Genomic DNA, 56,767 nt, shown 5'->3' with positions numbered 1-56,767 from the left:
GGGACAGGGCTGTTTTTTCATGTTCGATTTTGCAGCTGCTTTTTAAAGGGATAGAAAACTCCCTCTAAGCCGTCCCGCTCCACCTCCTTTTTCAGCAGCTGGATGAAATACCGATCCCTGGTTTCCTCGATGGCCCTGGCTTCCCGCACATTCATAAAATAGGCGAAAAAAAGTTCCACCAAGCCATTTTCATAAGCTTTGTTTAAAATGTGGATGGTGTCGGCATCGCTGAGTTCGCAAGTATCGATGGAACAGCTCACCGAAACCCAATCTTCATAGTGGGTGTCCATCCAGTCCAAAAAATCCAGCGCTTTTTGTTTGGTGCTGTCCTTTTGCATATCCTTGCCCTCCTATTTATGCTCAAGCCATCAGAGATGCACGGCTCTACACTTTTCTTTAGTGTTGTCACTTTATTGTCTATATTATAATTTAGTTGCCACCTTGTTGTCAATAGCTTTTCAAAATTTATTATTGATGCTAATATGATGTCACATAGACAACTAAGGAAGGGAATTGCTATGCCATCAAAGTTACCACACTATGCTCTGCGTATTCCATCCGAAACCATGGATAAGTTAAAATACATAGCCGACCGCTCTGGCCGTTCCGCCAACAAAGAAATTGAGCAGTTGATTCTCCGTCACATTGAATCTTGGGAAGCAGAACACGGCCCTATTCTGTTTGGTGACGGTTTTGTTCCTCGTTCCAGAAAATAAGAAAATATACGGCATACAATTTTGAAGAGGAATAATGCGCGATATGAAATAACAGGCCGCCGATGGCATCGGCGGCCTGCTATTTTTAACAAACCTTTATGTATTTCTGGGGTTCCTTGCACCCCAGGCCCTATATCCTTCAGGGGAACCTCCCCTTAAAACCTTGATTCCTGGGGCTTCCAGCCCCCGCACCCCCGGCCAGGAGAGCTTTATCAAGATTCCATCTTGAAATTGGTTTGTGGGGGCACGCGCCCCCACACCCGCGCAAGGCTTTTTGTGCGAAAAAGCCTTGACCAAAAGCGCATTTAAGGGGGGCCGAACTACTCGCGGCACAGTCGAAGTCCGGCCCCCCTCAAAACTCCCCCTGCTCCTGGGTGGGGATACCCAGAAAAATAAAAGCCTTGCAGCCCCGCGAGGGCATCCGCGCTAGCGGAAAGATTTCCCGCTCGAGGCGTGGAGAGCCTCTAAGGGAAATCTTCCGAGCGTACCCATTGTGGCGAAGTAGGGGGACCGGGGTCTCCCCGGCAGTCTTTCGCCTCCTTTCTTCTGCAAGAAAGGAGGGCCTGGGGTCTAAGGGGCAGGCATGGCCCCTTGCAACTGGGGCAGGGGGCCGCACCCAAAAAGAAAACCCACAGCCAGGTTTGGGTGGCCATGGGTCTTATTGGTCTTCTTCTTTTAAATTAGACGGAAGAACAGTTTCATTATGCCTTGCCAAATTTATAGAGTAAAACCAGTCTTTTAGCAACTTCTCAGCTGCTTCAACCAAGGGCGGCTCAAGAGTAGACAGAATAGTGGTAATTTTTGTCATATCAGAAAGGCTGCCTCTGCCTAGCAACAGAAAATCTGTCGTTGTACCAAGGGCTTTTGCCAACCTACAGGCAGATGTTGAAAAAACGCCTTTTCTACCTTTTTCAATTTCAGTAATTTGAGACTCAGAAATATAACACAAGTCCGCTAGCTGTTTCTTTGATAATCCCAAATTCTCCCTTAAAGCCCGAACTCGAAAGCCCAGCCCGGAATTTCTATTTTCATCTGCCATTCAATTCACCTACCCTTAGTACTAGGATAGTATGTACTGAAAGTTTAGCATAGATAACCACAGTACCTTATTTTTAGGTACTTTCAATATTGTGTTATTGACATTTTTCGATTATAATACAAGTAAACTGACACGATACCTATAAAAAAGGAGGTTTGGCAAGATGGAGCAAGACCTTTCTATTCTCACTCCATTGCAAAAAGAGGTTTACCAATGGAAGGTAGAGCAAAAAAAGAGCTATAAAGGGGTAGCTGAGGAGCTGGGCCTTTCCCCCGATGTCGCCCGGAGGGTCTATCTGCGGGCCTGCCGCCGCCTGCGGGAGTGGAAGAATTACCATTTGGATCACCCGGAAAACGATGAACCAGTGGCCATACCCTTTACCCGTGGGGAACTGGAAGTCCTTCTAGGAGCGCTGCACGCCTTTGAAAAACGGCTCCTGAGACCTATTCGCCGCAACGATACCGATCCTTATGGCATGCTGCCCTACGCCGGGCTGGTAGCCGGGGAGCTCTGCGAGCGGATTCAGCTGCACCTCTATGGAGAGATTCAGCGCCACACCAAACTCCGCCCCGATGAAACCAGTGAAATCACCCTGATGGATAACTTCCTATAAGGGCGCCGGGACTTCATTTCGCCGCAGCCATGTGCTATACTAGGGGAAACAACCAAAGCAGCCACCCCCAAAGGAGGTTTTCCCGATGAGTAAAGTTCCCTCTCCCCGCCTGCCCAAGAAGCTGCGCCGCACTGTGGTATTTTGTGCAGCTTTAGCCGCTGTGTTCAGCTTGATCTCCGCGGCGATCCACTCCATGACCCTTTTGCGGATCAATTCCGTATTGAGCCAAGCCCAGCGGGCCTTCCCCAAGCTGGAGGAGGCTGCCGAGCTGTACATCCAAGCCAACAAAGCCCCCTCTGCCCGGGAGAAGAAAATGGTTTTCCCCCAGGCAAAAAGCCCAGAGAAAAAGGGCTGATTCCTCAAACAGGCATGCCAAGGTTTGGCCGCGAAGAGCAAATAAGCAAAAAAGGGAGCCCATCCGGTGGATGGGCTCCCTTTTGGTTCTATTTAATAGGCTTTGCCCCAAACCACCATGGATTTGGCGGGCTTGCCGCAGCAGACGCACACGTCGGAGAGATGCTCCTGCTCAAAGGGCATGCAGCGGCTGGTGACGCCGGCCTGCTCTTTCAGCTTCATCTCGCACTCCAAGTCGCCGCACCACATGGCTTTGATAAAGCCGGATTTCTCGTTGGCCAGCTGGATCATCTCCTCCATGCTGGTGGCGGTGTAGGTGCGGTTCTCCCGGTTCTCCAGGGCCCGCTGGTAGAGGCCGTCGTGGACGGCTTTCAAAAGCTCGGGGATTTTCTCCTCCAGCTGATCCAGGGGGACGATGGTTTTTTCCCGGTTGTCCCGGCGGACCAGGACACACTGGTTGTTTTCGATGTCCTTGGGGCCGATCTCCAGCCGCAGGGGGACGCCTTTCATCTCATACTGGGCAAACTTCCAGCCGGGGCTGTTGTCGCTGGCGTCGCACTTGACCCGGCAGATGGCCGAGAGGCGCTTGCGGAGCTCTTCGGCTTTGTCCAAAACGCCCTCCTTGTGCTGGGCGATGGGGACGATGACCACCTGGATGGGGGCCACCGCGGGAGGCAGGGCCAAGCCGTTGTCGTCGCCATGGGTCATGATGATGGCGCCGATGATCCGGGTGGACATGCCCCAGGAGGTCTGGTGGGGGTAGGCGGGTTTGTTGTCCTGGCCCTGGAAGGTGATGTCAAAGGCCCGGGCAAAGCCGTCCCCGAAGTAGTGGCTGGTGCCGCTCTGGAGGGCTTTGCCGTCGTGCATCATGGCCTCGATGGTGTAGGTGGCCTGGGCGCCGGCGAACTGCTCTTTCTCAGTCTTGCGGCCTTTCAGCACCGGGATGGCCAGGTATTCCTCGCACATCCGGGCGTAGATGTTCAGCATCTGCTCGGTCTCGGCCATGGCCTCCTCAGCGGTTTCATGCATGGTGTGGCCCTCCTGCCACCAGAACTCGGTGGTCCGCAGGAAGGGGCGGGTGGTTTTCTCCCACCGCACCACCGAACACCACTGGTTGTACAGCATGGGCAGATCCCGGTAGGAGTTGATGATGTGGGAGTAGTGCTCGCAGAACAGCACCTCGGAGGTGGGGCGGACGCACAGCCGCTCAGTCAGCTTCTCTTGGCCGCCCTGGGTAACCCAGGCGACTTCAGGGGCAAAGCCCTCCACATGGTCCTTCTCCTTCTGCAGCAGGCTTTCAGGGATGAGAAGGGGCATCATGACGTTTTCATGGCCGGTCTCTTTGAACATGCCATCCAAAATATCCCGGATATTTTCCCAGATTGCACAGCCGTAAGGCCGGATGATGGTGCACCCCTTGACGCTGGAATAGTCGGCCAGGTCGGCCTTGCGCACCACGTCGGTGTACCATTTGGCGAAGTCCACATCCATTGAGGTGATGGCTTCCACCATCTTCTTTTGCTCTGCCATAGCGTTTCCTCCGATTCTTTTATCGTTCGCTCGCAAATTGCGATGGGTTTTTATAGAATATCTTTCATTATATCGGGTTCCCCAGCAAAATTCAAGGCCACAGGCCGGTTTGGATCCCTCTTTTGCCAACAAAAAAGGGCGCACCAGCGTGCGCCCCACGGCTTGACATCCCCTTATTGGGCGATGTTGTCCTCGATGTACTTGACGACGTCGCCGACGGTTTTGATGTTCTCAATCTCCTCGTCGGGGATCTCGATGTCAAACTCGTCCTCCAGGCTCATGACCAGGTCCACAACGTCCAGGGAATCAGCGCCCAGGTCGTCGGCGATGGAAGCCTCCATGGTGACAACGCCTTCTTCCACATCCAGCTGGTCAACCAAAATGTCCTTTACTTTCTCGAATACCATATACAGGTTCCTCCTCGATACATTTTCTGTGATTCCAGTTGCCGGCGCACGGCAAACCTTAGGAATTGTATGGCGGCAGAGCCGCCGGGGGTGCAGCGAAAAAATGGCTGCAGAAAAGCATTTTTTGGCCTTAGATCGGGCTATTCCAAGAACTGGCCGATCTTACGAAACTTATCATACCTGTTTTGCAGCAATTTATCAATAGGAATTTTAAGATAATTTGAAATTGTTTGAGAAAGGTAATCGTCGATGGCCCTGGCCATCCCGGCAGGGTCGGCATGGGTCTCCGGTTCTGGGATGATGGTTTCCGCGATCCCCAGTTCCAATAGGTCCTGGGCGGTGATCCGCAGCATTTCGGCGGCCTCCTTCTCCCGGGAGGGGTCTTTCCAGAGGATGCTGGCGCAGCCCCGGGGGGAAATCACCGAATAGACGGCGTTTTCCATCATGGCCAGCTGGTCGCAGACCCCCAGGGCCAAAGCCCCGCCGCTGCCCCCCTCCCCCAGCACGATGGAGAGGATGGGGGTTTTTAGAGTCATCATCTCATAGAGGCACCGGGCGATGGCTTCACCCTGACCTCGCTCCTCCGACTCCATGTCGCAGAAGGCGCCGGGGGTGTCGATGAACAAAATCACCGGCCGGCGGAATTTCTCTGCCTGGCGCATCAGCCGCAGGGCTTTGCGGTACCCTTCGGGATGGGGCATGGCGAAGTTGGCCCGCTTGTTCTCCTCCAAGTTGCGGCCCTTCACCTGGCCGATCACCGTCACCGGGGTGCCCCGGTACCGGGCGATCCCCCCCAGGATGGCCGGATCGTCCCCGTACAGCCGGTCCCCGTGGAGCTCCACGAAGCCGTCAAACAAAAGGGGGATGTAGTCCCGGATGGTGGGCCGGTTTTTGCTTCGGATCAGTTCAATCCGGTCCCATGTGGTCATCTTCTCTCACCTCCCCGGTGCAGGGCCAGCAGGTGGCCCAGCGCATGGCGCAGCTCCCCCCGGCTCACGATTTCATCCACAAACCCGTGGCTTCTCAAAAACTCCGCCGATTGGAAATCCTCCGGCAGCTTTTGCTTGATGGTCCCTTCGATGACCCTTCTCCCCGCAAACCCGATGAGGGCCCCGGGCTCTGCCAGGATGATGTCCCCCAGGGAGGCAAAGCTGGCGGTGACCCCGCCGGTGGTGGGGTCGGTGAGCACCGTCACATACAAAAGGCCGGCGTCGCTGTGGCGCTTGGCCGCACCGGCAGTTTTGGCCATCTGCATCAAGCTGAGCATTCCCTCCTGCATCCGTGCGCCGCCGCTGGCGGTGAAGAAGACGATGGGCAATCCCTTTTCCAAGGCGGTTTCAAAGGCGCGGGTGATCCGCTCCCCGGCGGCCGAACCCATGGAGGCCATCATAAACCGGCTGTCCATCACCCCGATGACGCAAGGGCTTCCCTGGATGGAACAGGTCCCGGTGACCACGGCGTCCAACAAGCCGGTGGCCCGGCGGGTATTCTCCAGTTTGCGGGGGTAATCCTCAAAGCCGATAGGGTCGCAGGCCATCAGGCTGCCATCCAGCTCCCGGAAGGAGCCGGGGTCGGCGGTGAGGCGGATCCGCTCCCAAGCGGTGAGGCGGGCGTGGTGGCCGCATTTGCGGCAGACTTTGCCGTTTTCCTCAAACTCATCCATCAGCATCACCGCCCGGCACTTGGGGCATTGGAACAAGAGGTTCTGGGGCACATCCATGTCGGAGGTCTTTTTCTTCCCCTCCACGGCGGCCCGCTTTTTTACCTTGCCGAACAAATCTTGCAGCACCTAGGATCCCTCCTTCCAGTTACGGCTGGTATTGGAACCGGCCGCTCATCAAATATCCGTTGTCGTACTCCCCCGATTGGAACTCCGGGGTGCCGATCAATTGAAGCTGAAACTCGATGTTGGTGTCCACCCCATCCACCAAAAACTCCGCCAGGGCCCATTTCATCTTGGCGATGGCCTCCTTGCGGGTGGGGGCGAAGGCGATCAGCTTGCCGATCATCGAATCGTAGTAGGGCGGGATGGTATATCCCGCGTAAACCGCGCTGTCGATGCGGATGCCAGGCCCGCCGGGCAGGTACAGCCCCTCGATCTTGCCGGGGCTGGGCCGGAAGTCCAAGGCCGGGTTCTCGGCGTTGATCCGGCACTCGATGGCGTGGCCCCGCATCTCAATGTCCTTCTGGGCAAAGGGGAGGGGGTGGCCGTCAGCGATGAGGATCTGCTGCTTCACCAGGTCCACCCCGGTCACTGCTTCCGTTATGGGGTGTTCCACCTGGATGCGGGTATTCATCTCCATAAAATAGAAATGGCCGCTCCGGTCCAGAAGGAATTCGATGGTCCCTGCCCCTTCATAGCCCACCGCAAGGGCGGCTTTGACGGCGGCTTCCCCCATCCTTTGGCGGAGGGGTTCGTCCACCGCTGGGCTGGGGCATTCCTCCAGTACCTTTTGGTTGCGGCGCTGCATGGAGCAGTCCCGCTCCCCCAGGTGGACGGCGTTCCCCTGCCGGTCGCAGAGGATCTGGATTTCCACGTGACGGGGGTTTTCGATGAACTTTTCCAGGTAGATGCCGTCGCTGCCGAAGAAACTTCCCGCCTCCTGTTTGGCGGCCAGGATAGCCCCTTCCAGCTCATCGGGGGAAAGGACCTTCCGGATGCCCCGGCCGCCGCCCCCGGCGCTGGCTTTGACCATCACCGGGTAACCGATCTCCCCGGCGATCTTTTTGGCTTCCTCCACCGAGGAAATCTCCCCGTCGGAGCCGGGCACCACCGGAACCCCGGCGGCCTTCATGGTCTTTTTCGCCTGGGCCTTGTCCCCCATAGCATCCATGGCCTCGGGACTGGGGCCGATGAAGGTCACCCCGCACCGGGCACACAGCCGGGCAAAGGCCGCGTTCTCCGACAAAAAGCCGAAGCCCGGGTGGACTGCATCCGCCCCGGAGAGGTCGCAGGCGGCTAAGATCGACTGCATATTCAAATAGCTGTCCTTAGAGGGAGCGGGCCCCACACAGACCGTCTCATCGGCGATCTGGGCGTGGAGGGCGGTGCGGTCCGCCTCGGAGCAGACAGCCACCGTGGGGATGCCCAGCTCCCGGCAGGTGCGGATGATCCGCACCGCGATCTCCCCCCGGTTGGCGATTAACACTTTGGAAAACATGGCTTTTTCCTCCCGCTACCGGTCGCCCAAGGCAAAGGTGATCTCCGCCGTGACCATCCGCTTGCCGTCGCAGGTGGCGGTGGCTTTCCCCACCCCGATGGAGCCCCGGTTTTTGATCATCTCCACCTCCAGGCGCAGGGTCATCCCCGGCTCCACCGGCTTGCGGAATCGGGCGTTGTCAATGCCGGCAAAGAGGGCCAGCTTGCCCTGGTTCTCCGGCAGGGAGAGGGCGCAAACCGCCCCGGCCTGGGCCAGCATCTCAATGACCAGCACGCCAGGGGTCACCGGGTGGCCGGGGAAATGGCCCCGGAACCAGTCCTCATCCTCCCGGATGTGCTTGGTGGCCACCACCCGGATGCCGGGCTCCAATTCTTCCACCGTGTCGATGAGGAGGAAGGGGTCCCGGTGGGGGATGATCTCCTTGATCTGTTCCTGATTGTACAGCGGCATGGGGCGCCTCCTATTCCAGCCGCAGGATGGGCTGGCCGTATTCCACCGGGTCGCCGTCCTGGACATAGTATTCGGCCACCACCCCGTCGAACTCGCTGGCGACCTCGTTCATCAGCTTCATGGATTCTATAATATAGAGGGTATCCCCCTTCTTCACCTGGGACCCCACTGGCGCAAAGGCCGGCTTCTCCGGCGCAGGACGGGAATAGAAGGTCCCTACAATGGGGCTTTTTACCTCCCGGCCCGCGGGCTTCTGAGGAGCCCCTTGGGGAATTTCCTGGAGAATGGGCGCAGCCCCAACAGCCGCCGGAACCGGGGTTGCTTGGCGCTGTTCCCCCTGGATTTCCAGCTTAAAGTCCCCCTGTTCAATTTTAAAGGAGGACAGGTGCTTCTCAGACACCAGCTCGATCAAATCCCGGATGGAGTCCGGGGTGAAATTCAGTTCGCTCATGGTCTATTCCTCCCAATGTTTCAAGAGAAGGGCGGCGTTCTGCCCGCCGAAGCCCAGGGAGTTGGAGAGGGCATATACCGCCTGTTTCTCCCGGGCCATTTTGGGGATGTAGTCCAGATCGCACTCCTCGTCGGGCACCTCTAAATTGGCGGTGGGGGGCAAAATTCCCTCCTGGAGGGCCTTGGCGGTGAGGATGGCCTCCACCCCACCGGCCGCTCCCAGCATGTGGCCGGTCACCGACTTGGTGGAGCTGACGGCCAGCCGGTAGGCATGCTCCCCAAACACCCGTTTGATGGCAGCAGTCTCCACCAGGTCATTCAGGTGGGTGCTGGTGCCGTGGGCATTGATGTAATCCACCGCCTCCGGGGCGACGCCCGCTTCCGACAAGGCGAACTCCATGGCTTTGGCGGTTCCCTTTCCCTCGGGGTCGGGGCTGGTCATGTGGTAGGCGTCGGCGGTGGCGCCATAGCCCACCACTTCTGCGTAAATTTTAGCCCCCCGGGCTTTGGCGTGTTCCAGTTCCTCCAGCACCAGGATGCCGGAGCCCTCGCCGATGACAAAGCCGCCCCGCTCCTTGTCAAAGGGGATAGAAAGGCGGTTGGGGTCCTCCCCCGTGCAGAGGGTTTTCATATTGTCAAACCCGGCGATGGGCAGCAGGCTGATGGTCGCCTCCGCCCCCCCGGCCAGGGCCGCGTCTAAGTAATTGTTTTTGATGGAGTGAAACGCCTCGCCGATGGCAGTGGTGCCCGAGGCGCAGGCGGTCACCGCAGCGAAGTTGGCTCCCTTGTAGCCGAACTCCATGGCAACGGTGCCGGGGGCCATGTTGGCGATCATCATGGGGACAAAGAAGACCGATACCTTCCCCGGCCCTTTTTCCAGCATTTTGCGGTGTTCCTCCTGGATGGTGTCACAACCGCCGATGCCGCTGCCGATGATTACGCCCACCCGGTAGGGGTCCAAGTCCGAAAGGGAGCCGGCGTCGGCCATGGCCTGTTTGGCGGCGGCCAGGGCAAACTGACAGTACCGGTCCATCCGGCGGGCGTCTTTTTTGCCGATGCCGAAGGCGGCGGGGTCCCAATCCTCAATGGCGGAGACCAGCTTGACCCCCACGTCCTTGGGGTCGAAATAATTGGACAGCGGCGTGAAATGGGGGCGGCCCAGCCGGGCGCTCTCCCACAGGCTGTCCACCGATAGGCCGGCGGGTGTCACCGCGCCCATGCCTGTGATGACAACTCTTCTCATGCTCTTCCTACCTCTCTCTTACAGCATCATGCCGCCGTCCACCTCAATCACCTGGCCGGTGATGTAGGAGGCATCCTCCGAAGCGAGAAATGCCACAGCGGCGGCCACTTCCTCTGCCGAGCCAAACCGCTTGAGGGCAGTGGTGGCGGTGACAGTGTCCTTCATCTCTTGGGGGAGATCCTTCGTCATGGCGGTGTCAATAAAACCGGGGGCCACCGCGTTGACGGTGATGCCCCGAGCCCCCAGCTCCTTGGCGGCGGACTTGGTCATCCCCACAATGCCGGCCTTGGAGGCGGCGTAGTTGACCTGCCCGGCGTTGCCGTAAAGGCCCACCACCGAGGAGAGGTTGACAATTTTACCGCTTTTCTGGCGCATCATCACCGATCCAGCGTGGCGCATCATGTTGAAGGCGCTTTTCAGGTTGGAGGCGATGACTTGGTCGAACTGCTCCTCCTTCATCCGCACCAGGAGGCCATCCCGGGTGATGCCCGCGTTGTTGACCAGCAGGTCGATGGAGCCAAACCGCTCCTTGACCTCTTTCACCAGGGTTTCGCAGGCGGCAAAGTCGGAGACGTCGGCAGCAAAGCACTGGGCTTCCACCCCAAAAGAACGGCACTGTTCTGCGACAGGCTCCCCTTTCTGGGCGCAGGATTCCGGTGTGCGGCAGTGGACTGCGACGTTATATCCCTCTTTGGCAAGGCGCAGGGCGATGGCCGCGCCGATCCCCTGGCCGGAGCCGGTGACGATTGCTGTTTTAGCCAAGTGTAATCCCCCTCTTCTCGGTGAATGTTTTCAGGTATTCTTCGGTGGAGGCCATCAGATCCCCCACAATTTTCGCCGCAGGCTGAATCTCTTTGACCATCCCGGCGATCTGGCCGGACATGAAGGTCCCCTCCTCCATGTTGCCATCCTGCACCGCTTTGCGGTAGGAGCCGACGGTGGCGTTCTCAATGGCTTCAAACCCGGCATCCGCTTTCTCCATCTCCAGGATCCGGCGGGTAAATTTATTTTTTAAGGAGCGCACCGGATGGCCGTTGGCCCGGCCGGTGACCACCGTGTCGGTGTCCTTTGCATCTAAAACCAATTGCTTATAGTCGGGATGGGCAGGGGATTCCTGGGCACAGATAAAGATAGTCCCCAACTGGACCCCTTCTGCCCCCAGCATCAAGGCAGCCGAAACCCCCCGGGCATCGGCAATCCCCCCGGCGGCAATGACAGGGATGTTCACCGCATCCGCCACCTGGGGCACCAGGGCCATAGTGGTCAGTTCCCCAATGTGGCCGCCCGCCTCGGTCCCTTCGGCGATGACGGCGTCGGCGCCTGCCCGCTCCATCCGGCGGGCCAGGGCCACCGTGGGCACCACCGGGATGACCTTGATCCCCGCGGCCTTCCAACCTTCGATGTATTTGCCCGGGTTTCCGGCACCGGTGGTGACCACCGCTACCTGCTCGTCGATGACCATTTGGGCTACTGCCGGGGCGTTGTCGCTCATCAGCATAATGTTGACTCCAAAGGGCTTGTCGGTGAGGGACTTGGTCTCCCGGACCATTTCCCGCACCACCTCCACCGGGGCGTTGGAGGCGGCGATGATGCCCAGGCCGCCCCCTTCGGATACGGCCGCGGCCAGTTTGGCGTCGGCAATCCAGGACATGCCGCCCTGGAAAATGGGGTACTCAATCCCCAGAAGCTCAGTCAGTTTGGTTTTCAGCATGGCGTATTTCCTTCTTTCCTCGTTACTCCCAGCGCAGCAGCACCGCGCCGCTGGTCAGCCCCGCGCCGAATCCCACGGCACAGACAAGCATCCCCGGCTGTATTGCACCCTTTTGAAGGGCCTCGTCCATGGCGAGAGGGATGCTGGCGCTGGAGGTGTTTCCCAGCTGCTCCAAATTCAAATAGGCCCGCTCCATGGGCAGACCCAGCAGCTTCATAGCGGTTTCCACAATCCGAACATTGGCCTGGTGGGGGATTACAAGATCTATCTCCTCCACCTCAATCCCTGCCTGGAAACACGCGGCGCGAACCTCCTGGGCCATTGTCTTGGTGGCAAAGCGGTAGACCTCCCTGCCGTTCATGTGGAGCTTCTCCCCCTGGAAAATCTCCGGCATTTCCGGCGCCAGGGCTGGGTCGGCAAAGGGGTTTTCCGCTGGTTCCCCGTGGGCAGCATACAGAGAGCTCGCCCCCATGCCGTCGGCGGACAGATGGGAGGAATAAAGGCCCTCCCCCCGCTCCACCACACAGGCAGAGGCCCCATCCCCAAAGAGGACACAGGTGGAACGGTCGGTGTAATCGGTGATGGCGGAAAGCCGCTCGGCGCTGATGATCAGGACACGGTCCACCCCTCCGGTGTACAGATACCGGCGGGCCATGTCCAAAGCGGCCACAAAACCGGAACAAGCACAGTTGAGATCCAGGGCAAAGGCATTGTGGGCCCCCAAATGGGCCTGGGCGATACAGGCCAGAGCCGGGGTGTAATATTCTGGGGTCACGGTGGTGAACAATATCAAGTCGATGGAAGCGGCATCTATCTTTCCCCGCTCCAAAGCGTCTCTGGCCGCCAGGACTCCCATCCACCAGGTGGGTTCCCCGCTGGATACCCGCCGCTCCCGCACCCCGGTGTGGGAGACGATCCACTCGTCGCTGGTCTCCACCAGCCGCTCAAAATCCTGATTCTTCACCACTTGGGCGGGCAGATAGCACCCCATGGCGCTGATGTGTATTCCCTGCATACCCTGCCTCCTTTTCTAAAAATGAAGCTTGACAAAAAGTGTAACAACCGTTACAATATTTGTCAAGCCCTAAATTGTTTGAAGTTCAAAGTTTACCTGCAAAAAATGTTCCGCTAAAGGCGGAATTCTTTCCCATAATACTTTGATATTCAAAGTTTGTCAACCTCTTTTTCGTTGGGCAAGGCAAAATGTTACAATTGCGCAACATCTTGCCCTATTGCGCCGCCTTTTTCCTGCTGGGTTGTCTCCCGTTTTGAGACGGACTAGGTTTCCCTCTGTAAGCTTGTCCCACAAGGATTTTCGCTCTGTTTCTTTGGCAATATTGTGCCGCGAAGATCCTGCCAATTTTCAATTTGACGTTTTGGTTCCAACCATCTGCACAATGAGGGTTCTTCCCCACTGGCCGTGTACACGGCCAGTGTATCATCTTAGGAGGATCGTTTTATGTCAAAAACCGCCTTTTTATTCAGTGGGCAGGGGTCCCAGTACCCTGGCATGGGCAAGGAGCTCTTTGAGCAGTTTCCCGCCTGCCGCCAAGTGTATGAGTGCGCTGGTGATATCCTGGGCTACGACGTGGCCAAACTCTCTTTTGAGGGCAGCGAGGAGGATATCTCCCGCACCATCTATTCCCAGCCCTTGATTTATACCCATTCCATGGCTGCCTACTATGCGGTCCAGGAGATCTGCCCTCCGCCCCAAGGGGTAGCCGGCCACTCCCTGGGGGAGTACGCCGCCCTGACGGTGGGTGGGGCCCTCTCCCTGGAGGACGGCCTGCGGGCTATCTCCGCCCGTGCCAAGGCCATGGACCGGGCTACCCAATCGGCCCGGGGCGCCATGTTTGCCATCTTGGGAAGCGATCTGGAAACGGTGGACAGGGTCTGCCAAGAGACCCCCGGATTTGTTCTTCCAGTCAACCTCAACTCCCCCAGCCAGACGGTGATCGCCGGTGAGGAAGGGCCCGCCGCCCAAGCCGCCGCCACCCTGGCCGCCCAAGGGGCCAAAGCGGCCCGCCTCTCGGTGCAGAGCGCCTTCCACACAACGATGATGGCCCCCGCGGCCCAGGAACTGGAAGAGGCCCTGCAAGCCCTGGATTTTCATCCCCTCGCCCTGCCTTTCTATTCCAACCTGACCGGTGGTAAGTTGGAATCCCTTGATGCCCCCGCTGAATATCTCTGCCGCCACATGGTTTCCCCCGTCCGGTTCACCGAAGAGGTGGAAGCCATGCTAGCCGATGGCTTCACCACCTTTGTGGAACTGGGCCCTGGCCGGGTGCTGTCCACCCTTATCCGCCGCACCCACCGGGAGGCCGTTGTTTTCAATGTAGAGGACGGCAAAAGCTTCGCGAAACTGGCGGCTTCCCTGAAATAGCCCTTGCCCCCGGCCCAAACCCGTGGTATACTAACCACCGGGCCTGCAAATTGGGATGAAAGGGGGCATTTTATGCAAGAAAGAGCCATTGTTCTCAGCGGCTTCATGGGCTGCGGCAAAACCACTGTGGGCAAAGCGCTGGCCGAGGCCCTCTCCCGCCCCTTCTGCGACCTGGACGATGAGATCGCCCGGCGGGCTGGCATGCCTATCCCTCGGATTTTCGACGCCTTAGGGGAGGACATCTTCCGCCAATTGGAGCGGGAGGCCCTTGGCAGCCTCCCTTCCCTGGAAGGGTTTGTGGTGGCCTCCGGCGGTGGGGCGTTCACCTTCCCCGACAACTGGGAAGCGGCCAAAGAGCACGCCCTGGTGGTCTTTCTGGACGCGGACTTCCCTACCTGTTACCACCGGGTCAAGGATTCTGACCGGCCCATTGTCCGGCGCAGCACCCCCCTCCAGCTGGAAGAGCTGTTTCGCTCCCGGTACCCCCTCTATCAAGCCCACTGCCACCGGACGGTGGACGCCTCCCCCCTGCCTCCCCAGGTGGTGAGTTCTATCCGGGCGCTTCTGTAAATGAAAAACCTCCCCAGGAGAGATTCCCCTGGGGAGGTTTCTTGCTTTCTTGGTCCTACAGATCCTCTTCCCGTTCGTCAAATACCACATAGCGGTCTTTGGACTCCTGATAGGCGAAGCTGATGAGTCCGCAGGCCAAAGCGACAGCCCCAAGGGCAGTCAAAGTGAGTTTCATAAGCGTTTTCATTGGGTATTCCTCCTTGCAGTTGCCGTCCTGACCATTTTTCTTACCGGGTAAACGCAAACTCCCCAAAGAACCTTTCCCCATAAGGGTCGATGCTCTGGAAATCCACCGGGAAGAAACAGCCCTGGTGGAAATATGCCTCATCGTCGCAGGTTTTATACAGGTTTCCCCGGACGGTGTCCCCTTGCTGAAACTGATCCCGGCCAAAAATACGCCGGATCTCCCCCCAGGGGAGCAGGTATTGGCCGCCCCAATACACCCCTTGCAGGTCCTCCCCGCACAAAGGGTGGACCTCCACCGGCTGCTCCTCCAGAACCCTGTCCCCCTCCCAGATGGAAAGGCGGGCAGAGCCATTGCCAAAGAGGGCGAGGTCCAGGTGTTTTCTCTGGCCGGGACAGAGGTTCAGGCAGACCCGCTGGACGCTTTTGGGGGAGACCTCCAGCTCAAAGGCCCACAGGTAGAGATGGAGCCCCTCCTCATTGACGCAGAGGCGGAACTGGGCAAAGGGGCGGTAATCCCGTTTTTCCAGGGGATAATTTACAATTTTGCCCACCGGCAACGAATCCAGCTGAGGGCGTCCATCCACGATAGTGATTGGGTATGCCATTGTTTCACAACCTTTTCCTTTGAATTTGTGGAGAGGGGTTCCCTGCCAGCAACCACCTCTTCCATGTGGGGCCTTCGCCGCCGGACAAGCGCTGTACGGGGCCGGCAGAAAATTCTCCCCAGATTTCTATATTTCATATTGTAGCATGAAACGGTCCGTTTGTCATCGGTATCTAGTATGGCGGATTTGGGACGATTTTCCCACTGGGAGCCGCAAAAATTTTCGCCCTTTCCCCCACTTTATAAAAAGAGGATTTTCCACCAGATCCCCACGGGCGGTGGAAAACCGGCCTTTTCATTGACAGCCCTCTTATCCTGGTTTACAATAAGAGGGAATTTTGACCCCGCAAGGCGGGTTCCCGCTTCCCTTCCGCCATCCACCACCATCCATGAAACAAAGGGGACCTTTATGAAACAGAAAAAACTTCTCTGCGCTTTTCTGGCCGCAACGGTTGCCCTTGGCTTAACCGCCTGCAATTTGGGCCAGTCCGGCAAGACCCAGGAGGCCAGTTACCCCATTACCGTAGGCACCGCCAACCTGGCACAGCAGCCGGATTTTGTCGTCTCCCTCTCCCCCATGCTCACCCGAACGATGGAGGATTTGGGCCTCTCGGGCCGGCTGACCGGGGTCAGCAGCTTTGACCAGGAGCTGACTGCCGATTGGGAGGATTCCCCTGCCTTCTGCGGCACTGCCCAGTTGCCGGACCTGGACGCCATCCGCGGGGCAAAGCCTGCCTTGGTGCTGACCCAAACCCCTTTGGCAGAGCACGACCTGGTAAAGATCCAGCAGATGGGGGCAGAAGTGCTGGTGCTTTCCCCCGCCACCTCCATCGAGGGGATGAAGGAAAACTACCGCCAGCTGTTCCTCGCCCTGTGGGGGGAGACAGAGGGCGCCCGCCGGTCGGAGCGGTTCAACCAGTACCTGGACCGCAAAATCCAAAACATCCAAACCGCTCTGGCCCAGTCGGAGACCGAAACTGGCCGCACCGCCCTCTATCTGCGGGAACTGCCCTCCACCGGCGCCACTGGAGGCACCCTGGAAGGGGAGCTGCTGGAACTATTGGGCTTTGAAAACGCCGCTGGGTCCGATTCTGGCTGGAAGATTTCCGAGGGCCTCACTCCCGACGTGGTCTTCTACAGCAACACCCTCTCAGCAGACGGGGTGAAAACTGCCTACCCCAATGCCCAGCTCATCGAGGTGGATCCTCTTCTCTTTGAGCAGCAGAGCCCCAGCCTCCTGTTCCAGCTGTTCCGCTTGGGACACGAAGTATACCCGGACAGCTTTGTTATCACCCCGGAGGAAGACCCGGAGGTATTCTAACCACCCTTGCCACGCAGATGGGGAGGGGGCCGTATGGCCCCCTCCCCTTTTTGTCGTCTACACGCCCAAAATCCAAAAATCACACCTTGGTTCGGGGCTTTCCACCAACCACTGCTCCACACCGTCAAAAAACGCCCGACGGGTGGGCTCCTTCTCCAAACAGGCTTCCCGGACGGCTTTCCACTGCTCCACGGTCACCCGTTGGGGACCGTAGTAAGCAAAGGCGGGAAAAACCCGGTTCAGGTAAGGCCCCAACTCCCACAGGCTTTCCGCATCCACATAGAGGGAGTCGGTCCGCCAGTGCTGGGGGGAAGACTCGTCATACCCATAGGCAAATTCATAGACATCGTGGCCATGCTGCTCCATCTCATTAAAATGCATCAGCCTCAAGGCTATCCTCTTTCCTCTTGGTCCTTTAAAAAGGTTTCGATGATGTATTTGGGCCGGGCTTTGACCTCTTTGTAAATCTTGCCTACATATTCGCCCACCATTCCAAGGGCCATCAGCTGGATGCCCCCCAGCAGCCAGAGGGAGCCGCAGAGCACCCCAAACCCGGAGACGCCCCATCCCAGCAGCCACAGCACCAGCAGCACCAAAAGGGCCAGGCCGGAAATACCGGTCATCAGCACCCCCAGCCCCAGGATAAAGGAGATGGGCTTGACGCTGAAAGAGGTGATGCCGTCAAAGGCAAAGGAGAGCATCTTTTTTAAAGGGTATTTGGATTCCCCGGCAAACCGCTCGCTGCGCTCGTAGGTCACCACCGCGGATTTATAGCCGATTAAAGGGACAATGCCCCGCAAAAACAGGTTGACCTCCCGGAACTGGGCAAGTCCTTCCAGCGCCCGGCGGCTCATCAGCCGGTAGTCGGCGTGGTTGTCCACAATGTCCACCCCCAGGGCCTGCATCACCTTATAAAAGCCCTCGGCGGTGGTCCGTTTGAACCAGGTATCCGTCTCCCGCTTGGAGCGCACCCCGTAGACAATGTCGCAGCCATTTTGGTATTCCAGTACAAACCGGTCGATGGCATCCACATCGTCCTGGAGGTCGGCATCCAGGCTGATGGCCATGTCGCACAACTCTTTGGCGGTCATCAGCCCAGCCAGCAGGGCGTTTTGATGCCCCTTGTTCCGGGAGAGCTTCAGGCCCAGGAACCGGGGATCCTCCTGGTGGAGGCGGGAGATAATCTCCCAGGTTTTATCCCGGCTGCCGTCGTCCACAAATAGGATGCGGCTTTTTTCATCCACCAAGCCCTCCAAGACCATCCCCTCCAGCTTTTCCTTCAGCCGGCGGGATGTCTCGGGCAGGACTTCTTCCTCATTGTAGCAGGGCACCACCAAATATAAGGTATCCATGGGGTCTATTCCTCCTTGTCGTCCGGGGATTCCTCCGGCTCGCTGCCTTTGTCCTTCTCCTCCAGGAACTCCTCCAAGGGCAGCTGGGTGGAAGCCGCTGGGGCGGGCTTTGCTTTTTTGTTGATGAAGAGGTAGCAGCCCAGTACCACCAGCCCGCACAAGCTGACGATCGCGCCGTTTTTCAGGCCAGGGGTGTGGTAATCAAACCGGATCTCCGCCTCCCCCGCCGGAACCCGCACCGCCATAAAGCCGATGTTGGCCTTCTCGATGAGGACTTCCTCCCCATTGACGGTAGCGCTCCACCCCTCGTCATAGGGCACGCTGAAGAACATCAGGGTTTCCTCCTCCAGGTTGGAGCGGGCGGTAAAGCCCCGGTTGTCAATCTGGAAATCGTAGCAGGAAAGGGCCCTCCGGTCCTCCACCGCCTCAGTGAAACCATCGTAGTTGAACTGGCTATAGGGGACCTCCCCCACAATTTCCAGGATATCCTGGTTGCGGGCGATGGCCAGGTTGTCCAGCTGGACTGCCCGCATCATCATGTGGGAGCGGACCTCGTTGTCCCCCTCCCCCAACAGGAAGTTGTCGTAGCACTGGGTGTAGCCAAAGCCCATGGGCAGGAAGTTCTCGTTCTCATAAATGTCATAGTCCAGCACCGAATCGTAGTATACAAACCCGGGCATGATGTCCTCGGCGTCGGGCTCGTCGTTCTTCACAAAGAACCACCGCACCGACAAAAGGGAGCGCAAGGGGAAATATTCAATCCCCGGCTTAGAGGAGACGTCCCGCTTTACCCCGACCTGGGGGTAGAACTCCATAATGGAGGCGGGGACAATGCTGTGGAACGCTTGGATGTTGGGCAGGTGCCAATACATCCCCAGGTTGTCCATGCTGTCATAGAGGTCGCTGCGGGCAAAAGGCTCCTCCGGCAGATGGATGGCATACCGGCCATCCAGGGCGGTTTCCCGAATCCATGTTGTATAATCCGACCGGGTCTTGCCCATGGCGATGAAGGTGATGGGATAGCCGATGCACATCACCGACAGGGAGATGAGCAGCATCTTTTTGAATTTGGGGTTATCCCGCAGCCGGATCAGCAGGTAGGTGAGCAGGAGGCCCGCCGCTGCGATGAGCACATACACCCAGAACCGGTCGGGGTATTTCATCAGGCCGAATTTCAGCTCCCCTTTCACCTTTTTGGGGGTGAATCCCACCGCGATCACAAAGACAGCAGTGATGCCCACCGTCCACTTGATGCCCTCGGTGTAGTTGATCTTTCGATTCTCCAGGGCAATCACCGTGGCGACACACATAATCAGCACCGGCATATAGAACCACCGGGCATAGTAGGAATGGTTGAACAGGATAAAGGCGCTGTTGAGGCCGGGGATCACCGCCATAAACAGGGAAAGGAGCAAAATCCGCTTGATCCAGCTCTTTTTTACCGAACACAGGTAGGCGATGACGCCGGTCATCGAGACCATGGGCAGCCACGCCGCAGTGGAGGACCACTTGGCCCCGTGATCGGGGAAGAAGTTGGGGCTGCTGGGCAGCTCCGGCGGGAAGAAGAAGCACTGCAAAATGGCAGGGAGCCGCTGCTCGTTGTCAAACACCCAGAACCACCAGCCCATCAGCAGGTTGTCGGTCCCGGTGCGGGGGTTCCCCAGAATGGCCAGCACCGATGGCAGCAGCAGGAACATGGCGATCATCAGCCCAACCACCGATTCAAATGCCAGGGTGATGAACTTTTTCACCGTCATGCCCCAGTCCCGGTCCGCCATGCGGATAAAGACATAGAGCACCACAAACACCACTTCACCGATGAAGAACCAGTAGTTGACCAGGCAGTTGATGGCCACTGTGATGGCAAACAGCCCTTTGCGGTTGTTTGTTACCAGCTCCTCCACCCCGATGAGCAAGAGGGGGAAGAACACAATCACCTCATGGAAATGGTTGAAAAAGATGTTGTACACCGCAAAGCCGGAAAAGGCGTAGAGGATCGAGCCGATCACCGCATAGTATTGATCTTTCACAAACCGCTTGATGTAGAAGTAAGAGGTCAAAGCGGCACAGGCGGTTTTGAGCATCAGCAGCGGCCCGATGAGGAACGGTACCGCCTCGGTTGGGAACGGGAGGGTCAGCCAGAAAAAAGGGCTGAACAACAGGTAAAAGCTATAGGAGCCGATGAAGTTGGCCCCCAAATCGGTGTACCAGTTCCAGGCGATGTCCCCGGATCGGATGGCCTCATGGGCCAGCTTATAGAAAGGAATCTGCTGGACGTTAAAGTCCCCGTAGAAGAAAAAGATCCCCTTGTCGTAGATGATAAATGGCAAAAACACCACCGCGGCCAGCGCCAAGGTGATGAAAAACGCCTGATAATGGCCCTTTTCTTTGATCTTTTGCAGCAAAATCCATGCCCTCCTATATTTCAATACTGTCGATCTGTGAATCCCTTCGCCAGATGGGACCTTTCAAAGCAACCCTGCGATTATTGTAGCACAAAACCGGGCTTCCAATCATCCCTTTGCCCTGCTTTTTTCGAAAAAAGGGCATTCCGCTATACAGGTGGCAGATTCTTCCTGTTTTCCTGCATGCCATCCCCGATTTTGCCCTTTTCTTTTCCTTTTGCCCCCAGCGTGCTATACTAGACGATAGGAAGAGAGGGGCATCCCTCCACTTACAACAACACCTTGTTTCTGGCAACAGAAACTGCTATAGAATAAAAAAGGAGGTTTTTCCATGAACGAATCGATGAAAACCCTGTTAAACCGCCGCAGCGTGCGCTCCTTCCGGCCGGAACAGCTGCGGGAGGAGGACTTGGCCGCTATCCTGAAGGCCGGCACCTACGCCCCAAGCGCCATGGGCAAGCAGCCCGCCGTGATGGTAGTGGTGCAGGACGAGGCCACCCGCAGCCAGCTTAGCCAGATGAACGCCGCCATCCTAGGCAAGCCGGGCACCGACCCCTTCTACGGCGCCCCCACTGTGGTGGTAGTCCTTTCTCAAGGCGGCTGCGCCGTGGAGGACGGCAGCCTGGTGATGGGCAACCTGATGAACGCCGCTGCTGCAATAGGGGTGGGCTCCTGCTGGATTCACCGGGCCAAGGAGGAGTTCGCCTCCCCAGAGGGCAAATCCCTGCTGAAAAAATGGGGCCTCAGCGAAGATTATATCGGCGTGGGACACTGCATTTTAGGTTACCCCGATGGGCCGCTGCCCGAGGCAAAGCCCCGCAAAGCGGATTACATCGTCCGCGTTTAGCCCATACCTTTCCAAAAGCAAAAAAGGGAGAGAGGCAAATGCCTCTCTCCCTTTTTGTAGGTATATTATTCCGCCTCGCGGCTGGCAGTAGCGGTCAGATGGCCGTCCACACAATCCACGGTGATGTGTGTGCCTGGCAGCGGGTCGTCCCGCAGAATCAGTTTGGCCACCATAGTCTCCACCTGGCTCTGAAGGAACCGCTTCAGCGGCCGCGCGCCGTAAATGGGGTCGTAGCCCCCGTCCACCACAAAATCCTTGGCGGCGTCGGTCAGGGAGATGGTCAGCTGTTTGTCCTTCAGCCGCCGCCCCAGATCCTGGACCAGCAGCTCCACAATGGAGCGGATCTCCGCCTTCGTCAGGGGTTTGTAGAAGACGATCTCATCCAGCCGGTTGAGGAACTCAGGCCGGAACTGTTGTTTCAAAAGGCCTTGCACCCGGTCTTTTGCCTCCTGGGTGATCTCCCCATCGGGGCCGATGCCCTCCAAAAGATAACTGGAGCCCAGGTTGGAGGTGAGGATGATGACGGTGTTTTTAAAGTCCACCACCCGGCCCTGGGAATCGGTGATCCGGCCGTCGTCCAGCACCTGCAAAAGGATGTTGAACACGTCGGGGTGGGCTTTTTCCACCTCGTCAAAGAGCACCACCGAGTAAGGCTTGCGGCGGACCGCCTCGGTCAGCTGGCCGCCCTCCTCATACCCCACATATCCGGGAGGCGCACCAATGAGGCGGGACACCGAGAATTTCTCCATATACTCGGTCATATCGATCCGCACCATGTTGCGCTCGTCGTCAAAGAGGGCCTGGGCCAGGGCTTTGGCCAGCTCGGTCTTGCCCACGCCAGTGGGGCCCAGGAACAGGAAGGAACCGATAGGCCGGTCAGGATCCTGGATGCCCGCCCGGGACCGGAGGATGGCCTCGGTCACCTTGGTGACCGCCTCATCCTGGCCGATTACCCGTTGGTGGAGGATGTCCTCCAGGTGAAGCAGCTTCTCCCGCTCCCCTTCCATCAGCTTGGAGACGGGGATGCCGGTCCAGCGGGCCACGATCCGGGCGATCTCCTCATCGGTGACCTTGTCCCGCAGTAGGCCGGAGGAGCCTTTGGCCTTCTCGGCGATGGCTTCCTCCTCCGCCAGTTCCTTCTGGAGGGCGGGTAGCCGGCCGTATTTCAATTCGGCGGCCTTGTTCAGGTCGTAGTTGCGCTCAGCCCGCTCCATCTCGGCACCCAGCTGTTCGATTTCCTCCCGCAGCTTCTGCACCTTGCCAATGGCGCCTTTTTCATTCTCCCACTGGGCCTTCATCTCTTTGAACTGGGCCCGCAGGTCAGCAAGCTCCTTCTGGATCTCCGAGAGATGTTCCTGGGAGAGGTGGTCGCTTTCCTTTTTCAGGGCTGCTTCCTCAATTTCATGCTGCATGATCTTCCGGGAGATCTCATCCAGCTCGGAGGGCATGGAGTCGATCTCGGTGCGGATCATGGCGCAGGCTTCATCCACCAGGTCGATGGCTTTATCCGGCAAAAACCGGTCGGTGATATACCGGTTGGAGAGGACGGCGGCGGCGATCAGCGCCTGGTCCTGGATCTTCACCCCATGGAACACCTCATACCGCTCTTTCAGCCCCCGGAGGATGGAGATGGTGTCTTCCACTGTGGGTTCATCCACCATCACCGGCTGGAAGCGGCGCTCCAAAGCCGGGTCTTTTTCGATGTACTGGCGGTACTCGTCCAAGGTGGTGGCGCCGATGCAGTGGAGCTCGCCCCGGGCCAGCATGGGCTTTAGCAGGTTGCCCGCGTCCATGGAGCCTTCGGTTTTGCCCGCGCCCACAATGGTGTGCAGTTCGTCGATGAAGAGGATGATCTTGCCCTCGCTCTTCTTCACCTCACCCAGGACGGCTTTCAGCCGTTCCTCAAACTCGCCCCGGAACTTGGCGCCGGCGATGAGGGCGCCCATGTCCAGCGAAAAGATGGTGCGATCCTTCAGGCTGGCGGGCACATCCCCCCGGACAATCCGCTGGGCCAGGCCCTCGGCGATGGCGGTTTTACCCACGCCTGGCTCGCCGATGAGCACCGGGTTGTTTTTGGTCTTCCGGGAGAGGATGCGGATCACATTGCGGATCTCCGCATCCCGGCCGATAACTGGGTCCAGTTTGTGGTTCCGAGCCTGTTCCACCAGGTCGGAGCCGTATTTTTTCAAGGCGTCATAGGTTTCCTCCGGGTTATCGCTGGTGACCCGGGCGCTGCCCCGGACGGTGGCCAGGGCTTCCATAAACTTATTTTTATCCACCCCGAACACCCGGAAGATCTCTTTCAGGTCGCTGTTGGGGTTTTCGATCAGCGAGAGCATCAGGTGCTCTACCGAGACGTATTCGTCCTTCATGTGTTCGGCCTGGCGTTCTGCTTCGTTCAGCACCCGGTCTACGTCGGAGGAGACATAGATTTTATCCATCGGGCGGCCGGGGCCGGAGACTTTGGGCAGCTTCTCCACCGACCGGGTCAGCTGGGCCAGCATGGCGTCTGTGTCCACATTCATTTTGCGCAGCAGCTGGGCAATCAGTCCATTCTGCTGGGAGAGGAGGGCACAGGCTAGATGCTGCTCTTCGATCTGCATATTCTGGTATTCGGTGGCAAGGGCTTGGGCCGCCTGCACCGCTTCCAGGGATTTTTGGGTCAATTTTTGAGCGTTCATCGCAATTCCTCCCTCAAACTGAGTGATATTCTATAAAACGGTTCTTTCCCGGGAAAGATAGGACCGGTATTCTTGTTCCACTGCGGCCCGGGCCGCCTGGCAATCGTCCAGATGGTTAAAATACACCTTGAGCAGGTGGTCAAACATGCGGATGTAATCGGTGATGGCCCTGGCCAGCTCCTCGCTGCCGATCTCCCCTCGGGGGAGGAAAAACTGGCGGCAATACCGCCCTTCCTGCACCTGGCAAGGGATTCTCCCCCCGGGGAACCGGGAGCCGATGTAGTGGGTCTCCAGCTGGATCCACAGCTGGTAAAACCCGGTCAGGGATTCCAGCAATCCTTGGCTTTGGGTGCGGGCGGAGACCCGCAGCTCCCCGATGGCCGGACGAGGGGCCCGGTAAAGTTCCACCGCATAGCGCAGGGTTGGCTTGTACTTGTACCGCAGAGGGCTTTTAATGGAGAGGATAGCATCGGATGGCTGGGTGTTCACCTGGAAGGCGTCCATGCCGTCCATCAGCGCTTCCACCTGGGAGAAAATTTCCCGCATCCGCATCTCTGGTGTTACAAAGGAAACCGCTTCCGCCAGGATTTGGTTGATCAAAGCCGACCGGCTGGTGTTCTGCTGGTAGGCCAGGCGGTCCACCGCCTCCACCACATCGTCACTGAGCACTAGGCTGTATACGCTTCGGTTCATGGGTACCCTCCTTTCTACAGATATTATTGTACTGCCGAAAAAATAATTTGTCAATGATATTATATAATATTAATTTCAAATTATTATTCTATTCAAATTTTATTCACGACAAAAAGAGGAGGACCGCTTTCGCGGTCCTCCCTTATACTATGTGGTTGTTATCTGCCCAAAAAGCGAACCGCAAAGGCCGCAAAAAACTCCACAATGCGGCGGAAGGCGCTCTCATCCAAGTCAAAGGTGGGGTTGTGGTGGTTTCCGCTGGTGCCGGGCCGGGTGCAGCGGGCTCCAGTGTCGCAGTAAAAACCGGGGAACGCCGCCAGGAACTCAGCGTAGTTGTCCGAGCCGCAGGTGGGGTCATGGGGCGGGGCCATCACAAAGCCCACCGACTGGGCCACCTCCCGGCCGATGGCAGCCATTTCGGGGTCGTTGATCACCGGAAGGGGGGAGGATGGCGCATGGGTGACCACCGCTGTAGTGCCGTAAGCCTTGGCGGTGTTTTCCGCCACCATGCGGATCCGCTCCAGCAGTTTGTCGTTGTCCCCATACTTAAAGAAGCGGATATTCCCCCCGATCTTCACGCTCTCCGGCACGATGTTGTTGGCGCTGCCCCCGTGGATCTGGCAAGGGCTGATGACACAGGTGTCAAAGGGGTTGTGGTATTGGGCGGGAATGCTGGCGATTCGCAGCAGGATGTCGCAGGCGGGCTTGATGGGGTCCACCGCCTTGTCGGGGCGGGAACCATGGCCGCCCACCCCCTTGACCTCGATCTCAAACAGCTCAGCGCCGGCCATCAGCGGGCCATCCGGCAGGTGGATGACACCGGCGTCGCTTCCTCCGTCCAGATGGGTGCCGATGGAGCAGTCCACCCCACCCTGTTCCTTCAGGTACTGGACGATCTCCCCAGCACCGCCGCCCACTTCTTCCGCCACCTGGAAGCAGAAATAGATCTTGCCGGTCAGCTCCTCCTGGATCTGGGCCAGGACTTTGGCGGTGCCCAACAGCATAGCGGCGTGGCCATCGTGGCCGCAGGAGTGCATCACCCCGTCAACCTTGCTGCAATAAGGGGTGGTTTTGTCCGCTTCCTCCATGGGTAAGGCGTCAATGTCCGCCCGGATGGATAGGGTCTTGCCCGGCCGGCCGGTATCCAAAAGGCCCACCACATTGCCGCTGCCTACCGTCTCATGGGGAATGCCCAGTTTGTCCAGCTCCTCCCGGATGCGGGCGGTGGTGCGCACCTCGTGAAAGGAAATTTCCGGGTTGGCGTGGAACTCCCGGCGCATGGCGATGACATAGGGCTCCACTTCTTGGGTGAGCTTGTATAAATCCATCTTAATTCCTCCTTTGTCCACTGTTTTTTCAGCTCTCCTACGTAGATATATCCAGTATACGATACCCTATGGGGATTGTCAATTTCACAAGGACAAAGGTTCCCCAGCAGCATACAGCCCCTGGTATTTCCCTTGGAAAATGAAAAAGGCCATGAGCGTCCGCCCATGGTCTTTTGTCAACTGCTAACAGTGTCAAACAGGTTTTCTATTTTATGGTAGTGCCGGGGTAATAGTGTTCCAAAATCTCTTTGTAGGTGTACCCTTCCGCCGCCATGCCGTTGGCGCCAAACTGGCTCATCCCCACTCCGTGGCCATAGCCGTAGGTGGTAAAGACAAACTTTCCAGAGCGGTACTTCACCTCAAAACAGGTGGATTTCAAACCGAAGTTCAAAAGCTGTTCCCGGATGCCGCGGCCGTTGATCAGGGTTCCCTTGGGCACCTTGCCGCCTTGGGATTTGTACTCGCCGCCCAAGTAGACCCGGCCCACGTATCCACCCGGCTCCAATCGATCCTCGTCGATCTCAATCCAGTCTTCGGGGTCGCCATATTCCTCCAGGTCGATGCCATAGGTGTCCAACACCAGCTCGGCAAAGGCATCCCGGCTGATAGTGTAGGTGTTCTTGTAATAGGGGGAATCCTCATCCCAGGGGCTGTCCACCGACACCAGGTAAGGGAGCGCTGTGCCCCAAACCGATTGGCTGGTAGTGGTTTTGCCCGCGCCGGTGGAATGGTACACGGTGTTGGCGATTCTGCCCTTGTAATACACCCCCTCGCCGATGACCGACGAAACCGCCCGCTCCACGGCGGGACTGATATCCTCCCGCAGGATGACGCTGGGGCTGACCCCCTTGGCGTTGTTGTATTTTATGTAGCTGTAGGTCGCCACTGCCTGGGCCTTAGTGGCCTCAGGCAGCAGGTTCCCACGGGATTCGTTCTGCACAATCTGACTGACGATGGTATAGGCGTCGTCCTCCACCACCTCTCCCCCGGATGTCACCGAAAGGCGGTCGTCCTCATCGATGTCCGGGGGTTCCTCCTCCGGCTCGTCTTCAACCGGTTCAATGACGTCGATCTCCGAAGAAGAGGGCTCCTCTGGTTCCTCCGGCACACTGCTGGAAGAGGGGGGCAGCTCACTGGAACTGGATTCCGGCGGCAGGCTGGAACTGGAGGAAGGCGCCTCGCTGGAGCTGGATGCTGGAGGCTCACTGCTGGAAGACGGGGCTTCACTGGAGCTGGATACCGGCGGAACCGAGCTAGAAGAAACCGCTGGCGCACTGGAAGAACTATTTGGTGCGCTGGAACTGCTCGCCGGCGGCTGGCTGCTGGAAGAGCTGCTGGGCGCGGCGGAGCTGGAGGAGGGGCGATGGGTGGCGGCATTTGCCGGCTTGTTTCCCCCGTAGGTCTGGTACCAGATGTCCGGCATCAGGGGATTGGGGTTCATCTTGGCCCCGGAGGTGTCCACTGTGGCGCTCTCCCCGTGGCGGACCTTTCGAGCCACCACCGCCAAACGGGCGTCCGTGAACTCATAGGTGCAGGTGGAGAGGGTCAGCAGTTCGTCGCCATACTCCACATCCACCCCGGTGTCGATGAGGGAACGGTTGTAGATTTCATCTACAAATTTATAAAAATCGTTTTCATCCGCTGCATTTAAAAAATTGTGGTATTCAAAGGATTCGGCGGCGCTGGCCACAAATACCGAGACGATTTTGTAGTCCGCCTCCTGGAACACCGAGTCAAAGGTGATCACCGGGTGCTCCTTATAAAAGTCCAGCTTCTGGTATTTGACAATGTCGCCGAACATCTGGCCATCCCGCATGTTGTGGCCGTAGATCACCAGGTTGTCATCCGGCGAATTGAGGCTGTTGCGGAAATCCAGGAAGGGGGTTCCATGGCGGTTCTGTTTGTCATTGAAGTCCCTTTTGAGATAGTACTCGTTGTCCTTGCCCTGAACCACTGGGAAGTTGATCAGGGTGCCGGGGATCTCCAGCCAGCCCACCAAATCCGGGTTGATGTCATAGAGGGCCGCAAACCGGGGAAGATACCCTTCGGGGTACCCGGAAACCGAGACGTCCGAATTGTCCTTGATCCCCTCCAGCCGGTCGATCATCGATTTGTTTTCATAGGCGGTGTAGTAATAGTGGGCAAGGTAGGTCCCCGCCCCCAGGAAGCAAACCATCGCCGCTAAAAAAACCAGCTTGCGGAACTTCTCCCCCAAGGGGTCCTCCTTACGGGGCAGGATAGCCGCCCGCATCCGGGTGAGGAAGGAAGCTTCCCGCAGGTCGGGGGTATCCCGCTCCGGCGGAGGGGGCGGGGGCGCCGCCATCCTGCCCAGACGTTCCTCCAATTGGGGAAGGAGCCCATCGCAGAGGGCTTGGGCGTCCTTGCGGGTACCGGCCACCGCGGTGAGCCGCACCCGGGTACTTCCCCCCCGGCTGTAAGCGCTGACCGCCAGCCCTTCTGGGACCGGCAGGTCGGTGAGGCAGAATTCCACCTCTTGGGGGGTGTGGGGGGATTCCACCGTCTGGGTGGCCGAAAACACCCCGGCGAATTTGGCGGCATAGGGGAGCACCCCATCCAGCACCAAAGGCCAGAGCTGTTCCTCCTCCCCCGGCAGCACGATGACGCATTGCTTCCCGGCGGAGATGGCGAACCCTGGGGTCAGGCCCCCGGGGGGCAGAGGAAACACCACGCAGACTTCAGGGAGGTTCGCCCCCTCTTGAACCTTGTCGTCAAAGGGGATCCCCCGGCGCAGGCATTCCCGCTGGATAGCTTCTAAAGTAGGCATGTGAAGAAGGGTGGGCAGATCCAACCCTTCGCACAAGGTGGATTTGATGGTGGGTTCGGGGTCAATCCCCCCCACAGCGAGGATCATGTCGCTGCGCTCCATGGCTTCGGTCAGGGCATTTTGAAGTGCTCCTTGATTCTGTCCGCATTCTGTCAGATGGTTCAGCTGTACGCCGAACAAGGCCAGCTCCCGTTTCAGGACGCCGGCCAGGGCGCTCTCCTGGCTCCCCAGGCAGGGGGCCGACAGGCTGAGTATCTCGGCTATCATGGGTGAATCCTCCTTTGGATATGGGTTGCCCCTTCCGAAACGTTCCCCCTATTGGGGATCAATCCGAAGGCGCTCGGCCCCTTCCACCGCTTCCTCCAGCATGGGGGCGAAGTCAAAGGCGGCTTCCGCCTCCTCCACCATGGCCAGTTTGGGCCGGGTGCGGGGGTGCTTGGGGGTGAAGACGGTGCAGCAGTCCTCATAGGGCAGGATGGAGGTCTCAAAGGTGTCGATCTTCCGGGCGATGCGGATGATCTCCTCTTTGTCCATGCCGATGAGAGGCCGCAGCACCGGCATCTGGCAGGCCACGTCGGTGCAGGCGATGGCCTGGACCGTCTGGCTGGCCACCTGGGCCAGGCTCTCGCCGGTGATGAGGGCGGCGCAGTCGCTGCGCTGGGCCAGCTTTTCGGCGATCTTCATCATCATACGGCGCATAATCACGGTGAACAGCTCCTCCGGGCAGTTGTCCCGGATGGCTTCCTGCATTTTCGTAAAGGGGACGATAAACAGCTGCATCCGGCCGCAGTAGGCGCTCATCTTCTCACAGAGGGTGATCACCTTCAGTTTGGCTCGCTCGCTGGTGTAAGGGGGGCTGACAAAGTGGACCGCCAGCACCTCCATCCCCCGTTTGGCCATCATATAGCCGGCCACCGGGCTGTCGATGCCGCCGGAGACTAGCAGCATAGCCCGGCCGCTGGTGCTGACCGGCATGCCGCCTGCCCCTTCGATCTGCCCGGCGTGGATGTAGGCGGCGAAATCCCGGATTTCCACCATGACGGTGACCTGTGGGTTGTGGACGTCCACCGTCAGACCCGGGAACTGTTCCAACAGGTAGCCGCCCAGCTCGGTGCAGATTTGAGGGGTGTTCATAGGGAAGGTCTTGTCCGATCGCTTGGCCTCCACTTTAAAGGTGCTGGCCTCTGACAGGGTCTCTTTCAAATATTCCACCGTTTTTGCCTTGATATCCTCAAAATCCTTCTCCACAATACAGGCGCGGGTCAGGGCCGCAATGCCAAACACCTTGCGGACCCGGTCCACCGCCTCATCCAGGTCGATGCCGTCCTCCTGGGGCTCAATGTACATGGTGGATTGGGCTTTGTAGCAGCGGAACTTTCCCAAATCCGCCAGTTTGCGGCGGATGTTTTTCAGCAGCACGTCTTCAAAGGTGGTGCGGTTGAGGCCTTTTAGGGCGATCTCCCCGTTTTTGATCAAAATAAGCTCTTTCATCGTCTATTCCTCGCTAACGTCCCGACGGCCTCCTTGAGGGCGTCAATCAACTGGTCGATGTCTTCTATGGTGTTGTCCGTGCCGAAGCTGATCCGCAGGGCGGAGTCAATCCGGCTCTGGGATAGGCCCATGGCCCCCAGCACATGGCTTTTCTCTCCCCGGCTGCAGGCGGATCCGCTGGAGACGTAGATGCCCTTCTCCTCCAAAAAGTGGAGCAGGATCTCCGACCGGAACCCCTCCACCGACAGGTTGACGACGTAGGGAAGGCCCTCCAGGGGGGAATTTATGGCGATGCAGTCGGCCTCCTCCGCCCGGGCCAGCAGGTGGGCCCGCAGCTCCTCCATCCTCTGAAGGTTCTCCCCCATGTGGGAGGCGGCTTTTTCGGCTGCAAGGCCGAAGCCGCAGGCCAAGGGCATATTTTCGGTGCCGGGGCGCAGGCCGTTCTGCTGGTGGCCGCCCCACAGCTGGGGGAGAACCTTAACCCCCTTTTTCACATAGAGGGCGCCCACCCCTTTGGGGGCGTGGATCTTGTGGCCGCTGACGGTCATCAGGTCCACGTCCCACTTCACCGGCTTGAGGGGGATTTTGCAGAACGCCTGGACTGCGTCGCAGTGGATGAGGGCATTGGGCGCTTTTTTGCGGATGCCTTTCACCGCCTCTGCCACCGGCAGGATGGTGCCCACCTCGTTGTTGACTGCCATCAGGCTGACCAGGATGGTGTCTTTGTCCACCGCTTCCAGGAGGTTTTCCAGGGTGATGATCCCCCGGCTGTCCGGCTTCACATAAACCGCCTGGAACCCCTGTTCTTCCAGCTGGCGGAAGGGGGCCAGCACCGCCGCGTGTTCAAAGGCGGTGGTGACGATTTTGTTGCCCCGGCGCTTTTTGGCCTGTGCCCCGCCGAAGATGGCCAGGTTGTCCGCCTCAGTTCCGCCGGAGGTGATGGTGATGCACCCGGGGTCGCAGCCCAGGACAGCGGCGATCCGCTTAAGCCCCTTTTCCCATTCCAGCTGGGCCATCAGCCCCCGCCGGTGGAGGGAAGAGGGGTTGCCGTACTGGTTTACCATCACATCTGCAATATAGCTGGCCACTTCCGGGTCAGTCCTGGTGGTGGCGCTGTTGTCTAAATAAATTTCCCGCAAGGCACTTGCCTCCCTTTTCGTCCCTTGGCTCTGGGCAGCAGCGGAAAAAAGTGGCTGTCCTTGCCGGTTGGCGCGGATTTTTAAAATGTTCGGTTCTAGGTTATTATAGCAGAAAACCGGCGGCTTTCAAATGTTCCAGAGGCATTTTACATATTTTTAATGAAATGGGGTAAATATAACAGCGAGTATTACAATTTTCTGTCAGAACGGATTCCTCCGGCTGGCAAAACCAGAAATTTTTTGTTTGGAGGCATAGCCATGGACAAAAACATGTCAAAAAGCGATAAACTCCGGGCCGGCATTGTGGTGGGCACCTTAGCCGCCGCTTTGGTGGTCACGGCGGTACTTGGATTCTGGCAGGCGAACAAATACCGCCGCCAACTTGAGATGACCTATCTGCGCTCGCTGGAGGAGCTTTCCAGCTATGTGGCGGACATTTCCTCCACCCTCAACAAAGGGGTTTACGCCGGTTCCCCGGCCCAGATGACCTCCCTTTCGGCCAAGCTGTGGCGGGACGCAGGATCGGCCAAGGCGTCCCTCTCCGCCCTGCCTTTAGAGGAACTGGACCTGACGGACACCTACCGGTTCCTCTCCCAGGTGGGCGATTACGCCATGACCCTCTCCCGAAAGGTGGCCAACAGCCAGGAGCTGACCGAGGAGGAACTGCGCAACCTGGATACCCTGTGCACCTATGCCCAGAACCTCAATGAACAGATTAACGCAGTACAGGGCCGGGTCAGCAGTGGGGAGATCCCCTTGGACCGGCTGGCCGCAGTCTCCGTCCAGAAGGGCAACGGCGCCGACGGCGAGCAGCAGCAGGCGGGCGGCGGCGGATTTGAAGAGCTGGAAAACAGCTTTGATGGCTATCCCCGCCTCATTTACGACGGGCCCTTCTCAGACAACATTTTGGACCGCCAGCCCCGCCTCACCAAAGGACAGCCGGAGATCAGCCAGGAGAACGCCCAGAAAAAGGCCGCCCAGGCGGCTGGGGTCAACCCCTCCGCCCTCACCTTTGAGGAGATGGAAAACTCCACCATGCCCTCCTACTGTTTCGGCGGGGACAACATCAACATCGGCGTCACCAAAAACGGCGGTTTTGTCACCTATCTGATCAATGGCAGGGATATTGGGGACAAGACCATCGACTCCAAACAGGCCATCAGCATCGCCCGCAAGTATCTGGAAGGGCTGGGCATCGAATCCATGCGGGAGACCTACTACGAAATTGCCAATAACATCTGTACCATCAACTTTGCCTACCAGCAGGATGGGGTCGTCTGCTACACCGATCTGATAAAAGTGGGTGTGGCCATGGACAATGGGGACATCGTCTCCCTGGACACCCGTGGCTATATCGTCAACCACCAGAGCCGCCAGATTCCCGCCCCCGCTCTCACCCGGGAAGAGGCCATGGAGAAGGTCAGCAAAAACCTGTCCGTTCAATCCGCCCAGCTGGCGGTCATCCCCACTGCGGGCCTTAACGAGGCGTTTGTCTACGAATTTAAGGCCACCGGCAAAAACGGGGAGCATGTCCTCTCCTATATCAACGCCTTAAATGGGGTGGAGGAGCAGATCCTCATCCTCATCGAGACCGAAAACGGGGTGCTGACTGTTTAGGCAAACTCCCCCTTTTCTTTGGACAGCAGACACACATTTTGCCCAAAGCGGGGAAAATCTCCTCCTTCCCCTGCCCTAGCCATCCCCAGGCCTTGCATTTTCCCCCCCAGGCGGGTATGATGGTACCAATTTCATCTGTTTGGGGAGGATTGTATGGCCCAGCGTGCATTTATCAAAAAAGGCGACCTGATCTTTGTCCTGGCCTTTTTGGCTTTTGTAGCCGGGGTTCTCTGGTACCGCCAGACCCAGCCCTCCGTCGAGGGCAACTGGGCGGTGGTGACGGTGGACAGCCAGGAAGTGGCCCGCTATGAACTGTCCGCCCACCAGGAGAGCCACTTGGTGGACCTCTCCCCCTATGGGGTAGAGGTGGAATTGGAATTGGTGGATCACCAAATCCGATTCCGCGAATCGGACTGCCCGGACCACATCTGTGTCAACACCGGCTTTATCTCCCAGGAATTCCAAAGTGCGGTCTGCCTGCCCAACAAGACGGCCATCGCCATCTACACCCCAGAGGATTTGCCCCCTCATCCTTAAAAGCGGTAAAAAAACAAGAAGGAACCGGCCCACGATCCGGTTCCTTCTTGTTTTTATGGTGAAACCCAAAGAGGGGTTGCTGGTGGATGGTATGGGGTTACTTGGTCTGCCCGCTGCTTTCATGGCAGTGGCAGCAACCGCCGCAGCCGTCTTTCCCGCCGCAGCCCACGCAACCTCCCTGTTTTTGACAGCGGATCACATACCGTGCGGCCAACAGGACAATTCCCAACAGGATTGCACCGATGATATAGGTTGCCATACAAAAGCCTCCTTTGCAGACACATAGATTGTACAAAACGCTCGCTTATGCTTTAACTGTGTCAACCGAGCGCAGACGGGTGGGGTTTTCCACATAGCCTTTGCGGAAGAGCAGCCACAGGTAAACCACCAGGATCACCGCCGCAATGGCCGTACCGATGGAGAAACCGGCAGCGCCGGTGAACAGCAGGCCGAACTGGTACAGCATAAAGGACATGGTATAGGCGAACACCGTCTGATAGCCGATGGCGAACCAAGTCCATTTGGCGTTGTTCATCTCCCGTTTGATGGCGCCGATGGCCGCAAAACAGGGGGCACACAGCAGGTTAAACACCAGGAAGGAGTAGGCGGACAGGGCGGTGAAGTGCTGGGCAATGGCTCCCAGTTCCCCAAAGGCGCCTTCCTCGACCAGTTCCAAAGCGTCGCCAGCCACCGCATAGATGGTGCCCAAGGCGCCGACCACCTCTTCTTTGGCCACAAGGCCCAGGACAGTTGCCACAGCGGTCTGCCAGTTTCCAAAGCCCAAGGGGGCGAATACGGGGGCGACCACTGAGCCGATGGAGGCCAGTACCGAGGCGTCGATGTCGTCCACCATGCCAAAGGTGCCGTCCACAAAGCCGAAGCTAGAGGTGAACCACACAAAGATGGAGGAAAGAAGGATGACCGTGCCGGCCTTTTTAATAAAGGAAGAGCCTCTCTCCCAAGTGCCCCGCAGGACATTTTTTACCGTGGGCAGGTGGTACTGGGGCAGTTCCATGACAAAGGGGGCGGGGTCGCCGGCAAACAGCTTGGTCTTCTTGAGGATGATGCCGGAGATGATGATAGCCGCCACGCCGATAAAGTATGCAGAGGGCGCCACCCACCAGGCGCCGCCGAAAAGAGCGCCGGCGATCAGGGCCACAATGGGCATCTTGGCGCCGCAGGGGATAAAGGTGGTGGTCATGATGGTCATTTTACGGTCCCGATCCTGCTCAATGGTCCGGGAGGCCATAATGCCGGGGACGCCGCAGCCGGAGCCGATCAGCATGGGGATAAAGGATTTGCCCGACAAGCCGAAGCGACGGAAAATCCGGTCCATGATGAAGGCGATACGGGCCATGTAGCCGCAGTCTTCCAAGGCACAGAGCATCAGGAACAGAACCAGCATCTGGGGCACGAAGCCCAGGACGGCACCTACACCGCCGACGATGCCGTCTACAATCAGGCCAGTGAGCCAATCGGCGCAGCCAATGCCCACCAGGAAGCTCTCCACTGCGGGGGAGATCCACTCGCCGAACAGGGTGTCGTTGGTAAAGCCGGTGAGGAGATCACCCACGGTGCTCACCGAGATGTAGTAGACGAAGAACATCACCACGGCGAAGATGGGCAGGGCCAAAAACCGGTTGGTGACAATGCGGTCGATTTTATCGGAGGTGCTCAGGCCGCCCCGTTTTTTCTTGACACAGGCTTTGATCACCTTGGCGATGGCGTTGTACCGCTCGTTGGTGATGATGGACTCGCTGTCGTCGTCCAGTTCTTCCTCGCAGGAGGTTATGGCCTTTTCCAGCTCGGCCAGGGTCCCCTGGGGCAGTTTCAGGCTTTCCAGCACCTTTTCATCCCGCTCAAACAGCTTGACAGCATACCAGCGCTTGTTCTCTTGGGCGATGAAGTTGTCGGCAATTTCTCCAATTCTGTCCAAGGTATCCTCCACCGGTTTGGAGAAGACGTGCTGCGGGGTGGTCTTGCCGCCCTGGAGGGCCATTTTAACCGCCGCCTCCGCAGCCTCCATGGAGCCTTCGTTCTTGACCGCCGAGGTCTCAATCACCTGGCATCCCAACAGGTCGGAAAGCTTTTTGGTGTCGATGACATCGCCGTTTTTCTTGACGATATCCATCATATTGAGGGCGATGACCACCGGGATGCCCATCTCGGTCAGCTGGGTAGTCAGGTACAGGTTCCGCTCAATGTTGGAGCCATCCACCAAGTTGAGGATGACATCCGGGTGCTCCCCAATCAGGTAGTTCCGGGTGACCACCTCTTCCAAGGTGTAAGGGGAAAGGGAATAGATGCCGGGCAGGTCGGTGATGATGACATCTTTGTGCCCTTTGAGCTTGCCTTCCTTCTTTTCCACTGTGACGCCCGGCCAGTTGCCCACAAATTGATTGGACCCGGTCAGGTCGTTGAACATCGTTGTCTTACCGCAGTTGGGGTTACCTGCCAACGCAATGGTAATTGCCATACGGAATTCCTCCTCTAATTTGAGATTGTTCTGTCAAAATTTGTAGTTAGTAAAAGCTAACCACAAGAGATAAAAAACAGCCGCACAATGGGGTGCCGCCTGTATTGCAGCCATCTTTTTTTGCGCTGGGCCTGTGGTGCATCTGTGCCCAGCCCTGATGGGATCTCTTAGGTATTACTCCACCAGGATGTTGGCCGCGTCCCCTTTGCGGATGGAAAGCTCATAGCCCCGCACCGTGATCTCCACCGGATCGCCCAGAGGGGCTACCTTGCGCACATAGATCTGGGTGCCCTTGGTGATGCCCATATCCATAATACGCCGCTTAAGGGCACCTTCCCCTTCCAATTTCTTAACCATGACCGTCTGGCCAATGGGGATTTCCCGCAATGTTTTCATAGTGATCCCTTCTTTCTCAAAACTGCCGCACTGTCGTTTTACTGGTGCACAATGATCCGGCTGGCCATGCTCTGGCTCAGAGCAACCCGGGTGTCCTTGACGTTGACAATCAGGTTGCCTCCCATCTGAGAGATGACGGTTACAGGGCCGCCTACCACAAAACCCAGGCTCTCCAAAAAGCGCTTGGTTTCATCCTTTCCGTGGATCTCTTTTACCGTGGCCGGTTGGCCGGATGGTGAAAAAGTCAATGGCATAATCATGGTCACTCCTCTTCCGTTCGCATGGCGAACCATTCTTGGGAACTCAGATGGTTAGTGATGACTAACCCGTTCTGCAGTGTAGTTTACCATTGCTAACCCCACTTGTCAACAATTTTTGAAAGATTTTCTGTCCGCCCTTGCCCCATTTCTGCGCCTATGCTAAAATAGTAAGGCATAGGCAACTACCAATTGTTTGATGTTACAATTTTGTTTGCCTTGGCAAACTTGCTCGGAATGGAGGATGCTTTTTGAAGACCAACGAATCCGCAGAAAACTATTTGGAAACCATTTTAATGCTCAAAAAGGAAAAAGGGGCGGTGCGCTCCATTGATATTGTCCATCAGATGGAGTTCACCAAACCCAGCGTCAGCCGGGCTATGGCCCTCCTGCGGGAAAAAGGCCAGATCACCATGGATAAGGAAGGCTGGATTGAACTGACCGACGACGGCCGGGAAATCGCCGAGCGGATCTACGAGCGGCACCTGTTGATGACCGAGTGGCTCATCGCATTAGGGGTCTCGCCAGACGTCGCCGCAGAGGATGCCTGCCGCATTGAGCACGACATCAGCGAGGAGACCTTCCGCCAGTTGAAGGCCCATATTCAAAAACACCAATAATATTGGGGCGGGTATCCATTTGGATGGGTCTCTGGCGAAGCTGCAGAGTTTATAAGAGGTACCACAATATTTTTTCTCTCTGCAAAGAAGATGCGCCCTTTTGGCGAGCGCGCATACATGGAGCGCAAACTAAGCCTTTTGTTCGCGGAAAAAATAAGTTCCCCTTGGGAACCGCCCCTGCGCCTGGCCGCATCGGCCTGGCGGCGCCCCAAAAATTTTATAAAATATCTTGACTTCTGTTTTTCGCTGTGCTAGGATGAGGTTGCGGTTAGATATCACTAACCAAAGGGAGGCTTCGGTTCTTCCTTTTTCTACTCCTCAAAGGTTAGTATATGCTAACCATTTGGGATTTGACTGCGTAAAAAGGAGATGACTCTTGTGGCCCTCACTCCATCCGCGACACGATACCTTCTGGCCATCTACCAGCTAAGCGATGGCGGCCACGCTGTCCGTTCGGTGGACGTGGCGCAGGAGCTCTCAGTGGCCCGGGCCAGCGTGGTCAAAATGCTGCACCGGTTGGTGGCCGACGGTCTTATTCAGAAGGAATATTACGGCAACATTCAGCTAACCCCGGCGGGCATTCGGGAAGCAAACCGAATCTACACCTTATTTGCCATCTTGGAACACTTTTTCTCCAACTCCCTGCAGGTGAGCGAAGAATCTGCCAAACAAGATGCTATCTCCTGCCTATGCTTCCTTTCAGAGGAGAGCCTGGAGCAATTGACTCTGCTATCCCTCCCAGAAGAAGGAAAGGTCCCCCTGCCCTCCCTTCTCATTGAATAACGATTTCCGCCTTTTGTTTCTGCTTTCTGGAAGGCGGATACGCTCCTGTTTGCACAGCAAACAAAAAAACAGCCATCCCGTGGTGGGATGGCTGTTTTTTTGTTGTTCGTTATGCGGCCAATCCGTTCAGCTGGGCGGCCAGCTCCTCCAAAGAGGCGATCTCCTCCTGAACCAAGCGGTCCAGCAGCTGGGCCTGGCGGGCCTCCGCTGCCTTGAGGGCGGCGATCTCTTCGGTGTAATCCGCCCCTTCAGTTCCGGCTTTGTCCTGCACGGCATGGATCACGTCGAATAGATCCTCGTGGCCAACTACCCGGCCGGCGCCCCACATCAGGCGGTCAGCAGGCTGGTTCAGCACATAGTCGGTGAAGTAGGCGAAGGTCTCCTTGTCAAAGTCATAGGCATACCAGTTGTTGTCCACCCCGTAGAGGTATTCATCCAAGGCGGCCTGGCCGTTACCGGCTTCCAGAGAGGCAATCGCGCCTTTCAGGTTGGCCAGGTTGTTCTGGGCATGCTGGTGGGGGAAGATGGAGGAATCCTCCCAGGTCAGGCGGACCAGATCGTCCTGGGCCAGCTTAAAGGTGGCAAGCACCCCATCCCCCAGGGCAGAGGACCCATCCAAAATCTCCTGGGCCTTGGCTTCATCCCCCTGATGGAGGGCGTCAGCGTAGGAGGCGTTGACCTCAAACACTTTGTCTCCGGCGGCCTTGGCGGCCTCAGAAGCGGCGGATACCGCAGCCAGCAGGGCCTCGCTGTCCACCTTATAGGCGGCGAAAATCTCCTTGTCCACACTGTCACCCAAAGCGGCAAACCGGGCGGAGAAATCCAAGGGGGAGACGGCGCAGTGGTCGTACTCCATCACCATCAGCCCATACATGTAATGGTGGAAGAGGAATGCCTCCCGGCTGTAGGTGTCCTCGTTGTCAAACTGGGAGTGGTAGATGCTGGAGGAGAAATCCCCCCGCAGGGCGTTGACGCTGGCGGGGATGCCGGCGATAGAGATGGAGAAATCATCCGACCAGGTCTGGGTGGGGACGATGATTTCCACCCCGCCGGGGAAAACGCCCTCCACGGTGGGGATGGTGGGCAGGAAGCCTTCCATAAACCGCTTCAGCTCATAGGAGGTGCGGATGGAATCGGTGTCCCCTATACTGAGGGCAGGCATCTCAAAGTTGATGTTGGCGATGACCTTGCCCGCCCATTCGGGATGGGCCTCAAACACCTGCTTATAGGCGCCGGTAGACCAGTCGTACCGGGTGTTGGTCATCCCCCATTCCTCTGCGGCCATAGCACAGAAGACCAGGGTCTTTTCCGGCTGGTAGCCACTGTCCACCAAGCCCTTGGCAATGCCCATCATCAGGGCGATGGCGGCGCTATCATCCTGGAAGCCGTCGAAGTAAGCGTCGTAGTGGGCGCTGACTATCACCATGGCATCTGGGTCTTTTCCGGGGATCATCCCCACGATGTTGTAGCTGGTGCCGTCCAACTCCACCTCGCTTTTGGCGTCAAAGGTCACGGTGATCTCCCCGTTTTCTGAGGCGGCAATGGCCTCTTTCAAAGCGCCGGCGTCGGTCTGGGAGATGGAGAAAGCAGGGGCGTCAGCCGGGCCGCAGACATCCTGGGCATTGAGGGCGTCGGGGCTGATCTCGGCATATCCGCCATCCTGCATGGCGAGAACCGCCGCAGCGCCCTTCAAATGGGCCTGGTAGGCAGGGTAGTTGATCCACCAATCCTCGCTCTGGTTGATATCTACAAGCACAAGCTTACCGGTGACATCCAGCGGCTCCAAGTCGGCAGCAGTGCCCCTGCCAGCATACACTACGGTGTATTCCCGGGGGCCCTGGGTGTCAAAGTTGGTGTGGTACCCGCCAAGCACGGCGGTTTTCTCCTGGCCGTCAGCGGCCTGGAAGGTAAGGTCGGCTTTTTCAAAGGTCCAAGTGTCCAAGGTGATGGCGTCTTTGGTCACATTCTGAAGACCAATCTTCTCCATCTCCTCTTTGAGCATCTCCCCGGCGGCAATCTCCGCTTCGGAGCCTGCGGTGCGGTAGCCCAGCTTCTCGTTGGTTTTGAACTCGGTCAGTTTTTTGGTGAGTTCATAGGAGTAGTCCACGTCCACCTTGTCTAGGTAGGCCTGCTGCTCCGCCCGGTAGGAGGTTTCGGGCTGGCTGGAAGTTCCGCCGTTCTGCCCGCTGCATGCGGTGAGCGCCAATGCGGCCGCTGCGAGGAATGCTGCGATTCTCTGGATTTTTTTCACTTATCAACATCCTTTCTAAAATTGGGTTGTATCACACATCATACAATAAAATGGCGAGATTGCAAGGATTTTATGAATAATTTGTTTTGTCGCCATTCATTTTTTCCAATTGCGATTATTTTTTCCCTGAAATAAGGCCAAATTTTTCTGTATTCTCCAAAAAAGCCCACTGCCTTGCAGGATGATGGCACTGGGATATTCTTTGTTTGTGGTTCCTTTCACAAATTCTCCCCATCTGGGAAACGCAAAAAATCCCCCTGGGAATCCAGTGGATTCCCAGGGGGACAATGTGGGGGGATGGCAGGAGAACAGGCTTCCCCTATACAGTCTCTTTGGTGATAGCTTCGTTGATATAGTCCTCCACAATCTTGCCGTCGATGATCCGCACTACCCGGCGGGCGGAGGCTGCAATCTCATTGTCGTGGGTAATCAGCACAATGGTGCGGCCTTCCCGCCACAGTTCCCGCAGGATGTTCATCACGTCCACGCCAGACTTGGTGTCCAGGTTGCCGGTGGGCTCATCGGCTAAGATCATAGGCGGACGGGCGGCAATGGCCCTGGCGATGGCAACCCTCTGCTGCTGGCCCCCGGACATCTGCATAGGGCGGTGGGTCAGCCGTTTTTCCAACCCCACCCGGGTCAGCGCCTCCACCGCAAGCCGCTTGCGTTCCTCTTTGCCCATACCGCGGTAGATGAGGGGCAATTCCACATTCTCCACAGCATTCAAGCTGGGGATCAGGTTAAACCCCTGGAAGATAAAGCCGATCTTCTTGTTGCGGATGTCCGAGAGCTCATCGTCCCCCAGAGTGGCCACATTGACTCCATCCAGATAATATTCCCCGCTGGTGGGAACATCCAGGCATCCCAGCATATTCATAAAGGTGGATTTGCCGGACCCGGAATGCCCGACAATCGCCACAAACTCCCCATCCTCAATGGAAAGGTTGATGCCATCCAGCGCCCGTACCTCATTTTCGCCGGGGTTGTAGATTTTATACATATCCTTGATCTCAATCAGTGCCGCCACGCAAACACATCCCATCTGTTAAAGTCTATCCCCTATAGTATGCTGTGCTCAAGGGCGATTCAACCATATTCTGTGAACATTTTAGATTGTAAGAAAACCGAAAACCCTTCTTTCGGTTTCCATTCAAAATCCCCCCCTCACAGGCCGTGAGGGGGGGCAAGAAAAGACTCCCTTATATGGTTTTCATCTGTCTCCAGCGGCCGCTCTTCCAGCGCAAAAGGAAGATCGCCGCCCGGACGTTTTCATCTATAGCAAAGGCAATCCACATCCCCACAAGGCCCATCCCTTGGTGGATGCCCAAAAACCAGGCAAGCCCCACGGCGATGATCCACTGGCTGGCAATGCCCACCGCCACCGGGTATTTGACATCCCCCACCGCTTGGAGGTTGCGCACCAACACGATGTTAAAGCTCCGCCCGATTTCCAAAAACACCTCCACTAGCATCACTTGGGCCCCCAATGCGACAATCTGGGGGTCTTTGCTCAAAAATCCATAGATGGGCCTTGCGAACAGCCATAGCACCAAGGTGATCCCCACCGTCACCGGGACAAAAGTCTTTAAAATATGGCGGTTCTCCCGGTCGGCACCGTCAAAGTCCCGAGCGCCAATGTGGTATCCCACCAAAATCTGGCCCGCTTGGCTCACCGCCTGGATCAGGGTATAACAAACCTGGGCCAGCATGTTGGCATACATGCGGGTGGTGACCACATAAGCCCCCAGAGTGTTGACAAACACGAGGCTTGTCATCTGGGAGAGGTTGTAGGAAAGGCTCTCCCCGCCTGAGGGGAGGCCAATGCCCAGCAGCCGCAGTAGCAAATCCTTGGGGAACGGCTTCAAAAGGGAAAGGCGGATTTTCTCCCCCCGGACATTGGCGTAGAAAGCGGCGATCATCATTCCCATGCCGGCGATGCGGCACAAGGTAGTGGAGATGGCCGCGCCCGCCGCACCTAGGGAGGGAACCGGCCCCATCCCGCCGATGAGGATGGCATTGCCCACGATGTTGATCAGGTTGATCACCCCGGTGGACAGCATGATCACCAGCATCCGGGCATGGGCCCGCAGGAATGCGCTGAAGGTGAGCATCAGCGCCTGGAAGGGCAGGGAGAGGCCGGTGATCAGCAGATAGCTGCGCGCTTCGGGGAGGAGTTCTGCCGGGATCTGCATCCAGGCGAGGATAGCGCCGCCGCCAAAGTAGACCATCCCTGCCAAAACCAAACTGACAAAGAGGTTCATCAGGGCGGAGAGGGTGTAGATCTGGCTTACTTTGTGCAGATCCCCCGCCCCCAGATACTGGCTGATTAAAATAGTGGCTGCCAGGCTGATGACGCTGAACGTCAGAATCAAAATGGTGATCACCTGGTTGGCGTTGCCCACTGCGGCGACGGCGGTGGTGTTGTATTGGCTGAGCATCACTTGGTCCACATTTCCCACCAAAAGCTGCAGCAGCAGTTCGATGAAAATAGGCCAGGTCATGGACAAGAGGGAATGGGGCTGGGCGACTGGACGCTCCATAAGACGGTCCTCCTTTGCCGGGCGCGGGCCCGGAAATTGATTGCCGGGGATACTTTTTCTTTCAAAACGACTTGTATTATACAATGGCAAATCGGAATTGAAAAGATTCAGAATCCCCCGATCTTTTCCCGGATACTGCATATTTTTTAGGCATTTCGCCCGCGGAAGCATTTGTGCAGATTCCCCAGGACTTTCCTGCAAATTTTGTGTGATCTTTGCAGTCCCTTCCTCGTTGCTCCTCACTACTTGGTTTCCCTTCCATTTTTGGGCAAGTTCCCCATCCTTTTTCTTGCAACTGGGCTGTTCTTTGTTTATAATAGAAGGGAATCCCCGTCGGCCCCAGTTGGAGTGGATCGTCCGGGAACCTGCTCGATTTTTTCCGATTCATCGGGAACTCACCATAGCTATTTGACAAAGGAGGATACATACCTATGCAAACTATTTTGGAACAGGCAAAAGCCCTCGCCCCCGAAATCATCTCCTGGCGCCATCAGATTCACATGCAGCCCGAAGTGGGCCTTGATCTCCCCAAAACGGTAGCCCTCGTCACCGAGGAATTGAAAAAAATGGGGTACGAGCCCCAGGAGTGCGGCGGCGGCGTTGTCGCCGTCCTGGACAGCGGAAAGCCTGGCAAAACCCTTCTGCTGCGGGCGGACATGGACGCCCTGCCCATGGATGAGGACTCCGGCGAGGCTTTCTCCAGCCAGGTTGCCAAATCGGCCCACACCTGCGGCCACGACACCCACACCTCCATGCTGCTGGGCGCCGCCAAGCTGCTGATGGACAACAAAGATAACCTTGCAGGCGGTAAGGTTAAATTCATGTTCCAGCCTGGTGAAGAAGGCCACGGCGGCGGCCATAAAATGGTGGAGGCTGGCGTTCTGGAAAACCCCCATGTAGATGCTGCTATGGGCTTCCACTCCTTCGCCGGCCTGGATGTCCCCACCGGCCATGTGGTGTATTCCCCTGGCCCAGCTATGGCCTCCTGTGATATGTTCACCATCACCGTCACCGGCAAAGGCGCCCATGGCGCACGCCCTGAGGCCGGTGTCGATCCTCTGAACATCCTCTGCCATATCCACGGCATGCTCCAGACCATCAACAGCCGGGAGCGCAAACAGCTGGAGCCCATGGTCTTGACCCTCGGCCAGCTGGTCTGCGGTGATGCCCCCAACATTATCCCCAATGAAGGGTATATGAGAGGCTCTATCCGCGCCTTCAGCGAGGAATCCCGCCAGCTGTTTATCCGCCGTCTCAATGAAATTTCCAAAGGGGTGGCCGAATCCCTGGGCGGCACCGCTGTGGTGGACTGCCAATCCACCGGACTTGCCACCGTCAATGACCTGACCGTAGGCAGCGAAATGGAAGGTTACCTGAAAGAGCTCCTGGGCGACGACCACGTCTCCACCTGCGAACCCTCTATGGGCTCCGAGGACTTCTCCGAGGTCATCAGCCGGGTGCCCGGCGTGTTTATGCGCCTTTCCCTGGGCTCCTGTGAGGAAGGTTACTGCTTCGGCGGCCACCATCCCAAGGTACGTTTCAACGACGAAGGCTTATATCTCGGCTCCGCCTGCTTCACCCACTGCGCTCTGCGCTGGTTGGAGGAGCACAAATAACCAAAACAAACAGCAAAACTCCCCTGGGGACACACCCCCAGGGGAGTTTTCTTACTGAATGGGCAAACACGGCTACTGGGGCTGATCCCCTTCCGCCAGGGCTGCGGCTTTGGCCTCCATTGCCTTTTGAGCTTCCTTTTGGTCCACAATCACATAGTAGATCAAACCGGCGATCATCACCGCCGCACCCACATAGGTCATGGGCTTGGGCACCTCCCCTAGGAGGAAGAAGGCCACAATGGCGGTGATAAACGGCCCCGCCAGGTTGATGACCGAGGCAGTGACAACATTGATGTACTTCATCGCCCAAATGGGGGTGGTGTGGCAGAACAGGGTGCAGAACCAGCTGAGGATTGCCATATAAAAGACCGCTTTTAAGTTGAGGCGGAAATCCGCGCCGGTGAGAAGGCCATAGACCCCAGTGATAATAGTCCCCAGGCAGTAGTCCACCCCCAACAGGGGCAGCAGGTCCAATTCCTTGCGCACTGCGCGGGCGAACACCTGGTTGCCGGCATTGAGCACAGCAGAGGTCATAATGAGGGCGATGCCCAAGGCGCTTCCGCCGACGCCGCCTCCCAGTTCATCCGCGCCGATGATAAAGACGCCTGCCAGGCAGATGGCCACCCCCACCAAGGCCCGGGCTGAGGTTTTTTCATGGAGGAATACCCACGCCATCACCACCACAAAGATGGTGGTGCAGTTGCCCAGGGTGTTGCAGATAAAGGCTGACGTGCCTTGGTTGAGGGCCTCTGCCCAGGCAATTAAGGCAAAGGTTTTGCACATGGAATACCCGATGACCTGAAGCCAGGAGGTTTTGGTCATGGCCTTGACCTTCTCCCGATTTTCCCATTTGGAGAAGAGCACCGGCAATACCAGCACCGAGACAAACAGCAGCCGGTAAAAGGTGATGACCGCAGCATCCACCCCGGTTTGGATGATGAGTTTGATCAGCGGGGAGATGAAGGAACCTACGACCATGCCCAAGACACAGACCAGGTAGACTTTAAAGACCCCTCTTTGTTGGTTTTCCAATTCCGTTACCTCCCAGATTGTTTCATTCTGCTTTCTAACTGTTGGAACCGCGATAAGATGAGTATATCAATTTTGCAGAGTAAAGTAAATTGACGAATGCTCCAAATGCCCTACCCCTTTCTGGAGCTTGCGACAAATTCCCTGGGGAATTTTTGCCCATCCTTCCCCCAAGCAACCCAAGTTCCGGATGGAGTGAAACCCTGCGGGGCGTTTTTGTGGAGCATTCAAAACAAAAAATAGGCCCATATTTCATTGTTTTGCAAAATGGGGAAGTGGAGCCCAAAGAGCTTCTTCCCTTACGACGGGGAATCCCTGGCGGCTAAACTCCTATTTTGGCTACAAGACCGGCGCGCAAACCAATGAAACCCCCGGAGGGCAGCATTGGTGCTGCCCTCCGGGGGTTTCATTGGTTTCATCCAGGGGGAGCTCCATTTCCCTGCCTTTTTCCACAGCAGGAGGAGGGAATCGTGGAAAACCCCTCTGGTATTTTTTATAACTCCTCCAAAATCCGCTTGCGGGATTGGTCGTACTCCTCCCGAGTGACCAGTCCCTTTTGGTACAAATCCTCCAGCCGGCGAAGCCTCTCCTCTGGGGAATGGATCGAAGCATTCCCTTGGGGGAAGTCATCCTCCACCACAATCGTGTGGGTGGCGACCCCCTTCTGTGAAAATACATTGATTCCATTGACCACGGCAATGGCGCCGGCGCCCAGCGTCCAAAAAATGCCAAAGGGGCCCAAGGTGGGAATGACCACAAACAAGCCGATCCCCACAAAGATACAGCCCACGATCAATCCCAAGACGGAACCCGCTTTTCCCGGCTTAACTTGGATGTTTTTGGCCACAGGCAACCCCCTCCTACTCTGCAAAGAATGTTTGGAATAAACCATCCTCGCTGGGGGAGTGGGTCACGTAGCCCACCGCAACAGCTGGACCGGCGGCCTCTTTGACCGCTGCTGCCCCTTCGGGGCCGAACGCCCCGCAGAGCTCCACCGCACCCAGCCCTTGTTCCGCCACGAGGCGGCGGACGGTGTCGCAGCCCTCCTGGAGGGAGCGCACTGGCACAAACAAGGTGTCCATCCGCTCCCCAGGGAGGGTACGGGTTTCCTCCGGGCCCTGGTCGGTCATCAAAAGAAAGGCAAAGACCTTTTTCATTACAGCTCGACCTCCAGGCCGATCCCCTGTTCTTTGGCTTTTTGATAAATCAGATATGCGCTGGCCAGGTCCTCCACCGCAATGCCCACTGTCTCAAACATGGTAATTTCTTCAGCGGTCTTGCGGCCTTCCAGTTTGCCCAGCAGGATTTCACCCACTTCGCCGACCACCTTGTCGGCGCTCCACTCCCCTGCGTTCATGGGGATGACCAGGTCTCCGCCGTCCCGCAGGGCAGCTTCGGTCTTATCCACATAGACCCGGGCCTTCTGTACAACGCTTGTAGCCATCTCCCGGGCGACAGGGGAACAAGCGCCCACCGCATTGATGTGGACGCCGGATTTCAGCCACTCGCCCTCCACAATGGGCTCCTGAGCTTTGGTGACGGTGCAGAGGATATCCGCATCCACCACAGCTTCTTTGGCGGTCTTGCAGGGGATGAAAGTAATGTTGGGGTAGGCTTTGGTCATCTCTGCGCAGTAGGCATCCACCGCTTCGGGGACAATATCCCAAATATATACCTTTTTAATAGGGCGTACCAAGGAGATCGCTTCCACATGGGCCCGGCCCAGTTTTCCAGCCCCTAGAATGCCAAGAACCGAGGCATCTTCCCGGGCCAGAAGACGGGTGGCACTGGCGCTGGTGGCAGCGGTGCGGATGGTGGTGATGCACTCGGCACCCACAATGGCGATCAGGCTGCCAGTCACCGTGTCAAAGATGGGCACAATGCCCTGGGCGGTGCCATTTTTGCGGGCCTCTGGGCCAGGGAAAATGGTGACTTTGCTGCCGGTGATCTCCTTGGTGTCAATGGTGGAGGGCATTCCGGCAAGGATGTTGCCGTTTTTATGGTGGATCATCGACCGCTGCAGCATGGTGATAGCTCCGGCGGAGACATCCCGCAGCACCTCATCCATGGCGGCGATGCAGTCGCCCATCTTTAAAAGGCGTTCCGCCTCAGCATTGCTGACCAGTAAAGTCTTGCTCATAGTGAATCCTCCTGTCTAATGTCAAGTTTCTTCTTGCTAACCAATTTGGTTCTATTATACCATTTTTGCAGTAGAACACAAGAGGATTTGGGCAAAAAGAGAAGAGACCCGGCCTTGCGGCCGAGCCTCTTCTTCAGTGAGGAAAGAAAGTTATTGAAATGGAAGTGAAAGGAACTAGCGCATGAAATCCCCCATGACCCGGGCGGCGTTTTTCCAGGCTATTTTTTCAATCTCATCGTCGGTGAAGCCATCCCAGTGGAGCTGGTCAAAGAGGAGGCCAACCTCTTGAAGTTCAAGGCCGTTTTCAAAAACGCCTTCGCCTATAGAATTTCAAACCAACAAAGCGCTTTTTCGAGTTTTAATTGCCCCCGAAGTCCTAATTATTTACCTCAAACACAATTATTCGCAGCGAACTGACAAAATTATATTAAGCACATTAATAAAATTTTTAGAATATATATGCAGCCGAATAGCTTGGATAAATCTCAATTTTAAGGTTTATTAAAATGTTAACTTTCTAAACAATATCTGTCAAGGGGTTTTGAAAAAATTTATCAAAACAATAAATCAGGTTTGTACTTTCTGGTATTTTTGACTAGAATCTCATTGTATCTCCTGTGCTTTACAACGGGGAAAAATATGGTACAATAAAAATATACAAATTAAGGATGTGAAATTATGCTGCAAATAGATGAAATGGACCCATCCCAATCCATCAACGACTTGTTTCAGCCACTTTACCAAAGAGCCAGCAATATCTATACCTTTGTGGCATTGCGCAATCAGGCCGATGAAATCAGCCGGGATTACGGCACTGGCGAACTGAGCAACATGACCGAGGCCCACCTGGTCATCGATATCTGCGATCATGAAGGCGCCACCGTCACCGAGCTGGCAGAAATGTCCTGCCGCACCAAGAGTGCCATCTCCCAGATCATCGCCAAGATTGAGAAAAAGGGCTATATCACCCGCAAACGCTGCAAAAGCAATTACCGGGTGTACCACTTCTATCCCACCGAAGAGGGGCTGCGCCTCTGCCGCCAACACAAGATTTACGATGTACAGATGATGTTGGCCACTAACGAGCGGCTGCTAAAATTTTGTACCCAGGAGGAGATTGACGCCTTCTACAAAGTTCTCCACTACCGTTGTATCGATCTGAAGGAGAGGCTCGATACAGACCGCAAAGCGAGCATGGAAAAAGAAAAGGCCGCCAAGTAGAGGGATTGCCCCACTAGTCGGACGCCAATTCAGCAAAACCCCCGGGAATAGATTTCCCGGGGGTTTTTTGGATGGATTTGCGGGGGGCTTGCCCCTTTTTGTCGCTTTCTGTTTATCTGCTAATAATAAAAGGCCAATATTGCTTTTTTCTATGGATATTCGGCTTATTAGTTAAGAAACTTATCAAAATTTCTCCCTTTTGGTTCATAGGGAGATACCGTTTTTATCTACTTACCCAAACAAGGGGATTTCACCCCTATGACGGGCGGGGATCCCCTTTCCGCAGCAGAACACAACGATGGGGAGGCCCTAGGGCCTCCCCGTCAATTTTCCTGTTGTTATTGATGGTTTGCCAGCCAGCTCATAGCGGTATAGGCATAGACGGCGCTGCCCACCGGCAGGCCCTCTTCATTAAAGCAGACCTTGGGGTTGTGGCCGCCATAAGTATAGCCTTCGTCGTTGCTGCCCAGGCTCACCCGCAGGTAGCTGCCGGGAACTGCCAACATCACCTCGGAAAAATCCTCCGAGCCCATGCCCGCCGGGATGCAGTGGACCTTATCCTCCCCCAGCATCTCTTTGACGTAGCCCACCAGCTCGTCGGTCTGGGGAATGTCGTTGATGGTGGGGGCCATCTCGGTGGTCCACTCGATGTCCACCTTGCCGCCAAATGTGGCGGTGATACCCTCTACAATCTCGATGAACCGGCGTTTGGCCAGCATCCGCACATCCTGGTTAAAGGCCCGGATGGTGCCACTGATAAAGCCGCTGTTGGGGATGATGTTGCAGGCATCGCCGGCCACCAGCTGGCCAATGGTCAGAATGAGGGGCTCCTGCTGGGGCCGCTCCCGGCTGTTGATGGTCTGCAATGCGGAATGGATGTGGCACAGGATGTTGATGGGGTCGATGCCGTTTTCCGGCCGGGCGCCATGGGCCCCTTTTCCAGTGACGGTGATCTTAAACGCATCCGCACTGGCCATAGAAGGGCCGTTGCAGTACAGCACATGGCCGGTGGGGTGCTCCTGGGCGGTGGCGCTATGGATCCCCATAGCGGCGTCCACCTTGGGGTTTTCCAAAATGCCGGCCGCTATCATTTGTTTGCAGCCGTTGTATCCTTCTTCACCGGGTTGAAACATGAACTTAACTCTGCCCTTGACCTTGTCCTTATTCTCCATCAGAATTTTGGCCGCACCCAGCAGCATGGCGGTGTGGGTGTCGTGACCGCAGGTGTGGGCCGCTTTAGGGTTCTTGCTGGAAAAAGGCAGGCCGGACTCCTCTGCCATAGGCAGGGCATCCATATCCGCCCGCAGCAGGAACACCTTTCCATTGGGGTCCCCCTCCAGAACGGCGGTGACGCCGCCGCCGCACTCAGTGGGCTCGTAGCCCATCTTTTTCAGCTCCGTCATCACATAGGCGCTGGTCTCGGGGAGCACCGCGCTGACCTCAGGGTTTTCATGGATGTGGCGCCGCCAGGCGATGATTTCCGGTTTGAGCTCCTCTGCCCGTTTGAGAATGTCGTTCATATTTGTTTCCTCCCGGTAGTATTCGCTGTTTAATGCGTTAAAGTATACGTTCATTATACCATTCTTGTCGGGGATTGCAAGGCTCAGGGGCCGATTTTTGCAGTTTTCCCATTTTAAATGAATTGCTTCATCCCACCTTGTGGATAATTCACAATTTAAAGTGTGAAAGCGACAATATTATAACCTGTGACCCTCCGCCCTACCCCGGATCCCCGCCTTCTCCCCCAGCCATTGCCATAAAAAGGCCCTGGGACGCGCCCAGGGCCTTGCTTGGAATTACTGATTGTTTTTGAGCCATTCTTTTGTACAGTGGAAGAAAAGGGCGGTGCCCAAAGGCATAGCGGATTCATCAAAATCCGCCTTGGGGCTGTGGACACTGTAGGGGTAACCCTCCGCCTCATTGCCCATGCCCAGCCAGAAGAACCCGCTGGGCACCCGCAGAGAGACCTCTGCATAATCCTCAGAACCCATGCTGGCGGGCAGTTCCACCAGGCGCTCGGGCGGGACGATCTCCTGGATGGAGCGGAACAGCTCCCCGGCCACCTTGGGATCGTTGATGGTGGCGGCGGTGCCAGCCTTAAAAACCACCTCCGCCTTGCCTCCCAAAGTGGAGGCCACCCCTTGGGCGATCTCCACCAGCCGCCGTTTGACAAACTGGCGGACTTCCTCGTTGAAGGCGCGAATGGTTCCGGACATGGTGCCCTCGGCAGGGATGGTGTTGGGCGCATCACCAGCGGAAATCTGCCCGATGGTCAGCACCACCGGTTCCTGCTGGGGCCGCTCCCGGCTGTTGATGGTCTGGAGGGTATCGTGGATGTGCATCATAATGTTAATGGGGTCGACGCCCTCCTCCGGGCGGGCGCCGTGGCCGCCTTTGCCGGTGACCTTGATCTCAAACACATCGGTGGAGGCCATGATGGGGCCCATGCGGTACCCGATCTGGCCGGAGGCGATCACCTGGCCCACGTTGCAGTGGAAGCCCATGGAAGCATCCACATGGGGATTTTCCAGGATGCCGGACTCAATCATCAAAAGGGCGCCGCCAGGGCCTTCCTCATTGGGCTGGAACATGAATTTGACCCGGCCACAGAGTTCTTCCCGATCCTCCATCAACAGCTTGGCCGCGCCCAGCAGCATGGCGGTATGGATATCGTGGCCACAGGTGTGGGCCGCGCCGGGGTTCTGGCTTTTAAAGGGGTGGTCGTTCTCCTCATCCATGGGCAGGGCATCCATATCCGCCCGCAGCAGGATAGTCTTTCCCGGTTTTCCCCCTTCCAGTACCGCTACCAAGCCCCCTTCGCAGATGGGCTGAGGGTCATACCCCATCTCCCGCAGCCGGGCCTCCACAAAGGCGCAGGTCATAGGCAGGTTGGTGCCCAGCTCTGGGTGCTGGTGCAAGTACTGCCGCCACTCGGTCAATTGGGGCAACAACGCGGTTGCCCGCTCCATGGGATCATGCATACAGAAACCTCCTCACAGCAATTGGTTTGATGGCTTTCCTTTCTATCCTCACCGGCAGCGCGGGCCGGAACTAGGTGTGCTCTCCGCCCTTTCCCCTTGGATGTATCCTTTCTTTGATTTATCTGAAACATGATAAATTTTCTTGCATCTCGATTAATTTTTATTTCTACATTCATTATACCAACATCCCCCTGGTTTTCCCAGAAGAATTGAGGATTTTTCCACCTTCCCGGCTGGAAATCAGCACCACGCCACAACACAATCTCTCCCCTTTGGTCACCCTGCCCAAAGGCAAAGGGCTCTCCAAGGTGTTCTTCCCCAACAGAAAACGCGCGGAAGACTAGATCTTCCGCGCGTTTATTACCCCGTGATCGGGGAACCCCGCCCCAGTCAGCTGGCCGCCAGGGTACCCTGGGCCGCCTCACTGGGCCGGACCATGCAAAATTGCTTCAAGGGGAAGTGTTTTTTCACCACTTCGAACAGATGGAACCCATAGTGCCTATAGATTTCCAGGTTCCGCTGGTTGTGGGTCTCCAAGGAAACCTCCATGCCGTTTTCATCGGCAAAGGCGAGGACCGCTTTCATCAGCCGGCTCGCCACACCCTGCCCCCGTTTGGAGGGCCGCACTGCAAAGTACACCACATGCAGCCGGGGCGCTTCGCCCAAATCTTCGGTCCACTCGGAGTTGAGGTACTCCTGCCCCCGGATAAAATTCCACAGGGTTTTGCAGGAGGGGTCCTCCTCCAGCAGGAGCGCCGCCGTCTTCCAAGAGGCAAACATCTCAACAATACGGCGGCGGACCCCGTTTTGGGGCTCCGTCTCATCCGATACGATGATGATGCCGTTCATCTCCGGACTGTCGGCGTATACATGGCAGGTTTGAAACAATTCGTCCAGATCACACTGAAAAAGTCCCGGCAGAAGTCGTTTTCGCATTGTTTTTTGCGGGATTAGCTGGCAGTACAAAGGATCTTCCGCAAAGCATTGGGTCAACAGATCCGTCAGCTTGTCGGCATCCTTTTGATCCACCGGATACAGTTGGTCGATCTTCAAAATTTCACTCACCTTTTTTATTGTAGGACCAAAGAGGGAAGTTCTTTCCATTTGGGCCGTTTACCGAATCATGTTGGCATAAGGCAAGTTATTTAATATTCATATTCCCACCCCTGATTCAGATTTGCCGGGAGGGAATTTCATGGTCTCTGGACTGTTTTCATTATAGCATTTGGCCAGGCGGGGCGGCAATCCACGCCTGCCCTCCTCTTGCGCCAGGTTTTGGAAGATTCCCACAGCATTCACCGGGGATTCTTTGATTCCTTGGCCTTCTTCTTTATTTCCCCGATTCTCTCCGGTTTCCTCTGACCCCTCGGCTGGGGTGGAATTCTTTGGCCTGCCGGGATGGAAATCGGTGGGCATGCCTTGAAATTCTATCTTCAACCCGCTAGAATAGATGGGTACCTTCCCCGCTGTTGCCGGTTTTTTGGCAACGCCCCGCCGGGGATATCCCGGTTATAACAGCAGCGCTTGCAAGGGATCATTGGGGAAGTTTTTTATATGAGGAGAACCGCCATGCAAAAATTGATGGGCTATATGCGCAAAGCCATAACCGAATACAACATGCTGGAGGATGGGGACAAGGTCGCCGTCGGGGTCAGCGGGGGCAAGGATTCCGTCGCCCTGCTTACCGCCTTAGCCTGGATGCGCAGTTATCTGGGCATCGACTACAGCCTGGTTGCTATCACCTTAGACCCCCAGTTCGGCGGGGTACCAGGGGATTTTTCCGCCATTGAAGAGCTCTGTTCCCGCCTGGATGTCCCCTACATTTTAAAGCGCACGGAGATTGGGCAGGTAATCTTTGATATCCGGGACGAGAGCAATCCCTGCTCCCTCTGCGCCCGGATGCGCCGGGGCTGCCTCCACGACACCGCCAAAGCCGCGGGCTGCAATAAAATCGCCTTAGGGCATCACTACGACGACGCGGTGGAGACCTTTGTGATGAACCTGTTCAACGAGGGGCGGATCGGCTGCTTTTCCCCGGTCACCTATCTTTCCCGCAAGGATCTGACCATGATCCGGCCTATGGTCTTTGCCCCAGAGAACGACATCCGCAAGGCAGTAAAGCACGAGGGCCTGCCGGTGGTCAAGAGCAGCTGCCCCGTGGATGGGGTCACCACCCGCCAGTGGACCAAGGATTGGCTCCGGGCCATGGAAAAGGAACACAAAGGCCTCAAACAGCGGCTGTTTGGCGCCATGAAACGGGCCCATGTCAGTGAGTGGTGATTTGCCTCGGCTGGGAATTTTGCCGATTTCCCGGTTGATTTTTCCACAGGTATTTGGTATACTAATTGTTGCATCCCAAGGTTTGTCCCCTCTGTGTCAATTCCAGCGGGGAAGATCGCTAAGAAGGATGTGCCTCTTCTTTTCCCATTGAGGGGAAAACTATATGGAAGCGTATCGAAGTGGTCGTAACGAGAACGACTCGAAATCGTTTTGTCTGTGATGAGCAGGCACGTGGGTTCGAATCCCACCGCTTCCGCCAAAGCCAAAATAGCAGTATCCTCTAATGGGGGATACTGCTATTTTTACTCTTATTAATTTTAAATCCCAATAGAGATATGATGATGTCAAAAGGAGGAGATTTATGAAGAAACTTCATTACCTATGTTTTCTGATGCTTATAAGTTTGGTATTTACCGCTTGTACCGCAACGGGAAATAATTCAGTGCCCTCTTTGCCGCAAAGCTCACAGGAGACGCCGGCAGAAGATAGCAGCGCACAAAGTGCCCAGGAACCATCTGAGCAGCCCGTAGATCACAAGGAGGAACAAAGTAAAACGGAAAGTCAAGCTGATGCTCCAGAAGAACCGGTTAGCATGAATGGAGAGTATCCGATTTCCCCCGCAGATTACCAAAAGCTGCTTGGAAAAGGAATGGACGTGGATTGGTCAAAAACCAATCAGGGACGAAAATACTATAATACACAAGCGGCAATTGATTTTTCCGAAGCAGGTATTTCTCATGTGCGAATCCGTATTGCAGACAAGGCCACAGACGATCTTCTAGAGGGACTGGATCGACAGATTGAGGATTGCCTAGCGAATGGGATCATCCCGGTGATTGCTTATCAAGCAGATGAATTTAAGAATGATCCCAGTGAAGAAAATATTCAAGAGGTTGTGGATTGGTGGACAAAGGTTGCAAGACGCTATCAAGATACCTCCTATTTATTGTCGTTTGACCTGTTGATTGAATCCACTGATGCACTAAATAAACAGCCTGATAAACTGAACGAAATCTATGAGCAGCTTGTGACAGAAATCAGAAAGACAAATCCGAATCGGATTATTATGATTTCTCCTAGGCTGCGCTCTGATGCAGCTTATCTGCATGAATTGGAAATTCCCACAGATCATAATGACTATCTTATGGCGGAATGGCATTTTTATGCCGCAGGCCCCAGCAAAACAAATGACCGTAAGTTGTGGACCACTGGAACTGAGCAGGAGCGTTCTCTGATTGATGAGAAGATCCAGCTTGCGCTGGAATGGCAGCAGGAAACAGGGATTCCCACTTGGGTAGGAGCATGGATGCCAGGAAATTATAACGATGGGAATGACTATACAATTGAGGAGCAGGTTGTCTTTTCCAGTTACATGACCCAACAGTTAACAAATGCCGGTATCCCGTTTGCTGTCAACTCAGACACAAAATTTTATGACAGAAAGTCTAATAAGTGGATTCCCACAATGATGCCTGTATTCGACTGTATTTATAGCTGATCACAGAGGACAACAAACAAAAATAAGGGGTTAAGTTGCTATCCCGTTTCTTCTCTAAAATGTATATCGTTTTTAACCGCCCTTTCTGGAATTTTCTTGCCTGTCCGCTATATTTCATACAATCTATGCCCAATAATTATAGGGCACAAATATGGCCGATTTCAAATTCACCTCAAACTTTAAAACATCTGTAAAGGCCGAACGGTATGAAAATTGTGAAATGACCGTTCAATAAGGAAGGAGCTAAAAATGAACTTTCAAGAACCATCCATGTTTGATTTGCTGATCGAAGCCCATATTGGGTTGGACCGTCAAGGCCCTGGCAGCTCGGAGATGACGCGCCGCGCCCTGGGATTTGTGGATAATCTGGATGCAAATTCCCGCATCGTTGATTTGGGCTGCGGAACCGGCGGCCAAACGATAGTCCTCGCACAAAATACCGCCGGGCATATTACCGGAGTTGATATGATTCCCAGCTTTATCGAACGCTTCGGTGCAACTGTCCAAACGCTTCAACTGGAGGAACGAGTTGCCGGAATGGTCGGCTCGGCGGAGAATCTCCCCTTTGGAAAGGGCGAACTTGACCTGATTTGGTCGGAAGGGATGATCGACGGAATCGGCTTTGAAAAGGCCCTGACCTATTGGAAGGATTTTCTCAAACAAGACGGCTATGTGGCGGTCACCTGCCCATCCTGGCTCACCGAAGACCGCCCTTCTGAAGTTGCCTCTTTTTGGGCAGATGCTGGCAGCAAGCTGGATACCGTTGGCGGCAATGTTTCCATCCTCCAGCAAATTGGATACCAGTTTGTAGCCGCCTTTACCCTTCCCGAAACCTGCTGGACCGACCATTACTTTATTCCCAGGGAGGCTGCGGAAAAAGCGCTTCTTGAAAAATATCCCGGCAGCGAAACGGTCAAAGCTTATGTGGCAGGCGACAAATACGAAGTGGAGTTATACGCTAAGTATAAACAGTATTATGGTTACGTCTTTTATATTGGAAAAAAAGCATAGCGGCAGTTTCGCTGCCGTTATACAGCGGCGAACGCCTTGCCACTTTTCCCGGTTT

Annotated in this window: 54 protein-coding genes and 1 tRNA gene; 17 read left to right on the top strand and 38 right to left on the bottom strand. The window is 56.5% G+C overall.

The genetic code is table 11. From position 1 onward, the window contains the following. Positions 1-17: 17 nt before the first annotated feature. On the bottom strand, positions 18-338 hold the full coding sequence (locus tag RDQ42_RS04075) for a hypothetical protein (RefSeq protein WP_054331910.1): 321 nt from the start codon (positions 336-338) through the stop codon (positions 18-20). A 180-nt stretch (positions 339-518) separates the two neighbouring features. Here RDQ42_RS04075 and RDQ42_RS04070 point away from each other — a divergent pair, with 180 nt between their 5' ends. Next, positions 519-716, top strand: a complete 198-nt coding sequence (locus RDQ42_RS04070; protein ID WP_054331911.1) for an Arc family DNA-binding protein — start codon at positions 519-521, stop codon at positions 714-716. Between the two features lie 658 nt (positions 717-1,374). Here the strand turns inward: RDQ42_RS04070 and RDQ42_RS04065 are convergent. Continuing rightward, entirely contained in the window at positions 1,375-1,755 is a 381-nt protein-coding gene (locus RDQ42_RS04065) for a helix-turn-helix transcriptional regulator (RefSeq protein WP_308588340.1), read from the bottom strand. Positions 1,756-1,918: 163 nt separating this feature from the next. Here RDQ42_RS04065 and RDQ42_RS04060 point away from each other — a divergent pair, with 163 nt between their 5' ends. Continuing rightward, positions 1,919-2,368 carry a sigma-70 family RNA polymerase sigma factor gene (locus RDQ42_RS04060; RefSeq protein WP_071427587.1) on the top strand — a complete coding sequence of 150 codons (450 nt, stop codon included), beginning with the start codon at positions 1,919-1,921 and terminating at the stop codon, positions 2,366-2,368. A gap of 85 nt (positions 2,369-2,453) precedes the next feature. After that, positions 2,454-2,723, top strand: coding sequence for a hypothetical protein (locus RDQ42_RS04055; protein ID WP_054331312.1), 270 nt, complete (start codon positions 2,454-2,456; stop codon positions 2,721-2,723). A gap of 92 nt (positions 2,724-2,815) precedes the next feature. Here the strand turns inward: RDQ42_RS04055 and proS are convergent, their stop codons facing one another. The 11 genes from proS to RDQ42_RS04000 all read right to left on the bottom strand — a co-directional run bounded on the left by proS (position 2,816) and on the right by RDQ42_RS04000 (position 12,689). Beyond that, positions 2,816-4,252: a proline--tRNA ligase gene (proS, locus tag RDQ42_RS04050; RefSeq protein ID WP_231357980.1), complete on the bottom strand. Its 1,437-nt coding sequence runs from the start codon at positions 4,250-4,252 to the stop codon at positions 2,816-2,818. 173 nt (positions 4,253-4,425) lie between these two features. Continuing rightward, complete coding sequence (locus RDQ42_RS04045; RefSeq protein ID WP_054331311.1) at positions 4,426-4,659, bottom strand: acyl carrier protein; 234 nt, start codon at positions 4,657-4,659, stop codon at positions 4,426-4,428. A 140-nt stretch (positions 4,660-4,799) separates the two neighbouring features. Beyond that, complete coding sequence (locus RDQ42_RS04040) at positions 4,800-5,588, bottom strand: acetyl-CoA carboxylase carboxyltransferase subunit alpha (protein WP_054331310.1); 789 nt, start codon at positions 5,586-5,588, stop codon at positions 4,800-4,802. Then, positions 5,585-6,448: an acetyl-CoA carboxylase, carboxyltransferase subunit beta gene (gene accD, locus RDQ42_RS04035; protein ID WP_231357979.1), complete on the bottom strand. Its 864-nt coding sequence runs from the start codon at positions 6,446-6,448 to the stop codon at positions 5,585-5,587. Before accD ends, RDQ42_RS04040 begins: the two co-directional genes overlap by 4 nt. A 19-nt stretch (positions 6,449-6,467) precedes the next feature. Then, complete coding sequence (accC, locus tag RDQ42_RS04030) at positions 6,468-7,820, bottom strand: acetyl-CoA carboxylase biotin carboxylase subunit (RefSeq protein ID WP_071427583.1); 1,353 nt, start codon at positions 7,818-7,820, stop codon at positions 6,468-6,470. A 15-nt stretch (positions 7,821-7,835) separates the two neighbouring features. Continuing rightward, entirely contained in the window at positions 7,836-8,270 is a 435-nt protein-coding gene (fabZ, locus tag RDQ42_RS04025; protein ID WP_071427581.1) for a 3-hydroxyacyl-ACP dehydratase FabZ, read from the bottom strand. Positions 8,271-8,280: 10 nt separating this feature from the next. Next, entirely contained in the window at positions 8,281-8,721 is a 441-nt protein-coding gene (locus RDQ42_RS04020) for a biotin/lipoyl-containing protein (RefSeq protein WP_231357978.1), read from the bottom strand. A 3-nt stretch (positions 8,722-8,724) separates the two neighbouring features. Next, entirely contained in the window at positions 8,725-9,963 is a 1,239-nt protein-coding gene (fabF, locus tag RDQ42_RS04015; RefSeq protein ID WP_308588337.1) for a beta-ketoacyl-ACP synthase II, read from the bottom strand. Positions 9,964-9,981: 18 nt separating this feature from the next. After that, a complete protein-coding gene (gene fabG, locus RDQ42_RS04010) occupies positions 9,982-10,725 on the bottom strand; it encodes a 3-oxoacyl-[acyl-carrier-protein] reductase (protein ID WP_054331306.1) in 744 nt (247 codons plus the stop codon). Next, entirely contained in the window at positions 10,718-11,671 is a 954-nt protein-coding gene (gene fabK, locus RDQ42_RS04005) for an enoyl-[acyl-carrier-protein] reductase FabK (protein WP_054331552.1), read from the bottom strand. Before fabK ends, fabG begins: the two co-directional genes overlap by 8 nt. 25 nt (positions 11,672-11,696) lie before the next feature. Continuing rightward, a complete protein-coding gene (locus tag RDQ42_RS04000) occupies positions 11,697-12,689 on the bottom strand; it encodes a 3-oxoacyl-ACP synthase III family protein (RefSeq protein WP_054331305.1) in 993 nt (330 codons plus the stop codon). A 444-nt stretch (positions 12,690-13,133) separates the two neighbouring features. Here RDQ42_RS04000 and RDQ42_RS03995 point away from each other — a divergent pair, with 444 nt between their 5' ends. Next, the gene (locus RDQ42_RS03995; protein ID WP_231357977.1) at positions 13,134-14,057 is read left to right on the top strand and encodes an ACP S-malonyltransferase; all 924 of its coding nucleotides are present in this window, start codon (positions 13,134-13,136) and stop codon (positions 14,055-14,057) included. Positions 14,058-14,129: 72 nt separating this feature from the next. Continuing rightward, positions 14,130-14,627, top strand: coding sequence for a shikimate kinase (locus tag RDQ42_RS03990; protein WP_231357976.1), 498 nt, complete (start codon positions 14,130-14,132; stop codon positions 14,625-14,627). 55 nt (positions 14,628-14,682) lie between these two features. Here the strand turns inward: RDQ42_RS03990 and RDQ42_RS03985 are convergent, their stop codons facing one another. Continuing rightward, positions 14,683-14,814: a hypothetical protein gene (locus RDQ42_RS03985; RefSeq protein WP_267888279.1), complete on the bottom strand. Its 132-nt coding sequence runs from the start codon at positions 14,812-14,814 to the stop codon at positions 14,683-14,685. Between the two features lie 40 nt (positions 14,815-14,854). Then, a complete protein-coding gene (locus tag RDQ42_RS03980) occupies positions 14,855-15,418 on the bottom strand; it encodes a hypothetical protein (RefSeq protein ID WP_231357975.1) in 564 nt (187 codons plus the stop codon). A gap of 408 nt (positions 15,419-15,826) precedes the next feature. Here RDQ42_RS03980 and RDQ42_RS03975 point away from each other — a divergent pair, with 408 nt between their 5' ends. Continuing rightward, on the top strand, positions 15,827-16,738 hold the full coding sequence (locus RDQ42_RS03975) for an ABC transporter substrate-binding protein (protein ID WP_054331301.1): 912 nt from the start codon (positions 15,827-15,829) through the stop codon (positions 16,736-16,738). Positions 16,739-16,795: 57 nt separating this feature from the next. Here the strand turns inward: RDQ42_RS03975 and RDQ42_RS03970 are convergent, their stop codons facing one another. The 3 genes from RDQ42_RS03970 to RDQ42_RS03960 are packed head-to-tail and all read right to left on the bottom strand — an operon-like array spanning position 16,796 to position 20,495. Further along, on the bottom strand, positions 16,796-17,128 hold the full coding sequence (locus tag RDQ42_RS03970; protein ID WP_054331300.1) for a hypothetical protein: 333 nt from the start codon (positions 17,126-17,128) through the stop codon (positions 16,796-16,798). Between the two features lie 2 nt (positions 17,129-17,130). Then, positions 17,131-18,090, bottom strand: a complete 960-nt coding sequence (locus RDQ42_RS03965) for a glycosyltransferase family 2 protein (protein ID WP_054331299.1) — start codon at positions 18,088-18,090, stop codon at positions 17,131-17,133. A gap of 5 nt (positions 18,091-18,095) precedes the next feature. After that, on the bottom strand, positions 18,096-20,495 hold the full coding sequence (locus tag RDQ42_RS03960; RefSeq protein ID WP_231357974.1) for a YfhO family protein: 2,400 nt from the start codon (positions 20,493-20,495) through the stop codon (positions 18,096-18,098). Between the two features lie 331 nt (positions 20,496-20,826). Here RDQ42_RS03960 and RDQ42_RS03955 point away from each other — a divergent pair, with 331 nt between their 5' ends. Beyond that, positions 20,827-21,342 carry a nitroreductase gene (locus RDQ42_RS03955; protein ID WP_231357973.1) on the top strand — a complete coding sequence of 172 codons (516 nt, stop codon included), beginning with the start codon at positions 20,827-20,829 and terminating at the stop codon, positions 21,340-21,342. 65 nt (positions 21,343-21,407) lie between these two features. Here the strand turns inward: RDQ42_RS03955 and clpB are convergent, their stop codons facing one another. The 6 genes from clpB to RDQ42_RS03925 all read right to left on the bottom strand — a co-directional run bounded on the left by clpB (position 21,408) and on the right by RDQ42_RS03925 (position 31,459). After that, positions 21,408-24,023 carry an ATP-dependent chaperone ClpB gene (gene clpB / locus RDQ42_RS03950; RefSeq protein WP_231357972.1) on the bottom strand — a complete coding sequence of 872 codons (2,616 nt, stop codon included), beginning with the start codon at positions 24,021-24,023 and terminating at the stop codon, positions 21,408-21,410. A gap of 30 nt (positions 24,024-24,053) precedes the next feature. Continuing rightward, complete coding sequence (locus RDQ42_RS03945; RefSeq protein ID WP_071427569.1) at positions 24,054-24,716, bottom strand: CopG family transcriptional regulator; 663 nt, start codon at positions 24,714-24,716, stop codon at positions 24,054-24,056. Between the two features lie 158 nt (positions 24,717-24,874). Continuing rightward, positions 24,875-26,044, bottom strand: coding sequence for a M20 family metallopeptidase (locus RDQ42_RS03940; protein ID WP_231357971.1), 1,170 nt, complete (start codon positions 26,042-26,044; stop codon positions 24,875-24,877). Between the two features lie 205 nt (positions 26,045-26,249). Continuing rightward, complete coding sequence (gene srtB / locus RDQ42_RS03935; protein ID WP_308588334.1) at positions 26,250-29,096, bottom strand: class B sortase; 2,847 nt, start codon at positions 29,094-29,096, stop codon at positions 26,250-26,252. A 48-nt stretch (positions 29,097-29,144) separates the two neighbouring features. Further along, the gene (gene thiI, locus RDQ42_RS03930; RefSeq protein ID WP_071427567.1) at positions 29,145-30,320 is read right to left on the bottom strand and encodes a tRNA uracil 4-sulfurtransferase ThiI; all 1,176 of its coding nucleotides are present in this window, start codon (positions 30,318-30,320) and stop codon (positions 29,145-29,147) included. Then, positions 30,317-31,459, bottom strand: coding sequence for a cysteine desulfurase family protein (locus RDQ42_RS03925; RefSeq protein WP_231357969.1), 1,143 nt, complete (start codon positions 31,457-31,459; stop codon positions 30,317-30,319). The genes thiI and RDQ42_RS03925 overlap by 4 nt, the downstream gene beginning before the upstream one ends. 258 nt (positions 31,460-31,717) lie before the next feature. Here RDQ42_RS03925 and ypeB point away from each other — a divergent pair, with 258 nt between their 5' ends. Continuing rightward, positions 31,718-33,076: a germination protein YpeB gene (gene ypeB, locus RDQ42_RS03920; protein WP_054331290.1), complete on the top strand. Its 1,359-nt coding sequence runs from the start codon at positions 31,718-31,720 to the stop codon at positions 33,074-33,076. A 153-nt stretch (positions 33,077-33,229) separates the two neighbouring features. After that, a complete protein-coding gene (locus RDQ42_RS03915; protein ID WP_308588333.1) occupies positions 33,230-33,613 on the top strand; it encodes a NusG domain II-containing protein in 384 nt (127 codons plus the stop codon). A 97-nt stretch (positions 33,614-33,710) separates the two neighbouring features. On the opposite strand, the gene RDQ42_RS03910 is transcribed toward RDQ42_RS03915, so the two are convergent. The 4 genes from RDQ42_RS03910 to RDQ42_RS03895 form a co-directional block, all read right to left on the bottom strand. Next, positions 33,711-33,872, bottom strand: coding sequence for a FeoB-associated Cys-rich membrane protein (locus RDQ42_RS03910; RefSeq protein WP_143117180.1), 162 nt, complete (start codon positions 33,870-33,872; stop codon positions 33,711-33,713). 45 nt (positions 33,873-33,917) lie between these two features. Beyond that, positions 33,918-36,089 (bottom strand): ferrous iron transport protein B, encoded by a 2,172-nt coding sequence (gene feoB / locus RDQ42_RS03905; protein ID WP_308588331.1) that lies wholly within the window; start codon positions 36,087-36,089, stop codon positions 33,918-33,920. Positions 36,090-36,263: 174 nt separating this feature from the next. Continuing rightward, the gene (locus RDQ42_RS03900; RefSeq protein WP_054331288.1) at positions 36,264-36,485 is read right to left on the bottom strand and encodes a ferrous iron transport protein A; all 222 of its coding nucleotides are present in this window, start codon (positions 36,483-36,485) and stop codon (positions 36,264-36,266) included. Positions 36,486-36,523: 38 nt separating this feature from the next. Next, positions 36,524-36,739, bottom strand: coding sequence for a FeoA family protein (locus tag RDQ42_RS03895; RefSeq protein WP_174884171.1), 216 nt, complete (start codon positions 36,737-36,739; stop codon positions 36,524-36,526). A gap of 254 nt (positions 36,740-36,993) precedes the next feature. On the opposite strand from RDQ42_RS03895, the gene RDQ42_RS03890 reads away from it, so the two are divergent. Both RDQ42_RS03890 and RDQ42_RS03885 read left to right on the top strand, forming a co-directional pair. Beyond that, the gene (locus tag RDQ42_RS03890) at positions 36,994-37,362 is read left to right on the top strand and encodes a metal-dependent transcriptional regulator (protein ID WP_074026317.1); all 369 of its coding nucleotides are present in this window, start codon (positions 36,994-36,996) and stop codon (positions 37,360-37,362) included. A gap of 378 nt (positions 37,363-37,740) precedes the next feature. Then, positions 37,741-38,145, top strand: a complete 405-nt coding sequence (locus tag RDQ42_RS03885; RefSeq protein WP_162273117.1) for a metal-dependent transcriptional regulator — start codon at positions 37,741-37,743, stop codon at positions 38,143-38,145. Between the two features lie 109 nt (positions 38,146-38,254). Here RDQ42_RS03885 and RDQ42_RS03880 read toward each other — a convergent pair whose 3' ends face one another. The 3 genes from RDQ42_RS03880 to RDQ42_RS03870 form a co-directional block, all read right to left on the bottom strand. Then, positions 38,255-40,396, bottom strand: a complete 2,142-nt coding sequence (locus RDQ42_RS03880) for a M28 family peptidase (RefSeq protein WP_308588328.1) — start codon at positions 40,394-40,396, stop codon at positions 38,255-38,257. A 319-nt stretch (positions 40,397-40,715) separates the two neighbouring features. Further along, a complete protein-coding gene (locus tag RDQ42_RS03875) occupies positions 40,716-41,396 on the bottom strand; it encodes an ABC transporter ATP-binding protein (protein WP_374044674.1) in 681 nt (226 codons plus the stop codon). Between the two features lie 199 nt (positions 41,397-41,595). Beyond that, entirely contained in the window at positions 41,596-42,936 is a 1,341-nt protein-coding gene (locus RDQ42_RS03870; RefSeq protein WP_071427560.1) for an MATE family efflux transporter, read from the bottom strand. Between the two features lie 431 nt (positions 42,937-43,367). On the opposite strand from RDQ42_RS03870, the gene RDQ42_RS03865 reads away from it, so the two are divergent. Next, a complete protein-coding gene (locus RDQ42_RS03865) occupies positions 43,368-44,552 on the top strand; it encodes a M20 family metallopeptidase (RefSeq protein WP_071427557.1) in 1,185 nt (394 codons plus the stop codon). A 72-nt stretch (positions 44,553-44,624) separates the two neighbouring features. Here the strand turns inward: RDQ42_RS03865 and RDQ42_RS03860 are convergent, their stop codons facing one another. From RDQ42_RS03860 to RDQ42_RS03845, 4 genes are all read right to left on the bottom strand, one after another. Next, a complete protein-coding gene (locus RDQ42_RS03860) occupies positions 44,625-45,584 on the bottom strand; it encodes a DMT family transporter (protein WP_231357967.1) in 960 nt (319 codons plus the stop codon). Between the two features lie 490 nt (positions 45,585-46,074). After that, on the bottom strand, positions 46,075-46,428 hold the full coding sequence (locus tag RDQ42_RS03855) for an SHOCT domain-containing protein (protein WP_083386433.1): 354 nt from the start codon (positions 46,426-46,428) through the stop codon (positions 46,075-46,077). Positions 46,429-46,441: 13 nt separating this feature from the next. After that, positions 46,442-46,738, bottom strand: coding sequence for a DUF6506 family protein (locus tag RDQ42_RS03850; RefSeq protein ID WP_054331281.1), 297 nt, complete (start codon positions 46,736-46,738; stop codon positions 46,442-46,444). Next, positions 46,738-47,721 carry an ornithine cyclodeaminase family protein gene (locus RDQ42_RS03845; protein WP_308588325.1) on the bottom strand — a complete coding sequence of 328 codons (984 nt, stop codon included), beginning with the start codon at positions 47,719-47,721 and terminating at the stop codon, positions 46,738-46,740. The genes RDQ42_RS03850 and RDQ42_RS03845 overlap by 1 nt, the downstream gene beginning before the upstream one ends. Before the next feature lie 678 nt (positions 47,722-48,399). On the opposite strand from RDQ42_RS03845, the gene RDQ42_RS03840 reads away from it, so the two are divergent. After that, entirely contained in the window at positions 48,400-48,942 is a 543-nt protein-coding gene (locus RDQ42_RS03840; RefSeq protein WP_054331279.1) for a MarR family winged helix-turn-helix transcriptional regulator, read from the top strand. Between the two features lie 338 nt (positions 48,943-49,280). Here RDQ42_RS03840 and RDQ42_RS03835 read toward each other — a convergent pair whose 3' ends face one another. From RDQ42_RS03835 to RDQ42_RS03825, 3 genes are all read right to left on the bottom strand, one after another. Continuing rightward, positions 49,281-50,462, bottom strand: a complete 1,182-nt coding sequence (locus tag RDQ42_RS03835) for a M20 family metallopeptidase (protein WP_308588324.1) — start codon at positions 50,460-50,462, stop codon at positions 49,281-49,283. 276 nt (positions 50,463-50,738) lie between these two features. Next, positions 50,739-51,923 carry a M20 family metallopeptidase gene (locus RDQ42_RS03830; protein ID WP_071427545.1) on the bottom strand — a complete coding sequence of 395 codons (1,185 nt, stop codon included), beginning with the start codon at positions 51,921-51,923 and terminating at the stop codon, positions 50,739-50,741. 390 nt (positions 51,924-52,313) lie between these two features. After that, on the bottom strand, positions 52,314-52,976 hold the full coding sequence (locus tag RDQ42_RS03825; protein WP_071427544.1) for an N-acetyltransferase: 663 nt from the start codon (positions 52,974-52,976) through the stop codon (positions 52,314-52,316). 516 nt (positions 52,977-53,492) lie between these two features. Between RDQ42_RS03825 and RDQ42_RS03820 the strand changes: the two genes are divergently transcribed. The 4 genes from RDQ42_RS03820 (at position 53,493) to RDQ42_RS03805 (ending at position 56,712) form a co-directional block, all read left to right on the top strand. Further along, the gene (locus tag RDQ42_RS03820; protein ID WP_054331275.1) at positions 53,493-54,203 is read left to right on the top strand and encodes an ATP-binding protein; all 711 of its coding nucleotides are present in this window, start codon (positions 53,493-53,495) and stop codon (positions 54,201-54,203) included. A 165-nt stretch (positions 54,204-54,368) separates the two neighbouring features. After that, positions 54,369-54,462, top strand: a tRNA-Ser gene (locus RDQ42_RS03815). Positions 54,463-54,564: 102 nt separating this feature from the next. Beyond that, positions 54,565-55,701 carry a glycoside hydrolase family 5 protein gene (locus tag RDQ42_RS03810; protein ID WP_054331274.1) on the top strand — a complete coding sequence of 379 codons (1,137 nt, stop codon included), beginning with the start codon at positions 54,565-54,567 and terminating at the stop codon, positions 55,699-55,701. A gap of 249 nt (positions 55,702-55,950) precedes the next feature. Then, the gene (locus RDQ42_RS03805; RefSeq protein WP_308588321.1) at positions 55,951-56,712 is read left to right on the top strand and encodes a class I SAM-dependent methyltransferase; all 762 of its coding nucleotides are present in this window, start codon (positions 55,951-55,953) and stop codon (positions 56,710-56,712) included. Positions 56,713-56,767 lie beyond the last annotated feature (55 nt).

The sequence above is a fragment of the uncultured Merdimmobilis sp. genome, from assembly GCF_902471145.1.
Lineage (GTDB): Bacteria > Bacillota > Clostridia > Oscillospirales > Ruminococcaceae > Merdimmobilis > Merdimmobilis hominis.
The sequence above is the reverse complement of the archived record's forward strand: the minus strand, read 5'-3'. Positions and strand labels throughout refer to the sequence as shown.

Excerpts from the sequence above, each read along its gene's own strand:
- fabZ (WP_071427581.1), bottom strand. The coding sequence starts at position 8,270 with ATGCCGCTGTACAATCAGGAACAGATCAAGGAGATCATCCCCCACCGG.
- srtB (WP_308588334.1), bottom strand. The coding sequence starts at position 29,096 with ATGATAGCCGAGATACTCAGCCTGTCGGCCCCCTGCCTGGGGAGCCAG.
- RDQ42_RS03840 (WP_054331279.1), top strand. The coding sequence starts at position 48,400 with ATGCTGCAAATAGATGAAATGGACCCATCCCAATCCATCAACGACTTG.
- RDQ42_RS03870 (WP_071427560.1), bottom strand. The coding sequence starts at position 42,936 with ATGGAGCGTCCAGTCGCCCAGCCCCATTCCCTCTTGTCCATGACCTGG.
- RDQ42_RS03980 (WP_231357975.1), bottom strand. The coding sequence starts at position 15,418 with ATGGCATACCCAATCACTATCGTGGATGGACGCCCTCAGCTGGATTCG.
- RDQ42_RS03865 (WP_071427557.1), top strand. The coding sequence starts at position 43,368 with ATGCAAACTATTTTGGAACAGGCAAAAGCCCTCGCCCCCGAAATCATC.
- RDQ42_RS03805 (WP_308588321.1), top strand. The coding sequence starts at position 55,951 with ATGAACTTTCAAGAACCATCCATGTTTGATTTGCTGATCGAAGCCCAT.
- RDQ42_RS03955 (WP_231357973.1), top strand. The coding sequence starts at position 20,827 with ATGAACGAATCGATGAAAACCCTGTTAAACCGCCGCAGCGTGCGCTCC.
- accC (WP_071427583.1), bottom strand. The coding sequence starts at position 7,820 with ATGTTTTCCAAAGTGTTAATCGCCAACCGGGGGGAGATCGCGGTGCGG.
- fabF (WP_308588337.1), bottom strand. The coding sequence starts at position 9,963 with ATGAGAAGAGTTGTCATCACAGGCATGGGCGCGGTGACACCCGCCGGC.
- RDQ42_RS04020 (WP_231357978.1), bottom strand. The coding sequence starts at position 8,721 with ATGAGCGAACTGAATTTCACCCCGGACTCCATCCGGGATTTGATCGAG.
- RDQ42_RS03835 (WP_308588324.1), bottom strand. The coding sequence starts at position 50,462 with ATGAACGACATTCTCAAACGGGCAGAGGAGCTCAAACCGGAAATCATC.
- RDQ42_RS03875 (WP_374044674.1), bottom strand. The coding sequence starts at position 41,396 with ATGTATAAAATCTACAACCCCGGCGAAAATGAGGTACGGGCGCTGGAT.
- RDQ42_RS03985 (WP_267888279.1), bottom strand. The coding sequence starts at position 14,814 with ATGAAAACGCTTATGAAACTCACTTTGACTGCCCTTGGGGCTGTCGCT.
- RDQ42_RS04075 (WP_054331910.1), bottom strand. The coding sequence starts at position 338 with ATGCAAAAGGACAGCACCAAACAAAAAGCGCTGGATTTTTTGGACTGG.
- clpB (WP_231357972.1), bottom strand. The coding sequence starts at position 24,023 with ATGAACGCTCAAAAATTGACCCAAAAATCCCTGGAAGCGGTGCAGGCG.
- RDQ42_RS04000 (WP_054331305.1), bottom strand. The coding sequence starts at position 12,689 with ATGCAGGGAATACACATCAGCGCCATGGGGTGCTATCTGCCCGCCCAA.
- RDQ42_RS04065 (WP_308588340.1), bottom strand. The coding sequence starts at position 1,755 with ATGGCAGATGAAAATAGAAATTCCGGGCTGGGCTTTCGAGTTCGGGCT.
- RDQ42_RS03895 (WP_174884171.1), bottom strand. The coding sequence starts at position 36,739 with ATGCCATTGACTTTTTCACCATCCGGCCAACCGGCCACGGTAAAAGAG.
- RDQ42_RS03850 (WP_054331281.1), bottom strand. The coding sequence starts at position 46,738 with ATGAAAAAGGTCTTTGCCTTTCTTTTGATGACCGACCAGGGCCCGGAG.
- RDQ42_RS04040 (WP_054331310.1), bottom strand. The coding sequence starts at position 5,588 with ATGACCACATGGGACCGGATTGAACTGATCCGAAGCAAAAACCGGCCC.
- RDQ42_RS03810 (WP_054331274.1), top strand. The coding sequence starts at position 54,565 with ATGAAGAAACTTCATTACCTATGTTTTCTGATGCTTATAAGTTTGGTA.
- RDQ42_RS03910 (WP_143117180.1), bottom strand. The coding sequence starts at position 33,872 with ATGGCAACCTATATCATCGGTGCAATCCTGTTGGGAATTGTCCTGTTG.
- RDQ42_RS03845 (WP_308588325.1), bottom strand. The coding sequence starts at position 47,721 with ATGAGCAAGACTTTACTGGTCAGCAATGCTGAGGCGGAACGCCTTTTA.
- RDQ42_RS03900 (WP_054331288.1), bottom strand. The coding sequence starts at position 36,485 with ATGAAAACATTGCGGGAAATCCCCATTGGCCAGACGGTCATGGTTAAG.
- RDQ42_RS03990 (WP_231357976.1), top strand. The coding sequence starts at position 14,130 with ATGCAAGAAAGAGCCATTGTTCTCAGCGGCTTCATGGGCTGCGGCAAA.
- RDQ42_RS03820 (WP_054331275.1), top strand. The coding sequence starts at position 53,493 with ATGCAAAAATTGATGGGCTATATGCGCAAAGCCATAACCGAATACAAC.
- RDQ42_RS03915 (WP_308588333.1), top strand. The coding sequence starts at position 33,230 with ATGGCCCAGCGTGCATTTATCAAAAAAGGCGACCTGATCTTTGTCCTG.
- RDQ42_RS04045 (WP_054331311.1), bottom strand. The coding sequence starts at position 4,659 with ATGGTATTCGAGAAAGTAAAGGACATTTTGGTTGACCAGCTGGATGTG.
- RDQ42_RS03830 (WP_071427545.1), bottom strand. The coding sequence starts at position 51,923 with ATGCATGATCCCATGGAGCGGGCAACCGCGTTGTTGCCCCAATTGACC.
- RDQ42_RS04055 (WP_054331312.1), top strand. The coding sequence starts at position 2,454 with ATGAGTAAAGTTCCCTCTCCCCGCCTGCCCAAGAAGCTGCGCCGCACT.
- RDQ42_RS04070 (WP_054331911.1), top strand. The coding sequence starts at position 519 with ATGCCATCAAAGTTACCACACTATGCTCTGCGTATTCCATCCGAAACC.
- proS (WP_231357980.1), bottom strand. The coding sequence starts at position 4,252 with ATGGCAGAGCAAAAGAAGATGGTGGAAGCCATCACCTCAATGGATGTG.
- RDQ42_RS03995 (WP_231357977.1), top strand. The coding sequence starts at position 13,134 with ATGTCAAAAACCGCCTTTTTATTCAGTGGGCAGGGGTCCCAGTACCCT.
- RDQ42_RS03975 (WP_054331301.1), top strand. The coding sequence starts at position 15,827 with ATGAAACAGAAAAAACTTCTCTGCGCTTTTCTGGCCGCAACGGTTGCC.
- ypeB (WP_054331290.1), top strand. The coding sequence starts at position 31,718 with ATGGACAAAAACATGTCAAAAAGCGATAAACTCCGGGCCGGCATTGTG.
- RDQ42_RS03965 (WP_054331299.1), bottom strand. The coding sequence starts at position 18,090 with ATGGATACCTTATATTTGGTGGTGCCCTGCTACAATGAGGAAGAAGTC.
- RDQ42_RS03940 (WP_231357971.1), bottom strand. The coding sequence starts at position 26,044 with ATGGATTTATACAAGCTCACCCAAGAAGTGGAGCCCTATGTCATCGCC.
- feoB (WP_308588331.1), bottom strand. The coding sequence starts at position 36,089 with ATGGCAATTACCATTGCGTTGGCAGGTAACCCCAACTGCGGTAAGACA.
- RDQ42_RS03945 (WP_071427569.1), bottom strand. The coding sequence starts at position 24,716 with ATGAACCGAAGCGTATACAGCCTAGTGCTCAGTGACGATGTGGTGGAG.
- RDQ42_RS04060 (WP_071427587.1), top strand. The coding sequence starts at position 1,919 with ATGGAGCAAGACCTTTCTATTCTCACTCCATTGCAAAAAGAGGTTTAC.
- thiI (WP_071427567.1), bottom strand. The coding sequence starts at position 30,320 with ATGAAAGAGCTTATTTTGATCAAAAACGGGGAGATCGCCCTAAAAGGC.